Here is a 51,513-nt window from a genome sequence, read left to right as displayed (position 1 = left end):
GCGACCGTCCGGGCGGGCGCCGCGGGCGCGGCCGCGCCGGGGTCGGCGGACGGGTCCACGATCGACTCGACCCGCCAGTCGGCGCCGATGACGTCGATCGCGGCCTGGCGCAGGATCTCCTCGCTGCCGCCGCCGACGAACGAGTCGCGGGCGCCGGCGTTCTTGAAGCCGACGGTGAGCGTGCCACCGTCGAGCCCGATCACCTGCGCGTTCTGGCTGAGCAGGATCCAGGTGAAGCGGCGCATCTCCTTGACCTTGTCCAGCACGTCCGGCCAGACCCGCCGGGCGTCGACGAGGCCGAGCCCGCCGGTGACCTGGGGCGCCGCCGGGGCCGTTTCCACCCGAGCCGGTTCGGGCTCACGCTGGGTCGCGACCGGGGTGGCCGGGACAGCCGGGGCGGCCGGTGCTTCGGGAGCCGGGGCCGGAACCTCGGCAGCCGGGGCGGGCGGCGGGACAGGAGCCGGAGCCGGAGCCTGCACCGGCGTCGCCGGGACTTCCCGGACCACCGGGGCCGGAGGGGCCGCCGGGGCGGGGGCCGGAGCCGGAGCCGCGGACGGGGCGCCGCCGGTCATGTCGAGGCGGCGCTCCATCCGGTCCAGCCGGGCCGCGAGCCCGTCGGTGGAGTCGTCGGCCCCGGGGAGGAGCACGCGGGCGCAGATGAGCTCGAGCAGCAGCCGCGGCGTGGTCGCGCCGCGCATCTCGGTGAGCCCGGCGGCGACGCAGTCGGCCGCCCGGACCAGGTCGGCCTTGCCGAAGCGGGCGGCCTGCGCGACCAGCCGCTCGGCCTGGTCGGCCGGGACGTCGATCAGGCCGGTCGCCGGGGCGTCCGGCACCGCGGCCACGATCACGAGGTCGCGCAGCCGGCGCAGCACGTCCTCGGTGAACCGGCGCGGGTCCTGGCCGGTCTCGATCACCTTGTCCACCACTGCGAAGACGGTCCCGCCGTCGCCGGCGGCGAACGCGTCCACCACCTCGTCGAGCAGGGTGTCCGGCGTGTAGCCGAGGAGGGCGGTCGCGACCTCGTAGGTCAGCCCGTCCGGCCCGGCTCCGCCGAGGAGCTGGTCGAGCACCGACAGCGAGTCGCGCGCCGAACCGGCGCCCGCGCGGACCACCAGGGGCAGTGCGGCCGGCTCGATCGGAACGCCCTCGCGGGAGCAGATCTCGGCCAGGTAGTCCGACAGCACCCGCGGCGGGATCAGCCGGAACGGGTAGTGGTGGGTGCGCGAGCGGATGGTCGGGATGACCTTCTCCGGCTCGGTGGTCGCGAAGATGAACTTGAGGTGCTCCGGCGGCTCCTCCACGAGCTTGAGCAGGGCGTTGAAGCCCTGCGTGGTCACCATGTGGGCCTCGTCGATGATGTAGACCTTGTAACGGCTGGCCACCGGGGCGAAGAAGGCCCGCTCACGCAGGTCGCGCGCGTCGTCGACACCACCGTGGCTGGCCGCGTCGATCTCGATCACGTCGATCGACCCGGGACCACCGCGAGCCAGGTCGCGGCAGGACTGGCACTCGCCGCACGGGTCGGAGATCGGGGCCTTCTCGCAGTTCAGCGTCCGGGCCAGGATCCGGGCGCTCGTCGTCTTGCCGCAGCCGCGCGGGCCGGAGAAGAGGTAGGCGTGGTTGACCCGGTTGTTCGCCAGCGCGGTGCGCAGCGGTTCGGTGACGTGGTCCTGCCCGATGACCTCGGCGAACGACTCCGGCCGGTACCGGCGGTACAACGCGAGATTGTGCTCCACAGGGGGAGCCTAGGGCACTGCTCCCCCAGGCTGGCCGTCGCGAGGGACCCTGGGCCGAGTGCCCCTCAAGGCCGAGGCGGGAGCCGATGCGGAACGCCGGGAGGACCGAATCAGAAGGTGCCGAACCAGGTCCGCACGTCGCCGACCGCTCCGGGACAGGCGACGTCACGGTCGCGGCCGTCCTCGACCCACTGCCCCAGGACGCCCGGTCCGCCCTGGAAGGACCAGTCGCCGGCGCACCGGCGCAGCGCCTCGGCCTGGGAGGTCTGCCCGGCCGCACGCCACTCCGGACCGCCGATCCGCAGGTCCCCGACGACCCGTTTCCACAGGTTCGGCGTCGAGTAGAAGCCGACCCTGAACCCGGCGTCGGCGTACGCCTTCGCGGTGCCCTGGACGACGGCCGCGTTCGCGACGGTGTCGGAGCTCCACGCGAAGCCGGTGACCGGCTCCACGTCCACCCAGACGATCGGCGTCGGCAGCCCGGCCGCCTTCAGCGTGCTCAGGTTGAACAGCGCCGCCTGGTAGCCGGTGTTGCGGAGCGCGCCGAGCCGGGTGCTCGCGTCGTACGGGCCGGTGCCGCCGTAGCGGGCCAGCGTGGCGGCGTCCGGGTAGCTGACCACCGCGTACGCCGCCACCGGCAGGTCCCGCTGCCGCGCCCAGCCGACCTGGTCGGCGATGCAGGGGTTCGCCACGAAGGAAGGGCCGTTGGTGAGCCCGATGATGACGAATTGGGCGGCGGCAGTGGGCATGGGCGCGCCCTGGGACCGCTTCTGCGGGATGCCCATCCCCTTCGGGCACTGCGGCCAGCTGACGTCGGCGCCGTACACCCGGTCCGCGGGCTTCGGTGCCGACGGCGGCTTCGGGGTCGCGGTGAGGTCGGGCAGCGGGACGTCGTCGGTCAGGCCCGGCGGGACGAGCTCGCCGTCACCTTCGGGCGTGAGCGTCGAGGACGGGGAAGCCGGTGTCCCAGCGGCATCTGGAGCAGCGCTCCCGTCCCCGCACCCCGCGAGCGCGAGCAGCAGCAGTCCCGCTCCCAGCACCGGCCCGATCCGCATGCCGCCGATCCTAGGTCGGCCCCGGTCTGGCACGGAATGCGAAGGCCCCCCATGCACCCGGAAGAGCCCACCTGCCCTTGCTGCCTTCCGGCCCTGGGGGAGTTCAGTGAGATACCGCCGCATGGGGGGTTGCGGAGCAGTCTAGGAGACCGATTTCGCGAGTCCTAATCCGGGCGGGTAACCTTCGCGGCGGAGGATTCGCATAGTGGCCTAGTGCGCTCGCTTGGAAAGCGGGTTGGGTTAACGCCCTCAGGGGTTCGAATCCCCTATCCTCCGCCAGCGCACCCTTGTGGTGCCCCTGACAACCGCCCGCGGGTCACCTGGTGACCTGCGGGCGGTTGCGTTGGTAGTGACGGGCCTGACGTGCCCTGTTCCCGCAGGCGTCCGAACACCATGCGCGGCGCGGATGCTGCCTGACGAAGTACAAGACACAGCCGGGCGCACGGCAGGCCCGGAGCTCGGAGCCCGCTCCGCCCGCGAGCAGTGCGATGGTGGAACGAGCGAGGTCGGCGACCAGGACCAGGCCCGGCGAGGCCTCTGAGGCGCGGCTGATCTCGGGGACACCACCGTCGGACCAGTGCAGCAGGGGCCAGGTGGGCGCGCTCGAGGCCAGGGCGTTGACGATCTCGACCGCGGCCGCCGTACCGATGGGGTGGGTGACCTCATCCCTCGGGTCATCGGTCCGTCGGGCCGCGAGGGCCCGGGCCGCGTCGCGGAGCTGACGCAGGTTGCGATGGACGGACGCCAGATCCGCGCCGCGCTGCCCGGCCAGCCACTGTGCCAGCTCGGGGGCACCGACCTCCGGCCGGTCAGCGACAGCGGTGATCCAACCCGCCGCATCCGCAGGGGTCGCCAGTGCGTCGTGCACACCCTCACGGTCGGCCCAGATGGTGTTCATCAGTTCTACCGGCAACGGCTCGCCCAACAGGGGTGCAGCCGTGGTCGCGTCCGCCATGCCGACATCCTAACGGAAGAATTCATCTGTATCCATTTGACATGGCCGCACGACTCCGGCAGGATCACCTAACGGCTAGAGAGCACTCTAGACGTTAGGTCAATGAGAGGAAGTCCCATGTCCCGTCTCCCGCAGATCGACCCGGCCACCGCGACCGGGGAGGCCGCAGAACTGCTCGACCAGGTTCAGAAGGCGCTCGGGGTCACGCCGAACATGACCAAGACGATGGCCAACAGCCCCGCGCTGCTCAAGGGCTACCTGGCGCTGTCGGGAGCGCTCGCAACCGGCGCGCTGCCCACGGCAGTGCGCGAGCGGCTCGCCCTGACCACGGCCGAGGCGAACGGCTGCACCTACTGCCTCTCTGCGCACACCTACATCGGCGCCAACGTCGCGAAGGTCGACCCGGACGAGCTCGAGAACGCGCGTTTCGCGAAGTCGAACGACGAGCACACCCAGGCGCTCCTCCAGCTCTCGAACGACATCCTGCACGCACGGGGCGCGGTGTCCGACGACTCGATCGCCCAGGCCCGGGCCGCCGGTGTCACCGACGCCGAGATCGGCGAGGTCGTCGGGCACATCGCGCTGAACGTGCTGACCAACTACTTCAACGTCCTCAGCCAGGTCGACAACGACTGGCCGGTGGTCACCCCGACCAACAGCCTGGGCTGAGCCGGCATGCACGGCTTTCACCACGGCGAGCTCGCCGTGCAGCGCATCGCAGGCGTGCACCAGGAGGCGGCCCGGCTGGAAGGGATGCTGGCCCCGGCAGACCTCAGTCCGGGAATGGCGGGCTTCCTGGCGGAACGCTCGTTCGCCGCGATCACCGCTCGCGACCACGGCGGTCGGCTCTGGACCTCGCCCCTCGTCGGCGCACCCGGATTCCTGCAGGCGGTCGATCCGACCACCCTGCAGATCCGCACCGCACCCGCGGTCGGTGATCCGCTCCACCTGCTGCCCTCCGGGCAACCGGTCGGACTCATCGCCATCGACTACATCCGACGCCGCCGGTTCCGTCTCAACGGCACCCTGACCGTCGCAGTCGACGGCCGCCTGGAGGTGGCCGTCGACGAGGCCTTCGGCAACTGTCCGCAGTTCATCCCTCAACGCACGGTCGACCTCGACGCCGCCCGACCCGCGGACGTCGCCGTTCCCCTCGGTCCTCCGACCGCCGCGGACGAGCAGACGATCAGCACGACGACCAGCTTCCTGCTCGGGACGACTCACCCGCAGCGCGGGAACGACGTATCCCACCGGGGTGGGGCGGCGGGCTTCCTCCGTCGGCAAGGAGACACCTTGTGGTGGCCGGACTACCCGGGCAACAACCTGTTCAACAGCCTGGGCAACCTCCACGTCGACCCCGAAGCAGCTCTGCTCGTCCCTGACTTCGAACGCGGCCTCGCGCTCCACCTGCACGGCACCGCCGAGCTGGTGATCACCGGCGCGACCGAGGACGAGGGCCACACCGGACGACGCATCGTGTTCTCGCCGGAGAGCCACGTCCGCACTCTCCTGCCCGTGATCTCCCGGCTCATCTCCGACTACCCGCGAAACCCGAACGTCGGCCCCTGAGCCGACGTGCCCGAGAAGGGACACCCCCATGAGTGAACGTCGCCCACCGCTGCCGCCCTTCGACCTGCCTTCGGCGCTGGTCAAGGTCCAGGCCGCCGAAGATGCCTGGAACACGCGCGATCCGCATCGGGTCGCCCTCGCCTACACCGAGGACTCGGTATGGCGGAACCGGGACGCGTTCCTCACCGGCCGCGCGCAGATCGTCGACTTCCTCACGGCCAAGTGGGCCCGCGAGCGCGACTACGCGCTCCGCAAGAGCCTGTGGGGCTTCCGCGCGAACCGGATGGCCGTCCGCTTCCAGTACGAGTGGCGCGACCACGCAGACACCTGGCACCGCAGCTATGGCAACGAGCTCTGGGAGTTCGACGAGAACGGCCTGATGCGGCGCCGGGAAGCGAGCATCAACGACGTCGTGATCGCCGAGTCGCAGCGACGCTGGTTCGGTCCCCGAGGGGAGGATGCGCGCGATGGCCGCGACACCCTCCCCCTCGAGTAGCGCCGGGACCTACTCCGCCATCGGGATCCGCACGCCCCGCTCGGCGGCCACCTCGGCGGCACGGTCGTAGCCGGCGTCGACGTGACGGATGACGCCCATCGCCGGGTCGTTGGTGAGGACGCGCTCGATCTTCTCGGCGGCCAGCGGGGTCCCGTCGGCGACGCAGACCTGGCCGGCGTGGATGGACCGACCCATGCCGACGCCGCCGCCGTGGTGGATCGACACCCAGGTAGCACCCGAGGCGGTGTTCACCAGCGCGTTGAGCAGGGCCCAGTCGGCGATCGCGTCGGAGCCGTCGAGCATCGCCTCGGTCTCCCGGTACGGCGACGCCACCGACCCGCAGTCCAGGTGGTCGCGGCCGATCACGATCGGCGCCTTGAGCTCACCGCTGGCGACCATCTCGTTGAACTTCAGCCCGGCCAGGTGACGCTCGCCGTAGCCGAGCCAGCAGATCCGCGCCGGCAGGCCCTGGAAGTGCACCCGCTCGCCGGCCATCGTGATCCACTTCCGCAGCCGCTCGTTCTCGGGGAAGAGCTCGAGGATGGCCTTGTCGGTGGCGGCGATGTCGGCCGGGTCACCGGAGAGCGCGGCCCAGCGGAACGGGCCCTTGCCCTCGCAGAACAGCGGCCGGATGTAGGCCGGCACGAAACCGGGGAACTCGAAGGCGCGGTCGTAGCCGCCCTTGCGGGCCTCGTCGCGGATGGAGTTGCCGTAGTCGAAGACCTCGGCGCCCTTGTCCTGGAATTCGACCATCGCCCGGACGTGCGCGGCCATCGAGGCCTGGGCCTCCTTGGTGAAGCCCGCGGGGTCGGCCTCGGCGCGGGCGTGCCACTCCTCGAACGGCACCCCGACCGGCAGGTAGGACAGCGGGTCGTGCGCGGAGGTCTGGTCGGTGACGATGTCGATCGGCGCCCCCATCTCCAGCAGAGCCGGGAAGTCGACCGCCGCGTTGCCGAGGACACCGATGGACAACGGCCTACGGGCGTCGCGGGCCTCGACGGCCAGCTCGACGGCGTGCTCCAGGGAGTCCGCCTGGACGTCGAGGTAGCGGTGCTCGATCCGGCGGGTGATCCGGGACTGGTCGACGTCGATGCAGATCGCGACGCCGTCGTTCATGGTGACGGCGAGCGGCTGCGCGCCGCCCATGCCGCCGAGTCCGGCGGTCAGGGTGATCGTGCCGGCCAGCGTGCCTCCGCTGTGCTCGTTCCGGCCAGAGGCAGCGAGCTTGTCGGCCACCGCGGCGAACGTCTCGTACGTCCCCTGCAGGATGCCCTGGGTGCCGATGTAGATCCACGACCCGGCGGTCATCTGGCCGTACATGGTCAGGCCGAGGTCCTCGAGCCGGCGGAACTCCTCCCAGTTGGCCCAGTCGCCGACCAGGTTGGAGTTCGCGATCAGCACCCGCGGGGCCCACTCGTGGGTGCGCATCACACCGACCGGCTTGCCGCTCTGCACGAGCAGGGTCTCGTCGTCGGCGAGCGTGGAGAGCGAGCGCACGATCGCGTCGTACGCCTCCCAGCTGCGGGCGGCCTTGCCGGTGCCGCCGTACACGACGAGGTCCTCGGGGCGCTCGGCGTTCTCGGGGTCGAGGTTGTTCATCAGCATCCGCAGCGGCGCCTCGGTCTGCCAGGAACGAGCGGTGAGCTCGGTGCCGTGCGCGGCGTGGATGGGGAGGCGGGGGTTGCCAGAGGCGGGCGTGGTCACTGCAGGTCTCCGATCACGGACTGGGCGGCGGCCAGGACGGCCCCGCTGCGGACGAGCTCGACGGCGTTCTCGATCTCCGGCGAGAGGTGGCGGTCAGGGCCGGGGCCCTCGATGCCGTGCTCGCGGAGGAGCCGGACGACGGCAGCCGTGGCCGGCGAGGGCTCCAGCGGGGCGCGCAGGTCGAGGGCGCGGGCGGCGGTGAGGACCTCGACGGCGAGGACCCGGGTGAGGCCGTCGACCGAGCGGCGCAGCTTGCGGGCCGCGGACCAGCCCATCGAGACGTGGTCCTCCTGCATCGCCGAGGACGGGATCGAGTCGACCGAGGCGGGGGCGGCGAGCCGCTTCATCTCGGAGACGATCGCGGCCTGGGTGTACTGGGCGATCATGTGGCCGCTGTCGACGCCGGGGTCGTCGGCGAGGAACGGCGGCAGGCCGTGGTTGCGGGCCTTGTCGAGGAACCGGTCGGTACGCCGCTCGCTGATCGAGGCGACGTCGGCGGCGACGATCGCGGCGAAGTCGAGGACGTAGGCGACCGGCGCTCCGTGGAAGTTGCCGTTGGACTCGACGCGGCCCTCCGCCGGCAGCACGACCGGGTTGTCGACCGCGGAGGCGAGCTCGCGACCGGCGACGGTGCGGGCGTGCGCCAGGGTGTCGCGGGCGGCACCGTGCACCTGCGGCGAGCAGCGCAGCGAGTACGCGTCCTGGACCCGGTTGCAGTCGGGTCCGCGGTGCGAGGCGACCACCCCGGAGTCGCGGAGCAGCGCGACGAGGTTGGCGGCGGAGGCGGCCTGGCCGGGGTGCGGGCGGATCGCCTGGAGCTCGGGGGCGAAGACGCGGTCGGTGCCGAGCTGGCCCTCGACGGACATGGCCGCGGCGATGTCCGCCGTACGGAGCAGCATCTCCAGGTCGGTGAGCGCGAGCACCAGCATGCCGAGCATGCCGTCGGTGCCGTTGATCAGCGCGAGCCCCTCCTTGGCGACGAGCTCGACCGGGCGGAGCCCGGCGGCGGCCAGCGCGTCGGCCGCGGGCATCAGCGTCCCGGCGGCGTCGCGGACCTGGCCCTCACCCATCAGCGCGAGCGCGCAGTGCGAGAGCGGCGCGAGGTCGCCGGAGCAACCGAGGGAGCCGTACTCGTGCACGACCGGGGTGATGCCGTTGCTCAGCAGCGCGGCGATCAGCTCGGCGGTCTCGCGGCGGACGCCGGTGTGGCCGGTCGCGAGGGTGGAGAGCCGCAGCAGCATCAGCCCGCGGACCACCTCGCGCTCGACCTCGGGGCCGGAGCCGGCGGCGTGCGAGCGGACCAGGGAGCGCTGCAGCTGGGCGCGCATCTCGACGGGGATGTGCCGGGTGGCGAGGGCGCCGAACCCGGTCGAGATCCCGTACGCCGGCGTGGGTTCCTCGGCGAGCTTGTCGACGACCGCGCGGGCCTGGTCGATCGCGACGAGGGCGTCGGAGGAGAGCCGGACGGCAGCACCGTCGCGGGCCACCGCGACGAGATCTTCGAACGAGACGGGGCCGACCCCGACCTCGACGGTGGCGGAAGAAGTCATGGCACCATGAAACGCTCCTGAGGCGGCCGCCGACCAGGGGGCGAGCAGTCCGCCTGTCTCGCATCTGAGACGCGTCACCCTCGCGAGCGCGTCCATTATTCGAGACAATTTGTCTTACATTGTGGATGGTCATACGGTGGTGAGCGTGAATCCACAGCGCCCACGCCCCTGGCTGATGCTGGCGCTGTCCACGCTCGGGCAGTCCGCCTCGTCCGCCGCGGTCAACGGACCCGCCTTCCTGATCCCGGCGCTCCACGACGGCGGGCTCAGTCTCGCCGCGGCCGGCTGGATCGCGGCGGCGTCGATCGCCGGCAGCGCCTGCACGCTCGTGCTCTGGGGCGCGGTCGTCGACGCCACCGGCGAGCGGTTCGTGCTGGTGAGCAGCCTGGCGCTGAGCGCGCTCTTCCTCGCCGGCGCGGCCTGGACCCACGAGTCGACCGCCGCGCTCGGCACCTTCCTCTTCCTCGCCGGGGCCGCCTCCGCGGGCACCTCCTCGGCCAGCGGACGCGTCGTCGTCGGCTGGTTCCCGCCGCGTCGTCGCGGCACCGCGATGGGCATCCGGCAGATGGCCCAACCCGTCGGGGTCGGCCTGGCCGCGATCGCGATCCCCGTGGTCGCCGCCGCCTCCGGGATCGGACCCGCCCTGGTGGTGCCGGCCGTCTTCGCCGGCATCACCGCGCTCGCCTGCGCTGCCTGGGTGCTCGACCCGGCGCGCCCCGCGCGACCGGCCGACGTGGCCGCCGCCAACCCCTACCGCGGCGACACCTACCTGGCCCGGATCCACGCCGTCTCCGTCCTGCTGGTGATCCCGCAGTTCACCGTCTGGACGTTCATGCTCGTCTGGCTCCAGGTCGGCCGGGACTGGAGCCCGGGAGCCGCCGGCGCGCTCGTCGCCTTCGCCCAGGTGCTCGGCGCGGTGGGGCGGATCGGCGCCGGCCACCTCTCCGACGTGGTCGGGTCCCGGACCCGGCCGCTGCGCTGGGTCGCCGTCGCCGCCGGGGTGACGATGCTCGCCGTCGGCGTCACCATCCGGCTCGACCTCGGCATCGCGGTCGCGCTGATCGTGCTGGCCTCGATGGTGACCGTCGCCGACAACGGGCTCGCGTTCACCGCGGTCGCCGAACGCGCCGGCCCGTTCTGGTCCGGCCGCGCGCTGGGCATCCAGAACACCGGGCAGTACCTCACCGCCGTCGCCGTCCCGCCGGTGATGGGGTTCCTGGTGCCGCTGTGGGGCTACGGCCTCGCGTTCGGCCTGACCGGGCTGTTCCCGCTGCTGGCCGCGCCCCTGGTGCCGCGCGACGAGCCGGCCCTGGAGCACGCCGACATCTGAGCGACCGCCCGTCCGCTCGTCAGGCCCTAGGCTCCGAGGCATGGGTCAGGTCCCCGCCGCCACCAAGGCGATGCGCGTGCTCAAGTTCCTGGCCGGTCAGCCGGACCCGGTCCCGCTGGACCGGATCATGCGGGCCTGCGACCTGCCTCGCTCCACGGCGTACCACCTGATGACTGCGATGGCCGAGGAGGGCTTCGTCTTCCACCTGCCCGAAGAGCGCCGCTACGGACTCGGCGTCGCCGCCTTCGAGGTCGGCAGCGGCTACACCCGGCAGGCTCCCCTGCAGCGGCTGGCCCGGCGCCCGCTGGCCGCGCTGGTCGACCAGGTCGGCGAGTCCGCGCACCTCGCCGTCCCGCACGGGCGCGACGTCCTCTACGTCATCGAGGAGCGCGCCCCCGGCCGGCCGCCGCTGGTGACCGAGGTCGGCGTACGGCTGCCGGCGCACCTGACGGCGAGCGGCCGGGCGATCCTGGCCGCGCTGCCGACCGCGCAGATCCGCGCGCTGTACCCGGACCGGGAGGCGTTCGTCGAGCGCACCGGGATCGGGCCGAGCTCACTCAGCGCGCTGCGGGCCATCCTCGGCGAGGCCCGCCAGCGCGGGTACGCCGTGGAGGACGGCGAGATCACCCCGGGGCTCGCCTCGATCGCGGCACCGGTGCTCGACCACAACCAGGTGCCGCTCGCCGGCGTCGCGGTCACCTACGTCCCGGCGACCGCCGACGTCCCCGCGATCGCCGAGGCCGTCCGGGGCACCGCCGCCGCCCTGAGCCGGCGCCTCGGCGGGCACTGAGTCCGCGACGACGTGGGCCGTGCGGGGCGGAGACGCGGAAACCGTCACCTGGCCGAGCGTGCCTGTCGCTGATCGAGCCACGCGCCGACCTCCGCAGCGACGGACTCCGGCATGGTGACGTGACCCGGTCGAGCGAAGGTGAACACGTTGGCAGGCACGGAGTCCGCTCGCCAGAGTCGCTGCAGGGCCCAAGGCACGACGGGATCACGGCGGTTCACCACGAGTGCAATGTTCTTCCTCGCTTGCGTCCCGATCCGATGATGATCGGCCCAGGAGTCGTAGCCGTTCGGGGAGATCGTGGCGCAGGCGCGGTGCATCCTGGCGAATGCCGAGGTTCCCGCCGGCCAGTGCGAGTACATCGAGCAGGTACCGGCCAGGTAACCGACTCGCTCGTGCAGCGCGGTCCCTGCCCCTGTTACCAGCGCGACCCGCGAGGCCACCTGGCGGAGGGACACCGCACCCACGCGATCGACCTTCCCGCCGTGCCGCCACAGATTTCTGAGGAAGGCCTCGTTCTCCTGGGGGCTGTAGCTCATCCCCAGGAGGGCGAGTTGGACATCGTCCGGATCGACCTGATCGTCACCGCGGAGCAGCTGACCCAGGATCTGATATCTGCGCGCGCATTCGGACCTCGCGCAGGCCGACGTCCAGACGATGGCGCGCTCGGCCGCTTCGAGCCGGCTTCGAACGATCGTCGTCGCCGAGGTTCCCAACGGCGGCGCCGGCGACTCGATCACCGCGAACCCGCCCCGGGCCGTCACGCGTTGGACTGCCGGTAACGCACGGACGGCTCCGTACGAGGCCGCGTAGACACCGTTCAGACTTCCCTCCTGCTTCTCGAACGAGACAAGGGCGCGCGCGTACTCATGGACATCGGTAACCAACCGGCGCCAAGGGCAGTGATCCGGGTCGCGGCGCGATTCTGCAGCCAGCTCCGCCAGGCACCGTGCACTGACCTCGGTCTCGGTCCACGGCTCGGCCAGGACAACGAGGTCGAAGCCGGTGGTCCACGTGGGCAGCGCGGCACGGCTTGCTCCAGGATCGAGCGGACTGGTGCCCGGCCCTCCAGCGTCCCAGAGCAGGTATCCATCGGAGTGCTCGCGCCGAGTCGGATAGATCACCGCCGTTTGATCCCCCGCCAGGCGCAGGCAGCGTCGGCCTCGGCGAGAGCACAACTGGTCACGATCGAACGGCTTCGCCGGTGCCACACGCGGACGAGAAGGGACAGTGTCGGTGGGGTGCTTCCCGTCCAGAAGCACAGAAGGACGGACACCCGCGAGCGCTGCGACGAAGACGGCGACGACGAGCCAGACCGTCCGAGTTCCTCGCCAGGCTCCGGCCACGTCAGATCGCATCTCGACGTCTCGCTCAGTCGAGCCAGGCCGGCGTCGTGGTCGCATTCAGCCTGACGGCCCGCCACCAGGCCAATTCCGAGGCGCTCGGCTCGGGCCCTCGAAAGGACACCACCACCGGCACGCCGTTACCCAGCGTGCGGTGGATGGTGGACGCCCCACGCTGGCAGTGGTCGACGTCGGGCACCTGGGTGCACACCTCCACCGTCGGGGCGCCGCCCAACGGATCCGGTCCGAAGGTCGAGCTCCGGGCGACGACCATGCCGTGGCCATCCGTGTTGGTGAACCCCGGGCCCAGCCAGCGGTAGTCGCGCGGGAGTGACCCGGGCAGCGCCAAGGGCACGCCTGGATTGTCCTGAAGGTACTCACCTACTGCTTCCGCAGTGATCTCTGAACGGTCCTGCCCGGCGGGGGCCGGGACAACTTCGGTGGTGGCGAGCAGCAGGATCGTCGTCGCCGCCGCCGCCGCGACAACCGCTGCTGGCCTCCACGGAACCTGGGCAGCGCCGCGAGTCGGCATCAGTGGTCCACGCCGTTCGGGGTGCAGGTGTCGCCGGCGTCGTACTGGTCGCAGACATAGTTGCCGGAGTCGTAGAAGAAGACGACGCGCTGAAAGTCGTGCTGGGACCCGGGCGTGCCCTGCTTCGCCTTCCAGGCGACCGCGTACCCCGCGGAACGACTGCCGCCGTCAAGGAACGCTCCCTGGTCCATCTCGATCCAGTAGCTCCCCGGGTTGTTGGCGTTCCGCCAGACCTTGTAGTCGTCACGGTCGGCGAAAGTGATGCTGGTGCCCACCGCGAGGGCCGAGACGGACACCGTGATGGGGCTTCCTTCGTTGCCGTGAAAGTTCGACGCCGGCTCCCAATCGACCCAGTTGACGAGACCCGGCTCGATGGAGTCGTACGGGTAGGACTGGACCCGGAGCTTCGCCACTTTCGCGTTCGGGCCGGTGCGCTCAAACGGGTGGGCGTCGCCCTTGCGCTTGTAGGAGTACCAGGTGTAGCTCGAGTTCCCGTCGTTCATCAGCTTCTCGCGCTTCCACACGAACAACGCATCTCCCATGCCCTTGACCGTCAGGACGTACTGGCCGTCGCCGTCGTTCGTCCAGTAGGGAGACATCCCGGGCCCGCCGCCCTCCGCGGTAACCTCCTCCGACTCTGCAGCGTCAGCGGAGACCTCCACGAAGCCGTCGTTGACGTTGACGGTCACCTTCGAGACGTCCAGGGTCGCCGGGACTGCCAGCACGACGTCGCCACCCGCGAGCGACACCACGTCGACCGCTTCCTCGTCGAGGCTGCCGCCTTCACGCTCGGACGCTGCGAGCAGGACGTCCTCAGCATGCTTCTCGGTCCGCGTCAGTTCGCCGGGATCGTCACCGACGGACGCTGAGCGAGCCTCGGCGATCTCGCTTTCCGGGATGACCAGCGTGGCTTCCGCTCCCGGACCCACGGTTTGACCGGCGATCTCCGGCACGATCAGGTCCGATGGTTCCGGCTGGTCGGCTGTCGCGGGTGACGTGAATGCCAGCACCAACAAGACAGACCAGACGGCTCCTGCGGATACGCGGCACAGCGTTCCTCGCTTCACTGCGAATTCCTTTCAGCCCGGTCGCCGGCGGTCGCCGACCCCTCACCGGGAGGACTGCGCACGGATCCGACCGCTTACGCGGCTTTCGGGCAGACTTCGGGTCATGGACGAGAGCGAGGCAGCCCGGCGCAAGCTGCGCACCCGTGCCCGCACCCTGCTCACCGTCGACGAGACCGTCGAGCAGATCGGCCAGACCACCCAGGACCTCGGGCTGGCGCTGGCCGACTTCAACACCGCGCTGAACCGGTTCAACGACTCGCTCGACCGGTTCGCGACCGCCGCCGACGAGCTCAGCAAGGTGGCGACCCGGCTGGACGACATCGTCACCAAGATCGAACCGCTGCTCACCGTGGCTACCGCGCCGCTGGCGATGGCCCGCAAGGTCTGGGGCGGCGGTACGCCGCGCCCGTAACGCGCCCGCGCCCCGCACGTTGACCGGGTGTCACCGACCCCAGGAGTCCCCGTGCGCGTCCCGGCTCTCGTCACCGCCGCCCTGCTCGCCCTCACCGGCGGCCTGATCGCGGCCCCGGCCCACGCCGACGACGCCCCCGGTCCGTGGGCCCCGCTGGACCGACCCGGACCTGCGCTGACCGTCTCCGAGGCGGCGTTCCGGTCGGCGTTCACCTGTTCGGGCGACCTGGCCGGCAGCACCCTGGAGCCGGTGCTTCTCAGCCCGGCGACCGGCGTCACCGCGGCGCAGAACTACTCCTGGAACTGGGAGCCCGCGCTCACCGCCCAGGGCCGCCCGTGGTGCGCGGTGACGATGCCGACGCAGACCCTCGGTGACATCCAGGTCTCGGCGGAGTACCTGGTGCACGCGATCCGCGCCATGCACGCAGCCGCGGGCCGCCAGATCGCGGTGCTGGGCCACAGCCAGGGCGGGATGTCGATGCGCTGGGCACTCCGGTTCTGGCCGGACACCCGCGCGATGGTCGACGACGTGATCGGGATGGCCGGCGACAACCACGGCACCACCCTGCTCGACCCGGTCTGCGTCCAGGGCCTCACGACGTGCGCCCCGCAGGGCTGGCAGCAGCGCAGCAGGTCGGCGTTCGTGGCCGCCCTGAACAGCGGGGCCGAGACCTTCGCCGGGGTGTCGTACACCGAGATCTACACCCGCACCGACGAGGTGGTGCTCCCGAGCACCGGGGCGAAGCCGTCGTCGGCGCTGACCACCGGTGCCGGCCGGATCACGAACGTCGCGACGCAGTCGGTCTGCCCGCTGGATCTCGACGAGCACCTGACCGTCGGCACGATCGACCCGGTCACCTACGCGCTCGCCCAGGACGCGCTGAACCACGACGGTCCCGCGGACCCGGCGCGGATCAACCGGTCGGTCTGCCTCTCGCTCCTCATGCCGGGCGTGAACCCGCTCGCCCTCGACCGCAACCTCGCCCTGCTCGGCGGACTCCCGCACGTGCTGCTGGTCCCGGTGCCGTTCGTGAACCTGGCCGGAGCCCCGCAGCTGGCGGCCGAGCCGCCGGTCCGCTGCTACGCGCTGGCCGCCGGCTGCCCCTGAGCGACCGAGGCGCGAGACAAGCCGTCTCGTTCCGCGTGACCCCGCTCACGCCCGGTCGTTGGGCAACTGTTAGGTACTCGCCGGTAGCAAGGATCCCCCGCCATGCGATCTGTCGTGCGTCCCGCGGCACGCCCCACCCTCCGCCTCGCCGTCGCCGTCTGGGTGGCGTCCGCCCTGGTCGGATCCGTGCTGGTCCTCAACCACGGCGACCAGCCCGCCGGCTCCGGTCCCGGCTCCGGGGCCCCGGGCGCCGACGAGCTGAAGAAGTCGTACTCCGCGACGGCTGCGAACACGACGAAGAAGCCGGGCGACGGCACCGTCTTCAACGCCGACGGCACGCACGCGCACGACCCGGGCAGCCCGCCGCACGACGACAACGACCCGAAGACGAAGAACGCCATCTCGCGCTCGGCGACCACCGCGGACGCCGACACCGTCGACCCGACCACCCCGGCTGCCGCCCGGGTGCACGAGTCCTCGGTCGCCGCCCAGCGCGCCGAGCGTCCGGTGCCGCTGCGCGCGGCCGCGGGCGACCCGGCCCAGCCGTCGGTACCGACCGACCGCTACAACTTCTACAACTCCTGCTACGGCCTGCAGAACACCGGCAACGGGCGCTGGCTCGCCGGCACCGGGATGGCCGCGACCAGCGCGGCCGCGAGCACGCCGCTCTACTTCAAGCCGACCGCGCTGGGCACCTACCTGCTCTACGCGCCGGACGGCACCTACCTCGGCGCGAAGTCCGGGAAGGCGGCGTACGCGACCCAGCCGGGCGCGGCCGTGAACTGGACGGTGACCCAGGTCGGCACCGGCGTCTTCCGGCTCTCCCTCCCGGGCGTCGGCTACCTCGCCTCGGACACCGCCCTCGGCGCCGTCGTCGTCGGTTCGCCGAGCTCGCGGACCCAGTTCCGCCCGCTCAAGCGGACCGGCTGCAAGACCTTCCCGGAGATCACCACCAACGTGGTCGGCCGCCCGGCGGCCGGCGTCTCCAGCTTCCAGGAGACCCGCGGCTACATCGACGCGCACACCCACGGGATGGCGTTCGAGTTCCTCGGCGGCGACCTGCACTGCGGCCGCCCGTGGTCGCCCTGGGGCGTGACCGTCGCGCTCAAGGGCTGCCAGAACGACGGGCTCAACTCCGTCACCGGCGCGGCCGTGGAGACCTTCCTGTCCGGCAAGCCCGGCGCGGACCCGGTCGGGTGGCCGACGTTCAAGAGCTGGCCGGCCCCGAACGCGCTGCTCCACGAGGGCACCTACTACAAGTGGATGGAGCGCTCCTGGCAGGCCGGGCAGCGGCTGCTGGTGAACCTGCTGGTCGAGAACAACCAGCTCTGCACGCTCTACCCGATCAAGCGGAACTCCTGCGACGACATGACCTCGATCCGGCTGCAGGCCAAGGACATGCACCTGATGCAGTCCTACGTCGACGCCCAGCACGGCGGCCCCGGTCGCGGCTGGTACCGGATCGTCACCACGCCGGTCCAGGCGCGCCAGGTGATCAACGCCGGCAAGCTCGCGGTCGTCACGGGCATCGAGACCTCGGTGATCTTCGGCTGCCACCTCTACCTCGGCAACCCGACCTGCACCACCGGCTCGATCGACAAGCAGCTCGACGAGGTCCAGCGCCTCGGCGTCGTCCAGATGGAGCTGGTCAACAAGTTCGACAACGCGCTCGCCGGCGTGGCCGGCGACGAGGGCCAGACCGGCATGCTCGTCAACGCCGCCAACATGCTCGAGACCGGCTCGGCCTGGAAGATGAGCACCTGCGCCCCGAACGACCCCGAGGTGCACGACAAGGACCAGACGCTGAGCGTCCCGGTCCCCTCGCAGGACGGCCTCTTCGGCGCCCTGCTCTCGGTGCTGCCGGGCAACATCCTGGCGCCGATCCTCAACGTCCTCCCCGCGCTGCCGGTCTACCCGGCCCAGCACCACTGCAACTCGCTCGGCCTGACCCAGCTCGGCGCGTACACCGTCCAGGGCATGGTGAAGCGGAAGATGCTCTTCGACCCGGACCACATGAGCGTCAAGGCCCGCAAGCAGGCGCTCGCGGTCACCGAGGCGATGCGGTACCCGGGCGTCGTCTCCAGCCACTCGTGGTCGACCCCCGACGCCTACCCGCGGATCCTGCAGGACAAGGGCTTCGTCGCGCCGTACGCCGGCGACAGCACCGGGTTCGTCGGCAAGTGGAAGCGGATGCTCACCTGGGCCAACCCGCGGATCTACTGGGGCATCGGCTACGGCGCCGACATCAACGGGCTCGGCGCCCAGGGCAACCCGCGCCCGAACGCGGCGGCCAACCCGGTGCGCTACCCGTTCACCGGCCTCGGTGGGGTGAAGGTCTACCAGCAGGTCAGCGGCTCGCGCGTCTTCGACATCAACAAGGACGGCGTCGCGCACTACGGCCTGTACCCCGACTGGGTCGAGGACCTGCGGGTCCAGGCGGGCTCGAAGATCGTGAGCGACCTCCAGCGCGGTCCGGAGGCCTACCTCCAGACCTGGGAGCGCGCGTACGGCGTGAAGCCGGACGCCTGCACCAACCCGTCGCTGCGCCGCTACCCGTCGTTCTTCAGGACGAAGCTGCGCAAGGGCGCCACCTGGTGGACCGTCGTCCAGAAGGCCGGTCAGCCGCACCGCCGCCTGGACAAGCAGTTCACCTACTGCGCCAAGCGCGGCAAGACCGTGACGGTCAGGTTCAACGCGCGGGGCCGGCTGGTCGCGGTCAAGGGCTGAACGGAACCGGTCGAAACGGAAGTTACCGTGGGGTAGCGTTTCTCACACCGAGCACGGATGACCGTCGCCCGCGCGGGGCAATACCCTGTCCCCGATCGACTGACCGAACGACCGGCGGCTGCGCCGGAAGGCTGGAGTGACCTCCGTGAGTACGACGACCACGCTCATCCTGGGCCTCATCCTCAACGCGATCGCGCTTCCGCTCGCCGCGAAGCGGGTGATCTTCCTGCAGAAGCTGATCACCAACGGCAAGCCCGCGCCCGACCGCATCGAGGGTGTCACCAAGCGCACCAGCCAGGCGATCAAGGGCCAGCTCGTCGAGGTCCTCGGGCAGAAGAAGCTGCTCAAGTGGTCGGTGCCCGGCATCGCGCACGCGTTCGTGATGTACGCGTTCCTCATCCTCGCCACGGTCTACATCGAGGCCTACGGCGTGCTGCTCTCGCAGAACCCGCAGTGGCACCTGCTCTTCATCGGCCAGTGGGGCCCGCTCGGCTTCCTCCAGGACCTGATCGGCGTCCTCTGCCTCGTCGGCCTGGCGATCTTCGCGGTCATCCGCCTCAAGAACCAGCCGAGCAAGCTCGGTCGCAAGTCGCGCTTCAAGGGCTCGCACACCGGCGGCGCCTGGCTCGTCCTGTTCATGATCTTCAACGTCATCTGGACGATGTTCCTGTTCCGCGGCGCCTCCGAGGCGGCCGGCAACCTGCTCTACGGCAAGTGGGCGTTCGCGTCGTACGGCGTCGGCCAGGCGCTCGGCGGTCTCGACGAGTCGGCGATCCACAACCTCGAGCAGGTCGGCCTGCTGCTGCACATCGGCGTCATGCTGGTCTTCCTGATCATCGTGCTGAACAGCAAGCACCTGCACATCTTCGTCGCGCCGATCAACGTCATGTTCAAGCGCCCCGACGCCCCGGTCGCGCTGGGTGCGATCAAGCCGATGATGTCCGAGGGCAAGGCCATCACCCTGGACGACGTCGAGGACATGGACGAGGACACCGTCCTCGGCATCGGATCCATCGAGGACTTCTCCTGGAAGGGCATCCTCGACATGGCCAGCTGCACCGAGTGCGGCCGCTGCCAGTCCCAGTGCCCGGCCTGGAACACCGAGAAGCCGCTCTCGCCGAAGATGCTGATCATGAACCTCCGCGACCACGCGTTCGCGAAGGCGCCGTACATGCTCGCCGGCGGCGAGAACGCCCCCGAGGGCAAGGTCCCGGCGGCCGCGCTCGCCGAGGCGGAGCGCCCGCTGGTCGGCGAGTCGCTCGGTGAGTTCGCCTGGCACCCCGAGGGTGGCGCGGTCATCGACAACGACGTCCTGTGGTCCTGCACCTCGTGCGGCGCCTGCGTCAACCAGTGCCCCGTCGACATCGAGCACGTCGACCACATCATGGACATGCGCCGCTACCAGGTGCTCGTCGAGTCGAACTTCCCCGCGGAGCTCAACGGCCTCTTCAAGGGCCTGGAGAACAAGGGCAACCCGTGGAACATGAACCCGAACGCCCGGATGGAGTGGGCCCAGGGCCTGCCGTTCGACGTGAAGGTCGTGGGCGAGGACGTCGAGACCCTCGACGAGGTCGACTGGCTGTTCTGGGTCGGCTGCGCCGGCGCGTACGAGGACCGGGCCAAGAAGACCACCCGCGCGACCGCGGAGCTGCTGGACCTGGCGGGCGTCTCGTTCGCCGTCCTCGGCAACGGCGAGACCTGCACCGGTGACTCGGCCCGCCGCGCCGGCAACGAGTTCGTCTTCCAGGCGCTGGCGACCGAGAACATCGCCACCCTGACCGAGGTCAAGGCCAAGAAGGTCGTCTCGACCTGCCCGCACTGCATGAACACGCTCAAGAACGAGTACAAGCAGATGGGCATCGAGCTCGAGGTCATCCACCACACCCAGCTGCTGAACCGACTGGTCCGCGAGAAGAAGTTGACCCCGGTCGCCTCGCAGGGCGCCAGCCGCTCGATCACGTACCACGACCCGTGCTACCTGGGTCGCCACAACCAGGTCTACTCGCCGCCGCGCGAGCTCCTCGACATCATCCCGGGCGCCGAGCTCAAGGAGATGCCGCGCAACTCCGAGCGGTCCTTCTGCTGCGGCGCCGGTGGTGCCCGCATGTGGATGGAGGAGACCATCGGCGAGCGGATCAACGTCAACCGCACCCAGGAGGCCGTGGCCACCGGTGCCGACCAGATCGCCGTCGGTTGCCCGTTCTGCCGCACCATGCTCGAGGACGGCCTGACCAGCGAGCAGGACGCCGGTCGTGCCCGCGAGGAGGTCGAGGTCCTCGACGTCGCGCAGATGCTGCTCGCGTCGGTCAAGGGCGAGGAGTACAAGCCGAAGACGGCCACGAAGGCGCCTGCCGCCAAGGCCGCTCCGGCCGCTCCCGCGGAGCCCGCTGCTCCGGCCGCTCCCGCCGAGGCCGCTCCGGCTGCCCCGGCCGCGGGTGGCTCGCTCTTCGACACCCCGGCCCCGGCGGCCGCCGCTCCTGCGGCAGCCGGCTCGCTCTTCGACACCCCGGCTCCGGCCGAAGCCGAAGCGCCGAAGGCGGCGGCTGCGGCGGGTGGCTCGCTGTTCGACGTCGCCCCGACCGAGGAGAAGCCGGCTGCTCCGGCTGCTCCCGCGGCTGAGGCTCCGAAGGCCGCCGACCTGGGCGGCGGCTCGCTCTTCGACATCCCGGCCGCCGAACCGGCTGCCCCGGCTGCCCCGGCTGCCCCGGCTGCTCCGGCTGCCGCGGCTGCTCCGGCCGTCGAAGCGCCGAAGGCCGAGGCTCCGAAGGTCGACCTGGGCGGCTCGCTGTTCGACATCCCGGCCGCCGAACCGGCTGCCCCGGCTGCTCCGGCTGCCGAGCAGAAGGCCGAGGTCGTCGAGGAGACCGCCGAGGAGGCCGAGGAGAAGCAGTCCGAGGCACCGAAGCCCGCGTCCTCGGGCGAGGCGAACGAGCCCAAGACCGACGCGAACATCAACGAGGCCGGCTCGCTCTTCGACCTCTGATCCCTCGTCGCTGACCCGGCGCAGAACTGCACGATCAACATGCAGGTTTGCGCCGGGTCGCTGCTTTCAAGACGCACACCCGCGCCTGGTCGGCGCATTCATGGGGCACATCTGCGCCGGGTCGGCGGATCCTACGGGTGCGTAACTTCGCGTCCGGCGGCTTCGTTGACCCCAGGACACCTGGGAGGACTTACCCGCATGCGCCCCATCACGAGCACCGCCGTCCGACTCACCGCCGTCGCTGCCGCGACCCTCGCCCTCAGCGCCGGCGCGCTCACGACCGCCGCCACCGCCCGCCCGGTCGGCGCGGCACCGGCTCCCGCCGCGATGGCCGCGCCGGCCGCCGCGCCGGCCGTCGCGTCGGGCTGGACGCCCCGCCCGGAGAGCTACCCCAAGACCACCACCGTCGCGAACCTGCCGATCCCGATGGACGACGGCGTCGTGCTCCGCGGCGACCTGATCCTCCCGGCCGGCGCCGACGGCAAGGCGGTGGGCGCGAAGTTCCCGGTGCTCGTCACCATCACGGCGTACAACAAGAGCGTCCAGCAGTACGCCGGCGGACTCGCCGGCGGCGCGGCCGACTACCTGGTGAAGCGCGGTTACGCCCAGCTCACCGTCGACGCCCGCGGCACCGGCGGATCGGCCGGCCAGTGGTGCGCGTTCTGCACCCGCGAGGACCAGGACGCCGTGCAGATCATGAACTGGGCGCACGCGCAGTCGTGGAGCAACGGCTCGACCGGCATGACCGGACCGTCGTACATGGGCATCTCGCAGATCTTCGCCGCGGGCGGCCGCCCGGCCGGCCTGAAGGCGATCTTCCCGCAGGTGCCCGCCGCCGACGTCTACCGCGACGTGGTCGCCTCCGGCGGTCAGCTCGACGTGGGGTTCATCCCGCTCTGGCTCGGTCTGGTCACCATCACCGGGCTCGTCCCGCCGACCACCCCTCCGTCCGACCTGAGCCCGCTGACCAGCCTGGTCGACCACCTGCTCGGCGCCGGGACGTTCACCGTGCCGCTGCTGACCAGTGCCGTCGGCGGCGGCGAGCCGGCGTACGACGGCGACTTCTACACCCAGCGCTCGCCGATCAACGTCGCCGGCAACATCAACGTCCCGACCTTCTTCGTCAGCGGCGAGTACGACCTCTTCCAGCGCGGCACCCCGCTGCTCTTCGAGAACCTGCAGAAGCGCGGCGTGCCGACGAAGATGGTCATCGGCCCGTGGAACCACCTGCAGGCGTCCTCCGGCGCCGAGGTCGTCAAGGCCGGGCTCGGGTCGCTCGACGAGCTGAAGCTGCGCTGGTTCGACCGGTACATCAAGGGCATCGCCGACCCGGCGCTCGACGCCGACATCCCGCCGATCACCTACTACGAGCAGGGCACCGGCGCCTGGCAGGCCGCGCGCTCGTGGGTCGGCGACCGCAGGGCCGCGTCGTTCCGGCTCTCCGGCTCCGCCGCGACCGGCTCCGCCGACGGAGCGCTGACCCAGGGCGCCGTCACCGCCGGGACCGCGCCGGTCTACCCGATCCCGGTCGCCGGTCTCTGCACCCGCTCGTTCGACCAGTGGACCGCGGGGCTGCCCAGCCAGTTCCCGTTCCCGAACCCGTGCCTGACCGACAACAGCCTCAACGACAAGACCGGCGTCGTCTTCAAGACCGCACCGCTGACCAGCCCGCTGGCGTTCCAGGGCCCGATCAACGCCCGCCTGTACGTCGACTCGGTCGGCGGCGACGGGATGCTGTCCGTCGCCGTCGAGGACGAGGCGCCGGACGGCACCGTGTCCCGGCTCAGCGGCGGTTGGCAGGTGATCTCGCACCGCAAGCTCGACACCGCGCGGTCGCGCTACCTCGACGGCAAGCTGATCCAGCCGTACCACCCGTTCACGAAGGCCGCCCAGGTCAAGCTCGCCGGCGGTGCCGTCGAGCCGGTCGACGTGGAGATCTTCCCGACCGGGTCGAAGATCCTGCCCGGCCACCGGCTGCGGATCGCGGTGCAGGCGTTCGACGTCCCGCACCTGCTGCCGACCCTGCCCGACCTGCTCGGCACCCTGACCGTGATCACCGTCCACGCCTCCGCGCAGTACCCGTCCGAGCTCACCGTCCCTGCGGTGGCACCGGCCGGCTCCCGGACCGCCGTGTCGATGGCGAACGCCGTCGCGAAGCGCGGCAAGGCGAACCGGGCCGCGATCGTCGTGACCCGGCCCGCCTGGGGCCGCACGGCCGCCGGTCGGGTCAAGGTCTGGATCGACGGCCGGTACGCCGGCACCCGCACCCTCAGCGCCGGCCGGAGCACGGTCGTCGTCCCGGCGAAGGTGAACCGCACCCAGGGCCGGCACCGGCTCAGGGTCGTCTACCTCGGCTCGGCGACGACCTCGCCGTCGACCGCGGTGACGACCTGGCGGGTCCGCTGACCCGGCACGACCTGGCGTGACGAGAACCTCCGGTGGGGTTCCGGAGGTCCTCGCCCTCTTTCCGGGGGGTACTGCTCCCGGGGGTCAGCTGCCGCCGCTGATCCGACCGTCCCCGGGCGGCAGGTTGTAGGTGAGCTGGAAGTAGTCGGTCGCGTTGCCGAGGTGCTGGTACACCGCGGAGGTGCACGGCTGCGAGAAGTGGCCGCCGCCGAGGAAGAACGCGCCGCTGTTCACGCAGGTGGCCGGCTTGCCCTCGTAGAGCCCGTCCGCGGGGAACCAGATCGCGGGCACCGACGGCGAACCGCGGAACCAGGGGTGGTCGAGGCCGAGGCAGCCGACGTACGTGGTGTCGTTGAAGTACTGCTGGTACGCCGCGTCCGCCGCCACCTGGCCGGTGACCTTCCAGACGACCTGCTTGAACGCGTCACCCGAGGTGTCGTTGAAGGTCGCCGACGGGCCGGGCATCGCGCAGGCCGCCAGCGGCGGGCCGCCGATCGTGACCGTCAGCGTGTGCGGCGAGGTCGAGGCCTCGGTCGTCGCGGAGATCGTCGTCGTGGTCGGACCGTCCACGAACGTCGAGGTCGGCGAGCTGCACGTCGAGCCGGCCGGGCAGGCCGTCGTGGAGAACGTGCCGGCGCCGTTCGACGTCGCGGCCGAGCTCGCCACGTTGGAGAAGCCCGAGGTGCCGATCGCGTTGGCCGAGGTGGCCCGGTAGAAGTACGTGGTGCCGATGACGACCGTGGTGTCCTGGTAGTCGCCGGTCGGGAGCCCGGTGGCGAGCGTGGTGAACGGCCCGGTCGCCGCGGGACCGCGCTGGATCGCGTAGCCGGTGATCGGCTGGCCGCCGTCCGACGCGCTCGTCCAGTGCAGCTGGATCGACCCGACCTGGCTGGTCGCGGTGAGCGTCGGAGCGCTCGGTGCGGTGTCCGGCGGCGGCGCGACCTGGACGGTCGTGGTCCCGGCGCTGGCCGCGCCCAGCAGGTCGCCGGCGTACGACGCGGCCACGGTGTTGGTGCCGACCGGCAGCGCGCTGGTGGTCAGCGTCGCGGTGCACGAGGTGAGCACGCAGGAGAGGCCGGAGGAGAGCGGGGCGCTGCCCAGGCCGGTGGCGGGCCCGCCGGTCGAGGTGCTGAACGCGACCGACCCGGTCGGGGTGAGGATCAGCCCGCCGAGGTTGAGGATGCTGACCTTGGCGGTCAGCGTCACCGGCGTCCCGACGATCACCGAGGTGGCCGAGGCGGTCACCTTCGTCGACGTCGGAAGCGGTCCGGCGGCGCCGGCCGGCGCCTGGACGCCGAGCGGGACGGCGGCCACGAGACCGAGGGCGGCCAGCAGGGAAACAGTTCGGGTGCGAAGACTCATGGTGGGCACCTTCGGTGTCGAAGTGGGAGGAGTGCCCCGAGAACGGGGGCACGTCTTCACACCCCCGGATTCCAGGTTCCGTCGGGTTCCACGTCGAGGTAATGGCCCGACCGGGTGGTTTCGCCCGTGGTCGGCGGCGTCTAGTTTCGGAACTGCGCAGCAGATGAGGAGAAGTGGGGGCATGCCCTGGATCTGAGCGCCCGGACGATGGACACGGTGGGGGACGGCGCTGATCTGTCCGCCTTGGTCCCGTATGTCCCGGGCCTGGTCATCGAGTGGCTGGAGTCCGCCCCGGAGGCGACCAGCCGCACCGTGCACGGCACCGCCGTCTTCGCCGACATCTCCGGCTTCACGGCGCTGACCGAGCGGCTGGCCCGGAAGGGTCGCGCCGGCGCGGAGGAGATGGGCGACATCCTCAACCTGGTCTTCGACCAGCTCCTCGGCCGCGCCTACGAGTACGGCGCCGGCCTGGTGAAGTGGGGCGGCGACGCGGTGCTGCTGCTCTTCGACGGGCCCGGCCACCTCGAGCGCGCGGCCAAGGCGGCGGCGGAGATGCAGCGGGTGATCCGGCAGGCCGGGCAGGTCACCACGTCGTCGGGGAAGGTCCGGCTGCGGATGTCGATCGGGCTGCACACCGGCGACCTCGACTTCATGCTCGTCGGCGCCTCCTCCCGCGACCTGGTCGTCTGCGGACCCGGTGCCAGCACGGTCGCCCGGATGGAGGCCGCCGCCGGCGCCGGCGAGGTCGTCGCCAGCCCGGCTGCGGCGGAGCTGCTGCGCGCCGCCGGCGCCCGGCTCGGCGGCACCCGGGGCGGTGGCCGCGTGGTCGCCGATCCCCCCGCGGTGGCCACCCTGCCCGAGCCGTTGCGCGGCGCCGTCCGGGCCGACCTGCGCCAGGTCGTGCCGGCGCCGCTCGTGGAGCACCTCGTCTCCGGCCGGGTCGAGCACGAGCACCGCAACGTCGCGGTCTGCTTCGTGGAGTTCTCCGGGGTCGACGACCTGCGCGAGGTCGCCGGGCTCGACGCCGCGACCCGTGCGGTGGCCCGGGTGGTGGCGGCCTGCCAGGAGGCGGCCGACGCGCACGAGGTCACCTTCCTCGCCTCGGACCTCGCCCCCGACGGCGGCAAGATCATCCTGATCTCGGGTGCCCCGCGCACCGTCGGCGACGACGCCGCCCGCGTCCTCATCGCCGCCCGCCGGATCCTCGACAGCGAGCAGGAACTCACCCTGCGCGCGGGCGTGAACACCGGCCGGGTCTTCGCCGGCGACTACGGTCCGGCCCGGCGCCGGGTCTACTCCGTCACCGGCGACTGCGTGAACCTCGCGGCCCGGCTGATGGCGAAGGCGGGGCCGGGTGAGCTGGTCGCCAGCGCGGCGTCGCTGGCCCGCTCCCGGACCCGGTTCAGCACCGTCGCGCTGGAGCCGTTCGCGGTGAAGGGCAAGAGCAGCCTGATCGACGCCGCGACCGTCGGACCGGTGGCGCGGACGACCGGCGCCGCCCAGGCCGGCGGCCTCCCCCTGGCCGGTCGGGACGCCGAGCTGCGGACACTGCTCGACGCCGCGGCCGCCGCCACGACCGGCTCGGGCAGCAGCGTCGAGCTCGTCGGCGAACCGGGGATCGGGAAGTCCCGGCTGGCCCAGGAGCTCGCCGCCCGCGCCGGCCTGGACGTGCTCTGGATGGACGGCGACATATACGCGACGAGCACGCCGTACGAACCGTTCCACCGGCTGTTCGCGCAACGGCTCCGGATCGAGCGCGGCGACGAGCGCGCCGTGCTGCGGCGGCTGCGCGCCCTGGTCCGCGACCACGCCCCGCACCAGCTCCCGATGCTGCCGCTGCTCGCCATCGTCGCCGGCATCGACCTGGCCCCGACGCGAGAGGTCGACGCGCTGGACAACGCTGTCCGCAAGCACGTCCTGGAGAGCGTCACCAGCGAGGTGCTCGGGGCGGCGCTGGACCGGCCGACGCTGATCGTCTTCAACGACGTGCACTTCATGGACGAGGCCACGACCGACCTGCTGGACCGGCTTGCCCGGGACGCCGCCGGGCGGCCGTGGTTGATCGTCGCGACCCGGCGGCCGAGCTCGCAGTGGCAGCTCGACCCCGGCCCAGGTCGAGCCTCGGTCACCCTGGGACCGCTTGCCGACGACGCCGCGGACGCGCTGCTGGCGGCGGCGATGGGCGACCGGCAGGTCCCGGCGCACCGGACCGCCGCGCTGGTGGCCCGGGCCGGCGGCAACCCGCTGTTCCTCACCGGCCTCGCTGCCGGGGTCGACGCCCTGCTGGCCGACGAGGGCCTGCCCGACTCGATCGAGGCGATCATCGCGTCCCGGATCGACCGGCTGGCGCCGCGGGACCGGACCTACCTACGCTCGGCGGCGGTCCTCGGGATGTCCTTCGACCCGGCTCTGCTGCGCGCCATCCTCGGTTCCGTGGACGGCGCCTGGCCGGTGCCGCCGCGGCTCGAGGACCTCGCCGAGTTCCTCACCCGGACCCCGGACGGCGACTACGAGTTCGTGCACCACCTGGTCCGCGAGACGGCGTACGAGGGCCTGCCGTTCCGGCGCCGGGTCCACCTGCACGCGGTGACCGCGGACCTGGTCGTCGGGCGGCTCAGCGGACGTCCCGACCGCGACAACATCCTCAGCCTGCACAGCTTCCACGGCGCCCGCTACCTCGACGCCTACATGTACTCGCGCCGCGCGGCGGCGAGCGCCCGCGAGCAGTTCGCGAACGCGGAGGCGGCCGAGTGCTACGAGCGTGCCGTGGCCGCGGCGCGGCACCTCCGCGCCGACCAGCGGCACGAGCTCGGGGCGGTGTGGGAGGAGCTCGCCGAGATCTACGAGGCCCTCGGGGACATCGAGGCGATGGGCTCGGCGCTGAAGCAGGCGCGGTCGCGGAACGGGACCGACCCGCACTCGGTCGCTCGGCTGGCGTTGCGCACGGCGGTGCACCGGCGCCTCAACGGCCAGTACGCCGACTCGCTGCGCTGGGTCACCCGGGGACGCAAGGCGCTCGACGGCCTGGACGACGCCGAGGCGCACCGGCTGCGCGCCCAGCTCGCCGAGCGGTACTGCCAGGACCGCTTCGCCCAGGGCCGGTACGACGACGCGATCCGGTGGGCCGACATCGCCGTCGAGGAGGCCCGGACCGGCCACGACGCCCGCACCCGGGCCCGGGCCCTGGAGTTCCGCAACCTGGCGCTGAGCTTCTCCGGTCGTCCGGTCGACCTGGACCTGGCCGGGGAGTCGCTGGAGCTCTTCGCGAGCATCAACGACCTCAGCGGGCTCGCGCGCGGTCACAACGCGGCCGGCCTGCTCTACCTGGAGGAGGGCCTCTGGGTCGACGCGCTGGCGCACTACCGGGCGTCGGCGGACACCTACCGGGTCCTCGGCCGGCAGCTCGACATCGCGCTCCAGGAGGCGAACGCCGCCGAGATCCTCATCCACCAGGGGCACCTGGACCAGGCCGAGGAGCTGCTCGCCGACGCGATGAAGGTCTGGCGCGGCACCAGTGCGATCGGCGAGCGCGCGTTCGGGCACAGCCAGCAGGGCCGGATCGCGATGGCGCGCGGCAACCTCGAGGAGGCGGAGGGCCTGCTGGAGCGGGCGCGCGCCCTGCACCTGGAGATCGGCGAGGCGCACGAGGCGCAGGCGGTCGGGGCGCTGCTCGCCGAGTGCCGCCTGCTCCGCGGGAACGCGGCCGGTGCCGTCGCCGCGGCGAGCGCGCTGCTCGACGACCACCCGCCGGAGTCGCTGGTGCGGGTGCTACACCGGATCGCGGGCACCGGGCTCATCGTCCGGGGCACCGGCGCGGCCCGGGACGAGGGGATCGGCCGGCTGCGGACGAGCCTGGAGGCGGCGCGCGCCGCCGGCGCGGACCACGACGCCGCGCTCGCCCTGCTGGAGCTCGTGCGCGCGGGCGCGGCCACGGCGGAGGAGTGCGCCGCCCTGGACGTGCTCCGGCGCGACGTCGCGGAGCGGTGCGGCGTCACCCTCCCGGAAGTTTCTTCGCAGATCGCGTAAGCAGGCGACTCGGCGTCAGGTCTTGAAGAGTGTGAGCGGGCGGTGGTGTGTACCCGAGGCCGCCCCGCCCGCTCACGCCCAGGCATGACATCGCCGTAGCGGCTGTGTGACATCACAAGGGTGTTGACATGACATCATCATGATGTCATCGTGGTGCGCATGGACATCACCCCGTACGTCGAACGCCTCCGCCAGGACCTCGCGCAGACCGCGGCCGCCGGCGACGAGCAGATCCGTGCGGCGGCCGAGCGGCTCGCCCTGGCGCTCGACCCGAGCATGCGGCTGGCGCTGATGGAGACGCTCTCCCAGGCCGCCGCCGAGATCACCACCGAGATGCGCACCGGCTCGGTCGACGTACGGCTGGTCGGGCGTGAGCTCGAGTTCGTCGTCGACGACGGCGATCTGACGCCGCCGACCGCCGCCCCGTCGGCTCCCCTCGATGCCGAGGACGAGGACGACGCCGCCACCGCGCGGATCACGCTGCGGCTGCCGGAGAGCATCAAGACCAAGGCCGAGGAGCTGGCCGTCAAGCACGGCAGCTCGCTGAACACCTGGATCGTCAACGTGCTGCGCACCGCGACCCGGGAGAACGCCATCAACATCGACATCGACCTGTCGAGCATCCCGTTCGGCGCCATGAAGGATCCGTTCAGCGGAGGAAACCCCGGCGGCAACCGCCGCGGCAAGCGCATGACCGGCTGGATCTGAGGAGAACACCATGGAGAAGACTTTCGCGACCCCCGAACCGGTCGAGCTGTTCGTCGAGCTCGGCACCGGCAAGCTCCTCACCACCGCGACCGGTACCGACCGCACCGTGGTCGACATCGCCGGCCCGCGCGCCGAGGAGTTCACCGTCCAGCAGAGCGGCCGCAAGATCGCGGTGATCGCGCCGCACGGCCGGTTCTTCGGCCGCTTCGACTCCCACACCGTGACCGTCACGCTGCCCACCGGCAGCAGCCTGGCCACCAAGACCGGCTCGGCGGACACCAAGACCGTCGGCACCCTCGGCACCGTGGCGCTCAAGACCGGCTCCGGCGACGTCGAGCTGGACCGCGCCGAGGGGCCGGTCGTGATCGAGAGCGGCTCCGGGGACATCGAGGGCTTCGTCCTGGCTGACGAGGTCAGGATCAAGAGCGGGTCGGGCGACATCGACCTCGGCGAGCTCGGCGGCAAGACCGGGATCTCGACCGGCTCGGGCGACGTGATGATCGCCGTGGCCCGCGGCAAGACCGTGGTCAAGACCGGCTCGGGCGACCTCCAGGTCAAGCGTGCGGACGCCGAGATCTCGCTGGTCACCGCGTCCGGTGACCTGACCGTCGGGAACGCGCCGAGCGGCAAGGTCACCGCCAAGAACGTGTCCGGGAACGTCTCCATCGGCATCCCCGAGGGCACGCCGGTGTGGACCGACATCAGCACCGTGACCGGCAACGTCCGCAGCAACGTGGCCAGTGCCGGCAAGCCGGCCGAGGGTCAGCCGTACCTGGAGCTGCACGCCAGCACGGTCAGCGGCGACGTCCGGCTGCACCAGGTCTGACCGGACCAGCGACGGGACGGGAGGAGGACAACCCCATGTGGCAGAGCACTCCGAGCGACGAGCTCGTCAACCTGAACATCAGCGGCCGGGTCCGCCCCGACCACGGCTCCCACCGGTACGGCAAGGAGACCCGGCGGTGAGGGGCCCGTCAGGACCGCATCGCGACGCCGCGTCGCCAGTAGCCCATGAACGCGACCCGCGTGCGGTCGACCTCGAGCTCGCTGACCAGCGCACGGCGCAGGGTGGTCACCATCCGCGACTCCCCGGCGATCCAGGCGTAGAGCCCCTCCAGTCCCGTCGCCGGGTCGGCGGACCGCCCCCGACCTGGCTCGACCTGGACGTCGGCCCCGGAGGAGGAGTACGTCGGCGTCTCCCAGAGGTCCGGGTCGACCTCCGCCGGTTCGGCCCATTCGCCCGCCTCTAGTCCGACGTGCGCGCGGACCGCGGGGACGACGCGGCTGCCGGCCTCCGCACGGCCGCGGACGAGCCAGCAGAGCTCGACGCCGGCCGGGGCGACGAGGTCCTGGACGTCCGCGGCCTCCGGCACCTCGAGGAACACGTGCCCGCGGGCCTCAGGGGCCAGGAACGTGAGGATGCTGGCGATCGCCGGGACCGCGGTCTCGTCGCCGACGAGCAGCAGCCGGTCGGCGCCGTCCGGGATGTCGAACTCGATGCCGCCGAACTGCTGGCCGCGTCGCGGCGCCAGGGTGAGCACCCGGTCCCCCGGCCGCGCGGCGAGCGCCCAGGCGGCACCCGGTCCGGCCAGCCCGTCCTCGTGCACCACGAAGTCGACGACGAAGCGGGTGTCCTCGCCGTCGCCGAGCACCTCGCGGATCGTGTAGGTCCGCAGGTGGCCGCGCTCGGCCTCGGGCCGTTCGAGCCATGCCCCGAGCCAGCTCTCGTCGGCTCCGCCGATGTCCGGGAGGTCGCGCCCCTCGGCGGCGAAGATCAGCTTGAACCGCTGGTCGTAGCGCGGGCCGTCGACGCCGAAGTGCGCGAGCTCGGGGCTGGAGAACTCGACCCGGACGAAGGTCGGCGAGATCCGGGTGACGGTCTCGGCGCGGAGCTCGGTCAGGAGCAGGGGCAGTGCGGACGCGGTCGTCATAAGGGCACCCTAACTTAGGGTGCCCTTACTTCTATATCTGTGTGCGGTGGAAGTTCGCGTAGGACCGCGACGGCGTCGGACCGCGCTGGCCCTGGTACCGCGAGCCGTACTTCTCCGAGCCGTACGGGTGGTCCGCCGGCGAGCTGAGCCGGAAGAAGCACAGCTGCCCGATCTTCATGCCCGGGTAGAGCTTGATCGGCAGCGTCGCCACGTTGGCCAGCTCCAGGGTCACGTGCCCGCTGAAACCCGGGTCCACGAACCCGGCGGTGGCGTGGGTGAGCAGCCCGAGGCGGCCCAACGAGGACTTGCCCTCGACGCGGGCGGCGACGTCATCGGGCAGCGTGCACACCTCGTACGTCGACCCGAGCACGAACTCCCCCGGGTGCAGGATGAACGGGTCGTCCCCCTCCGGCTCCACCTCGCGGGTCAGGTCCGACTGGTCCACCGCGGGGTCGATGTGCGGGTATTTGTGGTTCTCGAAGACCCGGAAGAACCGGTCGAGCCGGATGTCGATGCTCGACGGCTGGATCATCGACTCCTCGAACGGTTCGACACGGATCCGGTGGGCGTCGATCTCGGCAAGGATGTCGCGGTCGGAGAGCAGCACGCGGTCACGCTACCGGCCCTCGTAACATCGATCCATGCCGTTCCACCGTTACGTCGCCCTCGGCGACTCCTTCACCGAGGGCGTCGGCGATCCCGACCCCGCCCGCCCCAACGGACTCCGCGGCTGGGCCGACCGCGTCGCGGAGGTGCTCAGCGCGCAGACCGACGACTTCGGCTACGCGAACCTCGCGATCCGCGGCCGCAAGCTCAAGCCGATCCTCGCCGAGCAGCTCGAGCCGGCGATCGCGCTCGGTCCGGACCTCGTCACGATCCACGCCGGCGCCAACGACGTCCTGCGCCCGAAGGTCGACCTGGACGACCTCGCCGCGGCGTACGACGAGGCGATCGGCAGGCTCGCCGGCACCGGCGCGCACGTCGCCCTCTTCACGATCTTCGACCCGGGCGGCTCCGGGATCTACGCCGCCCTGCGCGGCCGGATGGCGATCTTCAACGAGCACGTCCGCGAGATCAGCGAGCGGCACGGCACCACCCTGGTCGACATGTGGCGGATGCGCGACTACGACCCGGCGCAGGTCTTCGACACCGACCGGATGCACCTCAACGCCGTCGGGCACCAGCACATCGCGTTCGCGGTCCTCGACGCGCTCGGCATCGAGCACGACGTCGAACCGCTGCCGCGTCCGGCCGTCCCGGTGCTCAGCGCGCGGGAGCGGCTCAGCGCGAACGCGACCTGGACCCGGGAGTTCCTCGGCCCCTGGATCCACCGCCGCCTCACCGGCCGCTCCTCCGGCGACTCGATCGACCCGAAGCGCCCGGCCTTCGCCCCGATCACCGCCTCGGACTGACCTCAGTCCAGACGGGCCTGGATCTCCGACCGCAGGTCGCGGTAAGACGTGAAGGCTCCGATATGGACCCAGCGCACGCGTCCGTCGCGGACGATCACGGTGGTGGGGATCCCGTTCGGGATCAGCACCCGGCGGAGGCCGAACATGACGTCGGCGCTGGCGTCGGAATAGTTCGCGAACGTCACACCCCGGTCCGACATCTCCCGGGCGGCGTACGTGAGCTTGTTGTCGCGGCTGACCCCGACAACCCGTACGCCGGCCCGGCTGAGCCTCTCCAGCCACGGAAGCTCAGCCCGGCAAGGGGCGCACGAGCTGGCCCAGAAGTTGACCACCGTCGCGCCGGTGAGGTCGAGGCGCCTCGGCCCCCGTTCCCCGATGCGGTCCATCCGAGCCGCAGCCCCGGGCATCGATAGGTCAACGAAGGCCCAACCCTCGCGGGCTGCGCCGCGGCCAGGCGCGGCATTGACGCCGCCCTGCCCCGAAGCGCTGTGCGGCGGCGGTGAGCCGCATCCGAGGAGCACCCACGCCATAAGGAGGAGGGCGACGAAAAGACCTCCCCACATCCATCGCGACTTCATCACATCGTCCTCCGTCCGAGATCCCGCGGAAGTCAGCCAATCTCCACGCCCTCTTGGAGGACGCGCCGCGTTCGCGACCGATTACGCAGACGTGCGGCGTGCCGACCGTTCCACTGCGCATCTCCGCGGCAACTGTCGTAAGCGGACGGGTTCGCGGGACGTCTTACCGACAAGACGCGCCGCAGGGGCGGCGGGGGAAGAAGATCGAGAGGTCAGAGGAATGTGGCGCAAACTGGCGTACGTCGCTGCGGCCGTTGCACTCAGCTGCGGGTGCTCCTCTGCCGATCAGCAACGCCCTTCCACATCCAGCCACCGCCCGACAGAGCTTCCGCTCTCTGCGAGCGACGCCAGGTTGGCACTGGCTCATTATCAAATGGGCGCGGACCCGCGCTCCGCTAGGGAGATCGTCGGCGCCACCGCCGCCATCGTAAGGATCGAGCGTTTCGACAGTCATGCGGTCGTTACAGCGCGAGGGCAAAGCCGGTTGGGGAAGAAGCGCACGGTATTCGCCGAGCTCGCCCTCGACCCGGACATCGGTTGGTTCGTGGCAAACGCTTGGGATCGACCGGGTGGGCGTTTCACCTGGGCCACCTTCGAAGGCTCCTCAGGTACAGGTTTCGCGTGGGACGGCCTGCCTGCCGGAAAGCACATCTCAGTGGGCGGTCAGCTCCTCCGCTCAAGCAGAACCGCTGACATGGAACTAGTTCATTCACCAATCAACGAAGATGAGGTATTCCTGCAATGACATTCTCGCGATTCGCGGCCACCGTGGCAGCCTTCGCAGCGATCCTCGCCGCAATGAGCGCGGCACCGGCGCACGCTGCGGACGAAACCTCCTGTAGCGGGAGCTACCAGGGCGACAAGATGGCTGCCAAGGCATACACGTCCCGCAGCACCCACATTATTGGCGGCGTCGGCGCGGGCATCGACAGCTACGTCCTCGGGGTACCGATCACCTGCGATGTCTCAAACTCGGAGGACGCAGACAACATTGTCGACACGTACCTGCAAGGCACGATCTACGCCTATGACTCAAACGCTCGCGCCTACACCTACTGCATGGGCCTCACGCCGGGGTGGCGGGGCTACTGGTCGACGGCCAACCAGTACTGGTCGACCGACATGGACCTGAATCCGGCGAACTTCTGCGGCTGGAAGACGAAGCCAATCAAGGTCCGCACGATTGCCAAGGGTCAGTGGAAGGACGGCACCATCAAGACGGCCACGACGTACGTTACCGACTCGGCCCTGTGATCTGAGATCAGCCAACTATGACGTCACGCTGGCGATCTGCTGTCATCGGCCTCGGGGGACTCGCCCTCCTCGGCGCGTTGGTCCGGGTCCTCAATCTGGATCCGCTCGCACCGCTGCGCAGCCTTGGAGGAGCCTCGCGCTGCACGGTCGTGGCCGTCCTGGTCGTGACGGGCCTGATCGCTGGGCGAATCCTCGACTGGTTCGCCTCGCGCCGTCACGACGGCCGTGGCCGGGACCGCAGCTAGGCGACACCCGCCAACAACATAGAACCGGCCGGGACCACCAGGTCCCGGCCGGTTCTTACGTCTGGTTCAGCTCTGCGTTGCCTTGATCTCGATCACGAAGACCAGGGTCTGCCCGGCAAGCTCGCTGCCCGAGCCCTTCTCGCCGTACGCGTACTTCGGCGGGATCGTGACGACGAGCTTGGTGCCGACCTTCTGGCCGACCAGCGCGGAGCCGAAGCCCGCCACGACATCGGTCGTCCGGAACGGCACCGGCTGCTTGCCGTAGCTCTGGTCGAAGATCTTCTTGGTGTCCCAGCTGGTGCCCTGGTAGTCGACGGTCACCTGGTCGCCGGCCTTCACGACTTCGCCCTTGCCGGGCTCGAGGACCAGGAGCTTGAGGTCGGGGGACGGCTTGCCGGCCGGCAGCGTCAGCGTCGGCTTGCCGCTGGCGTCGAACTTCACCGTCGGCTTGTCCGAGGTCCAGGCCTGCGGGACGAGCGGCTTCTTCTTGCCGATCACGTCGGTGACGATCACGACGGTGTCCGTCCCCTTGATGCCGGCCTGGGCGTTGCCCTGGTCGCCGTACATGTCCTTGGCGGGCACGGTGACGACGACGCGGGAGCCGAACGGGACGCAGGAGATGCCGGCGGAGAACGCCTCGATGACCTGGTCGTCGCCGACCGTGAGGGACAGCGGCTGGGTGCCGAGCGACTTGCCGTCGCCGCCGAGGTAGGCGCTGACGATGGTGTCGACCTCGTCGCCGTCGGCGGTGGTCGCGCCGTCACCCTTGGTCACGACGGTGCGCTGCAGCTCGTCGGCCTTGAGCGGCTTCTCGAACGTCGCGGTCTGGGTCTTGCCGAACTCGCCGGTGACCTTGACGGCGTCGCTGGCGTCACCGGACTTGATGTCGCAGCCGCTCGCCTTCGCGGTGTCCGACGCCTTCGACGAGGCGTCCTTGCTGTCCTTGCTGTCCTTGCTGTCCTTGCCGTCCTTGCTGCCGTCGCTGCCGCACCCGGCGAGCAGGAGGGCACCGGCCGCCAGCAGGGCGACCGGCACGGTCCGGCGGAGGGAGGGACTGCGCAGCATGAGGAACTCGATTCCGGAGGAAGTAGGTGGACGGCCCGCTCACGCTTCCGCATCGGGACCGGTGAACAGTCTGCCAAGTGGCACAAGCCGCCGGGTGCGATCCCGGATCGTGATCGGAGTCGGCTACGATCTCTCCACGTCGGTCCGCGAGGGCCGCACGCGGATGTAGCTCAGTTGGTAGAGCGCGACCTTCCCAAGGTCGATGTCGCGAGTTCGAGTCTCGTCATCCGCTCCAGCTTTCCTCCCGTGCGGTTGACTTCGTCCCGTGCGCACGCCCCCTCGAGATCACCGACCTGCTGTGGTCGTTCGACGACAGCGGGCGCACGACCGGAAGGGCTACGGCGCTTTCTCGGCGCCCGTCCGCAGCCGCTGACCTGCTCGCTAGGCTCGCGGGATGACCGAGTTCACCGGCTTCCCCGAGGCGGCCCTCGACTTCTACGACGACCTCGAGATGGACAACACCAAGTCCTACTGGGAAGCGCACAAGCAGGTCTGGACGGACGCGGTGAAAGCGCCGATGACGGCGCTCACCGACGCGCTGGCCGAGGAGTTCGGGGCCGCGAAGGTGTTCCGGCCGTACCGGGACGTGCGGTTCGCGAAGGACAAGACGCCGTACAAGACGCACCAGGGGGCGTTCGTCGCCGCCGGTCCCGCGGTCGGCTGGTACGTCGAGATCTCGGCGCGCGGGGTGCGCAGCGGCGGCGGCTTCTACGAGGCCGGCGGCGCCAACCTGGCCCGGATCCGGGAGTCGATCGACCACGAGGCCACCGGCAAGGAGCTGGGGAGGATCCTGGCGACTCTGGAGAGGAAGGGGTTCGAGGTCGGCGGCGACAGGCTCAAGACCTCCCCGCGCGGGTACGACGCCGACCACCCGCGGATCGAGCTGCTCCGGTACAAGTCGATCACCGTGGGCCGCCCCTACGGCTTCGACAAGGTCATCCACTCCCCGGAGCTGGTCGACGCGGTCCGCCAGGACTGGCGGGCGATGAAGCCGCTGGTCGAGTGGGTCTCCGCGCGGGTCGACTGACCGCTGCTACGTTCCCGCCCATGACTCTGATCCAGGTCAACGGCAAGCAGGTCAACATCGAGGACACCGGCACGCCGGCGGGCGACCCGGACGCCCCGGTCCTGGTGATGGGGCACGGGCTGCTGTTCAGCACGTCGATGTGGCGCGAGCAGGTGGCCGCGCTGCGGGCGTCGTACCGGTGCGTGACGGTCGACTGGTGCGGCCAGGGCGCGACCCCGGCGGTTCCCGGCGGCGCCGACATGGACTCCCTGTACGCCGACCTGGTCGGTGTGATCGAGCACCTCGACGTCGGGCCGGTGCACTACCTCGGCCTGTCGATGGGCGGCTTCGTCGGCCTGCGGCTCGCCGCCCGACGGCCGGACCTGGTCCGGACGCTGACCTTGATCGACACCTCGTCGGGCCCCGAGGACCCGGACAAGGTGAAGAAGTACCGGCTGCTCGGGACGATCTACGGGCTGGTCGGCCTGAAGCCGCTGCTCGGCCAGGTCGCCCCGATCATGTTCACCCCGGCGTTCCTGAGGACCCCGGCCGGCAAGGACGTGGTGGCCACCTGGGTCGGCGAGCTCGGCGGACAGCCGCGGCGCGGCACGAAGCAGGCGATCCTCGGGGTCGTCGACCGCGAGCCGGTCCACGACGAGATCGGCGCGATCACCGCCCCCACGCTCGTCATCGTCGGGGCCGAGGACGTCGCCACGCCGGTGGCGAAGGCCAAGCGGATCGCCGCGTCGATCCCCGGCGCCCGGCTGGAGACGCTGCCCGGGGTCGGCCACGTGAGCACGCTGGAGGCACCGCAGGCGGTCAACGCGCTGATCCTGCCGTTCCTCGCCGCTCACGCCTGAGTCCACCGGGCGTTCACCGCCCGGCCACTCCCGCGGTTCACGCTCGGGGCATGGCACGACGGAAAGTCATCTGGCACATCGGACCGGCGGACCCGGGGACCGAGTTCCTCGCCACCGCCCTCCAGGCCGCCCGACCGGAGCTGGCCGAGCACGGCGTCGCGGTCCCCTCCGGGGCCTGGCACGAGATCGAGGACCAGATCTGGGCCCACAAGGGCGTCTCGCTGCTGAGCACGCCGGGGATCGCCCGCGCCGACCAGGCGAAGGTGGCGCTGCGGCTCGCCGGACTGCGCGACCTCGAGGTGCACCTGGTGCTGCTCGTCCGCGACCTGCCGACCCAGGTCTACTCGGCGTGGCAGGCCGGTCTCCAGCAGGGCAGCACCACGTCGCTGACCAGGTACGCCGACCGCCTGCTCGACCCGGTGCGGTCGCACTGGCAGGCCGAGGAGTTCTGGGTCGGCCACGACCTGGACCGGATCCTGCCGCTGTGGACCCGGGCGTTCCACGCCGACCGGGTGCACGTGGTCGCCGCGCCGCGTGACGCCGACGGCCTGTGGAGCGCGCTCACCTCGTTCGCCGGGGTCACCGACGTGGCCCGGCCGGAGGGCTACGTGCCGCCGGCGCTGGCAGCCGATCTCGACGCCGAGCGGGTCCTGGACATCACCACCCGCTGGGCGAAGCTCGTCGCCGACCGTGGTTTCGACGCGCACGGGTCGCTGATCACCGCGTCCGCGGAGGCCGTGGTCCCGTCCGGCGCCGAGCAGTGGGAGGCGCTGGCCGAGCTGCTGGCGGCCACCACGGGCGAGGTCGAGCGACTCCGGGCCGAGGTGGCCCGGCTCCGCGCCGAGAACGCGGACCTGGACCGCAAGCGCCGCAAGCACAAGCGCCGGCTCGCGGAACTCACCGCCGGCGACTGACCCGCGTGGGTTCTGGGTCACAACGCGTTCTGCTTGCACGGTCAACGAACTCGGCGCATACTTGTTGTTACTGACCAGTAAGTAACCTGCGGTCATGACATCCGAGAACGAAAAGGGTGGGTTGTGAGCCACTACAAGAGCAACATGCGCGACATCGAGTTCAACCTCTTCGAGGTGCTGAACCGGGACGAGCTGCTGGGCAAGGGTCCGTTCGAGGCGATCGACGGCGAGACCGCCCGCACCATCCTCAGCGAGATGGACCGGATGGCGCGTGAGGACCTGGCCGCGTCGTACGAGGACAGCGACCGCAACCCGCCGGTCTTCGACCCGGCGACGAACAGCGCTCCGCTGCCGGCGGCGTTCAAGAAGAGCTACCAGACCTACATGGAGTCGGAGTACTGGCGCCTCCAGATCAACGAGGACCTCGGCGGCACGCCGGCCCCCTCGTCGATCGTCTGGGCCATGGGCGAGCTGATCCTCGGCGCCAACGCGCCGATCTGGATGTACGCCGCCGGCCCGTCGTTCGCCGGCGTGGTCCACAAGAACGGCACCGACCGCGACAAGCAGATCGCCCGGGTCATGGTCGAGAAGCAGTGGGGCGCCACCATGGTCCTCACCGAGCCGGACGCCGGCTCCGACGTGGGCGCGGGCCGCTCCAAGGCCACCCTCAACGAGGACGGCTCCTGGAACATCACCGGCGTCAAGCGCTTCATCACCTCGGCCACCAACGACATGACCGAGAACGTCATCCACCTGGTGCTGGCCCGCCCGCAGGGCATCGACGGCGTCGGCGGCCCGGGCACCAAGGGCCTGAGCATGTTCATCGTGCCGGAGTGGCACTTCGACCACGAGACCGGCGAGCTGACCGGCGAGCGCAACGGCGCCTACGTCACGAACGTCGAGCACAAGATGGGCATCAAGGTCTCCAACACCTGCGAGGTCACCTTCGGCGACCCGCAGGTCGGCGGCGGCGAGGCGGCCAAGGGCTGGCTCGTCGGCGAGGTGCACAACGGCATCGCGCAGATGTTCCAGGTCATCGAGAACGCCCGCATGATGGTCGGCACCAAGGCCATCGCGACGCTGTCGACCGGCTACCTGAACGCGCTCGAGTACGCCAAGGAGCGCGTCCAGGGCGGCGACCTGACCAACCAGGCCAAGGACGCCCCGCGCGTCACGATCACGCACCACCCCGACGTCCGCCGGTCGCTGATGACCCAGAAGGCGTTCGCCGAGGCGATGCGCGCCCTGGTGCTCTACACCGCGTCCTGGCAGGACCAGATCCAGCTCGCCGAGCACGACGGCGAGCGCAACGAGCTGGCCGAGCGGGTCAACGACCTGCTGCTGCCCATCGTCAAGGGCTACGGCTCGGAGCGTTCCTGGGTGCTGCTCGGCACCGAGTCGCTGCAGACCCTCGGCGGCTCGGGCTTCCTCCAGGAGTACCCGATCGAGCAGTACGTGCGCGACGCCAAGATCGACACTCTCTACGAGGGCACCACCGCGATCCAGGGCCAGGACTTCTTCTTCCGGAAGATCGTCAAGGACCAGGCCAAGGCGCTCACCCACATCAACAACGAGATCGACGCCTTCATCAAGAGCGAGGCCGGCAACGGTCGCCTCAAGGTGGAGCGCGAGCTCCTCGCCAAGGGCCTGGAGGACGCCGGTGCGTTCGTCGGGAACATGATCAACACCCTGATGAGCGCCGACGAGTCGGCCGAGGGCGGCAACATCCAGAACATCTACAAGGTCGGCCTGAACACCAGCCGCCTGCTGATGGTCCTCGGCGACGTCGTCTGCGCCTGGCTGCTGCTGCGCGGCGCCGAGGTCGCGCTGGAGAAGCTCGCCGGCGAGGTCTCCCCCGCGGACAAGGCGTTCTACGAGGGCAAGGTCGCGGCGGCGCAGTTCTTCGCCCGCGAGAACCTGCCGAAGCTGACCGCCGAGGTCGCGATCGCCGAGGCGACCGACCTGGCGATCATGGAGCTCGACGAGAGCAGCTTCTGAATCAGCACCGCCTGATCTGACGCTCGAAGGGGTTTCGAGACGGGCCTGGCGGCCTTCCTCAACCACCGGTGGTGGAGGAAGGCGCTCCGGCGCTTGTCTCGAAACCCCTTTCGTCGTTCCCGGACGCGAGCACCGGCAGCAGCGCCGGCCGCTTGGCGGTCCGCCCGGTCCCGGGACCGCGGCCGCGGAGCTGGCGGTAGAGGAACGGCATCAGGAACGTCGCGAGCCACCACGCGTCCCGGCGTACGACGGTCAGCCGCGAGGCGCGCACCCCGTCCACGTCGGCCCACGAGTGGTCGCTCCCCGGCAGGTCCAGCAGCTCGGCCATCGCCGCGGCGATCCTGGTGTGCCCCAGGACGCTGCCGTGGATCCGGTCGTGGCTCCACATCGCCGGGTCCGCCGCCAGCTCGAGGGAGAACAGGTCGAGCACGTCGACGTCGTACCGGGCGGCGAGCGCGACCAGCCGGGCGTTGAGCTCGGCCTCGCGCGGCCGCAGCCAGCGCATCACGGGCAGCATCATCGCCACGTCCGGGAAGGTCATCGTGAGCACCCGGCAGCCGGTCCCGGTCAGCGCGGCGATCGTGGCCTCGACGTGCTCGACGGTCGCGTCGAGGTCGAAGTCGTGGCGCAGCACGTCGTTCATCCCGACCACGACGACGGCCAGGTCGGGCTCCAGCGCGAGCGCCGCCGGAAGCTGGACCTCGCGCACGTGCCGGGCCCGGCAGCCGCGGACCGCGAGGTTGGCGTAGGTCAGGTCGGGACTGGTGGTCTCGGCGAGCAGCCTCGCGAACCGGTCCGCCCAGCCGCGTACGCCGGTGAGGTCGTCACCGTCGTTGAGTCCTTCGGTCTGCGAGTCGCCGAGGGCGACGAACCGCCGGTACGTCGTGGCCACAGCGAGAAACTACCCGGTGCTGCCCCGGGGCTATCCCCTAGCCTGGAGGCCGGACGTCGGGAGGAGCGCGCGTGGGCCTGGGGATCGGAACCGTGCTGGTGCTCGCCGGCCTGGCGTTCGTCGCCGGGCTCGGCTGGCTGCCCGACGAGTCGGAGCCGTTCGGCTGGACGCTCGTCGTGCTCGGCGTCGCGGTCGCGGCGGTCGGACTGCTCGTCAACGCCCGGCGGCACCGCGGCGACCGGGCCTGAGCGTCCGGTCAGGCGGCCGGCTGTGGGCGGCGCAGCCGCGAGCTCCCCTCGAGCGCCTCGAGGAAGGCCTCGACGACCCGGCTCAGCGCCGGGGCGGCCTGGGCGTCGATGTTGACCGGCGCGTCCAGCGGGGACGGCTCCAGCGGCGTCGGCGACTCGATGAACCGGTCGAGGACGAGGAACCCGTTGACGACGTGCCGCGCCTCCATCGAGGTCAGCACGGGACGCAGGGCGTAGTCGAGGGCGAGCGCGTGCGCCACGCTGCCGCCGGTCGCGAGCGGCAGCACCGCCTTGCCGGCGAGGCCGAACTGCGGCATCAGGTCGAGCCAGGTCTTGAGCAGCCCGGAGAACGCGGCCTTGTAGACCGGGGTCGCGACGACCACGCCGTCGGCACGGTCGAGCCGGGCGGTCGCGTCGACGATCGCCGGGTCGCCGAACTCGGCGTGCAGCAGGGCCTGCGCCGGCAGGTCGCGGATCCGCAGCACGTCGACGGTGTGGCCCTGCGCGGTGAGCAGGCCGGTGACGTGGCCGAGCAGGACCGCGCTGCGCGACACCTCCATCGGACTGCCGGAGACGGCGAGGACGTGGGCCATGGGAGTGCTCCTGTCGGTGGGTACTTCATTTAAGTCTAGCGGCTTACTATACTTTATCTCTCACCGCCCGGCCCGGCGCGTCCACGGACACCTATGCTGCGGGCATGACCCTTCGAGACGAGCCGGGACGGCTCTCCTCAGGACCAGCCGACGCCTCCCGCCTCGCCGACCTCGTGGAGACCTGGCGCTCCGCGATCGCCGAGTTCGTCGCCCTCGCCCGCGAGATCCCCGAGGACCAGTGGGACCTGCCGACGGACCTCGACGGCTGGAGCGTCCGCGACAACGTCGCGCACACGGCGCACCTCGAGGCCGTCCTCGCCGGCGCGCCCGAGGAGACGGTCGAGGTGGCCGAGGCGCCGCACATCAAGGACCTCGGCGGCCTGTACACCGAGCAGGGCGTGCTCGCCCGCCGCGGCCGCGGCCTGCCCGAGCTCGCCGACGAGATCGAGACCGCCGCGGCGACCCGGCTCGCCGAGCTCCGGGCCGACCCGCCCACCGACGGCGCCGCCGCCCCGCCGCGCACGCCGGCCGGTATCGGCTGGAACAACGACACCCTGCTGAACAACCGGCCGCTCGACGTCTGGATGCACGAGCAGGACGTCCGGCGAGCGACCGGCCGCCCCGGCGGGTACGACGCCCCGGCAGCCGACCACACCCTGGCCCGGCTCGGCCGCGCGCTGCCGATGGTGCTCGGGAAGCGGGTCGCCCCGGCCGCCGGCACCTCGGTCCGCCTGGACGTCACCGGCACCGCGCACTCCTGGTCGGTCCTGATCGGCGACGACGGCCGCGCCACCGCGGTCGAGCAGCTCGCCGACCCGACCGTGCTGATCACCCTCAGCCCGGAGGACTTCGTCGTGCTCGCCGGCGGGCGCCGCCCGGTCGAGGCCACGGAGCCGACGTACGACGGCGACGCCGCGCTCGGCCGCGCCGTGCTGAGCAACCTGGCGGTGACCCCGTGACCCGCACCCGTTGGACCCTGGCCGACGTACCGGACCTGAGCGGCACGCGTGCCCTCGTCACCGGCGTCACCGCCGGGCTCGGGACCGAGACCGCGCGCGAGCTCCTCCGGACCGGCGCCGAGGTGGTGCTCGTCGCCCGGTCCGCGGACAAGCTCGACGCGACCGTCGCCGGGCTCGCCGCCGAGATCCCGCACGCCAAGGTGCACCCGGTGATCATCGACCTGGCCGACCTCGCCTCGGTACGCCGCGGCGCGGCCCAGGCCGCCGAGATCGGCCCGCTCGACCTGCTGGTCAACAACGCCGGCGTGATGGCGCTGCCGTACGCGGCGACCGTCGACGGGTTCGAGCGCCAGCTCGGCACCAACCACTTCGGCCCGTTCCTGCTCACCGGGCTGCTGCTGCCCCAGCTGGTCGCCTCGGGCCGCGGCCGGGTCGTCGCGGTCGCCTCCCAGGCGCACCGCCTGGCCCGGCGCGCCCCGCTGGGCGACCCGCGGCAGCACACCGGCCGCTACTCCAAGTGGGGCGCGTACGGCGCCTCCAAGCTGGCGAACCTGATGTTCACCTTCGAGCTCGACCGCCGGCTGCGCGCGGCCGGCCTGCCGGTCACCGCCCTGGCGGCGCACCCCGGCTACTCCGCGACCGAGCTGGTCGGCAAGACCGGCGGCGTCGGCGGCTCGATCATGACCGCGGCGACGACGCTGCTCGGCCAGCGCGCCGAGCTCGGCGCGCTCCCGACGATGATGGCGGCGACCGCGGACCTGCCCGGATCGACCTACGTGGGCCCGGACGGGCCGGCGCAGATGCGCGGCTACCCGCGGGTGGTCAAGGCCCGCCGGCTGGCGTACGACGAGGACGCCCAGCGCCGGCTCTGGTCGCTCAGCGAGGAAGCGACCGGGATCCGGTACCCGTGAGCGTCCCCGGGGAGGTCCTCCGTCCGATCACCCCGGCCGACCACGCGCGCGTGCTGGCGTGGAACCAGGCGCACGTCGAGCTGCTCGCGCCGCTGGACGAGGCCCGCCTGGCCGCGCTGCTCGGGTGGACCGAGACCGCCGCGGTCCTCACCCACGAGGGCCGGGACGTCGGCTTCGTGCTGACGTTCGGCCCCGGGTCGGCGTACGACTCGGAGAACTACCGCTGGTTCGCGGCCCGGAACCCGTCCTTCGTCTACCTCGACCGGATCGTCGTCGACCCGACGGTGCGGCGGTCCGGCCTCGGCACCCGGGTGTACGACGCCCTGGAGGCGGATGCCGCGACCCGCGCGCCGGTGTTCTGCCTCGAGGTCAACGTCGACCCGCCCAACGACCCGTCGCTGGCCTTCCACCGCGCCCGCGGCTACGTCGAAGTCGGCAGGCAGCAGGCCGGTGACCACGGTGACCACACCGTCGCCCTGTTCGAGAAGTCGCTGACCCGGCGCGCGGATTCATAGCCCGATCGGACTACCGGCGGCCTCCGTCCACGTCATATCTGACCAGATCGTCTTTCAGTTTGGCCGCCACCCCTGATGATCTGCGTGCCGGACGTACCGGCGCACCCGAGAGAAGGGCCCGCGTGGAGCTCACCACCGCACTCACGACGCCGCGCAGCAGACGGGGCCGGCCGCTCCGGCTGCCCACCGACCGGGCGCCCCGGACCGGGCTCGTCGTGGACTCCCGACCGCGGCTCTCCTGGCTGCTCGCGCTCTCCCGCCTGCACTCCGGCCGTCCCGAGCACCTGAACCGCGAGGCCTTCGGGCGCGCGCTCGTCCAGGTCGGTGTCAACGCCGACCAGAGCCGGATCAGCCGCTGGGAGTCCGGGTCGATGCAGCTGCCCGGGCGGGCGTTCTTCGGTTACGAGTGCGTCCTCGGCACCCCCGCCGGCGGCTACGAGCTGCTCGCCGACCAGGTACGCCGCTCGCTCGACCCCGACGCCGCCGCGCCGCGCCTGGAGCTGGCGGCCGGGTACGAGACCGACGGCGGCCGGCTCGACGGGCTGTTCGCGGCCATCGCGGCCTGCGAGCACGACGGCACCGACTGGATGCGTCTCGCGGGTGCGCTCGAGCAGCACCGCCAGCTCTACCTCTCCGCGCCGGTCTGGGCAGACCTGTGCGCGAAGCTCCTCGACGAGCTGGTCCGCTCGACGGGGATCGCGCACCTGCGCCGCCAGGTCACCGCGGAGGCGGTGCTGCGGCACCCCGAGGGCGGGCGCGCGATGCTCGCGGCGATCCGCGACCTGGCGAGCACCTGCGGCGCACCGAACCTGGCCTTCGCGACCCGTCCGCTGCGCAACGTCCCCGGACACGAGGTGAACCGCCTGTTCGTGGAGATGCTCGCCGCGCCCGGCGCCCTCCGGCAGGCCGCCTCGCAGATCATCCCGGTCCGGCTGGCCCGCGGTCTGTTCAGCGACTCCTGCACCGACCTGCTGCTGGCGCACCTCGGGCAGCTGTTCCGGGGCCGCGGCCGACCGGGGATCCCGACACAGGCCCTCGACATCATCGCCGCGCTCCCGCCCGGACCGCAGGCGGCGCTGCTGGCCCGGATCCCGGCCGGCGCGCAGCACGAGGCCCGGCTCGTGCTCGAGCACGGCGAGCTGACCAGCCCGGAGCGGGCCCGCCGCGTGACGGCCGCGATCTGCCGGCGGATCGCCGACCCGCAGGGCATCTCGGTCTCCCACGACTCCGACCCGATGCTCGCGTCGCTTGTGCACGAGGCCCTGTTCCACGTCCACGGCGAACGGCGGCACCTCGCCTCGGTACTGCTCGGGGCCAGCCCCTACGCCCACAGCCTGCCCGCGGCGGTCGTGGCCGCCGCCGGTGAGCTCGACCCGGGCACGATCGGACGCTGCCTGACCCTGGTCGCGGACCTGCGGCCGCCCAGCGAGGTCGTCGCGCCGGTGCTCGCCTGGGCGTTGCACCACCCGGAGGCCCGCGTCCGCGGCCGGTCGCTGGTGGCGCTCAGCGGCGTCGCCACCGGACTGCCGGAGACCGCCACGCAGCAGGTGGTCGAGGTGGCGCGCGCGGACCCGGACGCCTCGGTCCGCGCACTGGCCGTGAACCTGCTCGGGATGGCCGGCGCCTGCTCCCTGGACGCGCTGATCCGGGAGGGGCACACGAGCACACCCGTGGCGGCCTGGTGGCGGCGCGGAACGCCCGTCCTGGAGGACCGCCCGGCCTCGTAGGATCCGACGGTGCCCCGACCCAGCGTCAGACTCAGCGCCCGCGACCTGATCGACCTCGTCCTCGACGACGGCTCCTGGGCCGGCTGGGACGCCCCGCCGGTCTACGGCGCGATCGCGGCGTCGTACGCCGCCGACCTGGAGGCCGCCCGGGAGAAGTCCGGGTCCGACGAGTCGGTGCTCACCGGCGAGGGCCGGATCCACGGCCGCCGGATCGCGGTGCTCGTCGGGGAGTTCTCCTTCCTGGCCGGGTCGATCGGACAGGCGGCGGCGACCCGGCTGGTGGCGGCGATCGAACGGGCCACCGCCGAGGGGATCCCGCTGGTGGCCGCGCCGGTCAGCGGAGGCACCCGGATGCAGGAGGGCACCCCGGCGTTCGTGCACATGATCCGGATCTCGGCGGCGATCGCGGCCCACAAGAGCGCCGGGCTGCCGTACCTCGTCTACCTGCGCAACCCGACCACCGGCGGGGTGATGGCGTCGTGGGGCTCGCTCGGGCACGTCACGGTCGCCGAGCCGGGCGCCCTGGTCGGCTTCCTCGGGCCGCGGGTCTTCGAGGCCCTGTACGGCAAGCCGTTCCCGGATGACGTGCAGACCTCGGAGAACCTCTACGCGCACGGCATCATCGACGGCGTCGTCGAACCGGCCGGGATCGCCGCCCTGCTCGACCGGACGCTCTCGATCCTGCTGGCCCGGCCGGCGGAGCCAGGCCCAAAGTCCGGACCAGAGTCCGGCCCGGAGTCCGGACCCGGGCCCGTCGACGAGCCCGTCGGCGAGGTCGAGACCTGGGACGCCGTGCTGCGCTCGCGGCGTCCGGACCGCCCCGGCGTACGCCGCCTGCTCCGGTACGCCGCCTCCGACGTCGTACCGCTCAACGGCACCGGCCAGGGCGAGGCGGACCCGGGTCTGATGATCGCGCTGGCGCGGTTCGGCGACTCCCCGTGCGTCTTCCTCGGCCAGGACCGGCGCGGCCAGACCAGCGACCGGCCGATGGGGCCGGGGGCGCTGCGCGAGGCGCGTCGCGGGATGCGGCTGGCGGTCGAGCTGGGCATCCCGCTGCTGACCGTGATCGACACCCCGGGGGCGGCGCTGAGCCCGGAGGCGGAGGAGGGCGGGCTGGCCGGCGAGATCGCGCGCAGCCTGGCCGACCTGGTCTCGCTGGAGGCGCCGACGCTGTGCCTGATGCTCGGCCAGGGCAACGGCGGCGGCGCGCTGGCGCTGCTGCCGGCGGACCGGGTGGTGGCCGCGCAGCACGCCTGGCTGTCGCCGCTGCCGCCGGAGGGCGCGAGCGCGATCGTGCACCGTGACACCGAGCACGCCCCGGAGATGGCCCGCGCCCAGCGGATCCGGGCGCTCGACCTGCAGGCCGCGGGCGTCGTGGACCGGATCGTCGCCGAGCACCCGGACGCGGCCGACGAGGCCGAGGCGTTCTGCCACCGGCTCGGAGCGGTGCTGGAGCACGAGCTCGCCGCGCTGGCCCACGCCGACCTGTCGGCGCTGCGGGCGGTCCGGTCGCTCCGCTTCGCGACCCCGCCGCCGGCGTAGCCCCGGACCAGCCCTCGACAAATAGAACGCGTTTCAGTTCCAATAGCGCGGTGAGAACCTACGTCGTGAGCGGCGCCGCCTCCGGGATCGGGGCGGCCACCAAGGACAGGCTGGAGCGGGACGGTCACCGGGTGATCGGGGTCGACCTCGCGAAGGCGGACGTCGAAGCGGACCTGAGCACCCCCGCGGGGCGGGCCGACGCGGTCGCCCGGGTGCGCGAGCTGGCCCCGGACGGGATCGACGGCGTCGTACCGTGCGCGGGCATCGCCGGGTACACCGGCACCGACCCGGCGCTGCTGATCTCGGTGAACTACTTCGGCGCCATCGCGCTCGTCGAAGGCCTGCGCGACCTGCTGGCCAGCGCCGGGGGCGGGTCCGTCGTCCTGCTGGCGTCCAACTCGGTCACCTGCCAGCCCGGCTGGCCCGAGGGCCCGGTCGACGCGTGCCTGGCCGGCGACGAGGCGGCCGCGCGCGCGGCCGCGGCCGAGCAGGAGGCCGTCAACGTCTACCCGGCCTCGAAGTTCGCGCTGGCGACCTGGGCGCGCCGCGAGGGCGTGAAGCCGGAGTGGGCCGGCGCCGGCATCCGGGTGAACTCGATCGCGCCCGGCCTGATCAGCACGCCGATGACCGACGAGCTCCGCAAGGACCCGGTGTTCGGGCCGTTCGCGGACATGTACCCGAACGCGCTCGGCCGCCCGGGCCGGCCGGAGGAGGTGGCGGCGCTGATCGCGTTCCTGCTCTCCGACGAGTCCAGCCTGCTGGTCGGGAACATGATCCTGGTCGACGGCGGCACCGACGCCATCCTCAACGTCGAGCCGCCGCGGAGCACCGAGAAGACCACCTTCCCGAGCAGCTGAGGCGGCTACTATCAACGGACTTTGTTAGAAATCCGTACCCTGCCGGGCTCCCGGCCGTTGGAGAACACATGACCCGCGCTCGCCTGATCGCCCTGACCGTCCTCGCCGCGCTGCTCTCGCTGGTGCCGATCCAGTACGCGTCCGCGAACGGCCTGCTGCCGATCCCGTCGCTGCCGACCGACTTCCTCACGTCGTCGTTCAGCGGCACCCCGGCGACCGCGAACCCGCTGCCCCACGAGCCGATCAAGCAGAACCCGCACCTGTCGGCCAACGGCACCAACTCGATGCACAACGACGCCTACGCCTCCGACGCCTACGAGGTCAGCGGCCCGCTCGGCAGGAACCTCCAGGTCCGGTCCGCGACGTACGGCGTCTCCGAGTGCGCGACCATGGCCTTCGACTCCCGCGGCCGGATCGTCGGGCTCTGCGGCGACCTCACCGGCTTCAAGATGCGGCTGATCGACCCGACCACGCTGCAGACGATCGGGTCGGACCTGACCACCTCCCAGCGCAACCTGCTCACCCTGCAGAACCCGTTCACCGACATGTGCGGCGGCACCTACTTCTCGCTCGACGACCACGACGTCGCCTACGTGCTCACCGTCAGCAAGCAGGTCTGGAAGGTCCGCGTCGACACCGGCGGCTTCACCAAGCTCGGCGCGTACGACGTCGCCGGCGCCGTCCCCGACGGCGACTGCCTGATCGCCACCCTGCCGGACTGGTCGGGGCGGATCTTCTTCGTCACCCAGCAGGGCCGGGTCGGCGTCATCGACCCCGACACGGGTGCGGTGAAGACGATGAAGTTCCCCGACGGCGAAGGCATCTACAACTCCATCGCGGGCGACGAGTCCGGCGCGATCTACATCGTCACCGACCACACCTTCTACGCGGTCGACGCGGACGCCACCGGCCAGCCGAAGGTCCGCTGGTCCGAGACCTACGACCGCGGAACGCAGCAGAAGCCGGGCCAGCTCTCCCAGGGTTCGGGCACCACGCCGACGGTGATCGGCGACGACCTCGTCGTCATCACCGACAACGCCGAACCGCGGATGAACGTCCTCTTCTACCGCCGCAACGGCGGCGACGGCGACCGGCTGCTCTGCAAGGTGCCGGTCTTCAAGGCAGGCGCCTCGGACACCGACAACAGCCTCGGCTACGCGGGCGGCGTACCCGGCGGCCCGCGTTCGGTGATCGTCGAGAACAACTACGGCTACGAGGGCGTCCAGAGCACGCTTCTCGGCCAGACCACCGCCGGCGGCGTGGCCAAGGTCAGCCTCAACCCGGACAACACCTGCCAGGTCGACTGGACCAGCCCGGTGATCTCGCCGACCCCGGTCCCGAAGGTCTCGCTCGGCAACGGGCTGGTCTACCTCTACACCAAGCCTAAGTCGTTCCTGCTCGACGACAGCTGGTTCTTCACCGCCCTCGACGTCCGCACCGGTGAGACGAAGTGGAGCCAGCGCACCGGCAACGGCATCCAGTGGAACAACCACTACGCGTCGATCTACCTCGGCCCCGACGGGGCGGCGTACATGCCGACGCTGGCCGGCCTGATCCGGTTCAAGGACAAGTAGCGTAAGCGATCCACCGTCGCGGGAGTCCTCTGGGTAACGGGACCGTCCAGGTCCTCCCCGAAAGGACCCTGCTCGTGCTGCGTGCCCCCGTCACCACCTCCGTCGCCGCCAGCCTCGTCCTCTTCGCTGCTCCCGCGGCGATCGCCGTCGGGTACGACGGCCAACGGACCGGCGCCAGGATCGCGGGGGACGTGTCCATCTCCTCGACGACGACGGTGCTTTCCGGCCGGGTCTGGGACACCCGCGCGGACGGGTTCTGTGCGCGCCTCCGGGGCAACTGGGACGTCCCGCTCGCACCTGACCACGGATTCGACGTGGCGAAGGCCTGCGGAAGCGGCTCCAGCGCCTACGGCATCAGGAGCGACGCGGTCGACCAGCACGCCCGCGACTTCGAGGTCCGCGCGTACACCGAGGACGACCACACCGTGATCTGGCAGGGCACCAACGGGGACGCCTGATCGTGCCCGAGGTCGGAAGGCCGACGCTCGTCCTGCGCGACTTCGGCGCCCGACGGCTAGGAGACCGACTCCGGATCGATGTCGATCTCCGTCCCGGGGTGAACCTGCTCCTCGGAGTG

General features: G+C 71.6%; 45 protein-coding genes, 2 tRNA genes and 1 other RNA gene (1 of these 48 cut by a window edge). 32 read left to right on the top strand and 16 right to left on the bottom strand.

The features are described 5' to 3' along the window. The 3 genes from AB4Y76_RS14395 to ffs all read right to left on the bottom strand — a co-directional run. Window positions 1-1,736: DNA polymerase III subunit gamma and tau (locus tag AB4Y76_RS14395; RefSeq protein ID WP_441926417.1), on the bottom strand; the 1,736-nt coding region annotated here is incomplete at its 3' end. Between the two features lie 110 nt (window positions 1,737-1,846). Beyond that, window positions 1,847-2,791: a hypothetical protein gene (locus tag AB4Y76_RS14390; protein ID WP_441926415.1), complete on the bottom strand. Its 945-nt coding sequence runs from the start codon at window positions 2,789-2,791 to the stop codon at window positions 1,847-1,849. Between the two features lie 40 nt (window positions 2,792-2,831). Continuing rightward, window positions 2,832-2,922: signal recognition particle sRNA small type (gene ffs, locus AB4Y76_RS14385), an RNA gene on the bottom strand. A gap of 60 nt (window positions 2,923-2,982) precedes the next feature. On the opposite strand from ffs, the gene AB4Y76_RS14380 reads away from it, so the two are divergent. Beyond that, a tRNA-Ser gene (locus AB4Y76_RS14380) sits at window positions 2,983-3,070 on the top strand. A 37-nt stretch (window positions 3,071-3,107) separates the two neighbouring features. Here AB4Y76_RS14380 and AB4Y76_RS14375 read toward each other — a convergent pair. Beyond that, complete coding sequence (locus AB4Y76_RS14375) at window positions 3,108-3,746, bottom strand: CGNR zinc finger domain-containing protein (protein ID WP_441926413.1); 639 nt, start codon at window positions 3,744-3,746, stop codon at window positions 3,108-3,110. Window positions 3,747-3,863: 117 nt separating this feature from the next. Between AB4Y76_RS14375 and AB4Y76_RS14370 the strand changes: the two genes are divergently transcribed. The 3 genes from AB4Y76_RS14370 to AB4Y76_RS14360 are packed head-to-tail and all read left to right on the top strand — an operon-like array spanning window position 3,864 to window position 5,811. Further along, window positions 3,864-4,415, top strand: coding sequence for a carboxymuconolactone decarboxylase family protein (locus tag AB4Y76_RS14370; protein ID WP_441926411.1), 552 nt, complete (start codon window positions 3,864-3,866; stop codon window positions 4,413-4,415). Between the two features lie 6 nt (window positions 4,416-4,421). Beyond that, complete coding sequence (locus AB4Y76_RS14365) at window positions 4,422-5,315, top strand: pyridoxamine 5'-phosphate oxidase family protein (RefSeq protein ID WP_441926409.1); 894 nt, start codon at window positions 4,422-4,424, stop codon at window positions 5,313-5,315. Window positions 5,316-5,343: 28 nt separating this feature from the next. Further along, window positions 5,344-5,811 carry a nuclear transport factor 2 family protein gene (locus tag AB4Y76_RS14360; protein WP_441926407.1) on the top strand — a complete coding sequence of 156 codons (468 nt, stop codon included), beginning with the start codon at window positions 5,344-5,346 and terminating at the stop codon, window positions 5,809-5,811. Window positions 5,812-5,820: 9 nt separating this feature from the next. Here the strand turns inward: AB4Y76_RS14360 and hutU are convergent, their stop codons facing one another. After that, complete coding sequence (gene hutU, locus AB4Y76_RS14355) at window positions 5,821-7,515, bottom strand: urocanate hydratase (RefSeq protein ID WP_441926405.1); 1,695 nt, start codon at window positions 7,513-7,515, stop codon at window positions 5,821-5,823. Further along, on the bottom strand, window positions 7,512-9,065 hold the full coding sequence (hutH, locus tag AB4Y76_RS14350) for a histidine ammonia-lyase (RefSeq protein ID WP_441926403.1): 1,554 nt from the start codon (window positions 9,063-9,065) through the stop codon (window positions 7,512-7,514). The genes hutU and hutH overlap by 4 nt, the downstream gene beginning before the upstream one ends. 145 nt (window positions 9,066-9,210) lie before the next feature. Here hutH and AB4Y76_RS14345 point away from each other — a divergent pair, with 145 nt between their 5' ends. Both AB4Y76_RS14345 and AB4Y76_RS14340 read left to right on the top strand, forming a co-directional pair. Then, a complete protein-coding gene (locus AB4Y76_RS14345; RefSeq protein WP_441926401.1) occupies window positions 9,211-10,395 on the top strand; it encodes an MFS transporter in 1,185 nt (394 codons plus the stop codon). A gap of 40 nt (window positions 10,396-10,435) precedes the next feature. Beyond that, window positions 10,436-11,185 carry an IclR family transcriptional regulator gene (locus tag AB4Y76_RS14340; protein ID WP_441926397.1) on the top strand — a complete coding sequence of 250 codons (750 nt, stop codon included), beginning with the start codon at window positions 10,436-10,438 and terminating at the stop codon, window positions 11,183-11,185. A gap of 44 nt (window positions 11,186-11,229) precedes the next feature. On the opposite strand, the gene AB4Y76_RS14335 is transcribed toward AB4Y76_RS14340, so the two are convergent. The 3 genes from AB4Y76_RS14335 to AB4Y76_RS14325 all read right to left on the bottom strand — a co-directional run bounded on the left by AB4Y76_RS14335 (window position 11,230) and on the right by AB4Y76_RS14325 (window position 14,124). Next, on the bottom strand, window positions 11,230-12,393 hold the full coding sequence (locus tag AB4Y76_RS14335; RefSeq protein ID WP_441926396.1) for a hypothetical protein: 1,164 nt from the start codon (window positions 12,391-12,393) through the stop codon (window positions 11,230-11,232). 160 nt (window positions 12,394-12,553) lie between these two features. Then, window positions 12,554-12,880 (bottom strand): hypothetical protein, encoded by a 327-nt coding sequence (locus AB4Y76_RS14330; protein WP_441926394.1) that lies wholly within the window; start codon window positions 12,878-12,880, stop codon window positions 12,554-12,556. A gap of 176 nt (window positions 12,881-13,056) precedes the next feature. Then, window positions 13,057-14,124, bottom strand: a complete 1,068-nt coding sequence (locus AB4Y76_RS14325) for a hypothetical protein (RefSeq protein ID WP_441926392.1) — start codon at window positions 14,122-14,124, stop codon at window positions 13,057-13,059. A gap of 103 nt (window positions 14,125-14,227) precedes the next feature. Here AB4Y76_RS14325 and AB4Y76_RS14320 point away from each other — a divergent pair, with 103 nt between their 5' ends. From AB4Y76_RS14320 to AB4Y76_RS14300, 5 genes are all read left to right on the top strand, one after another. After that, on the top strand, window positions 14,228-14,536 hold the full coding sequence (locus AB4Y76_RS14320) for a hypothetical protein (RefSeq protein ID WP_441926390.1): 309 nt from the start codon (window positions 14,228-14,230) through the stop codon (window positions 14,534-14,536). Window positions 14,537-14,587: 51 nt separating this feature from the next. Beyond that, complete coding sequence (locus AB4Y76_RS14315; protein WP_441926388.1) at window positions 14,588-15,643, top strand: esterase/lipase family protein; 1,056 nt, start codon at window positions 14,588-14,590, stop codon at window positions 15,641-15,643. A 102-nt stretch (window positions 15,644-15,745) separates the two neighbouring features. Next, window positions 15,746-18,370 carry a hypothetical protein gene (locus AB4Y76_RS14310; RefSeq protein WP_441926386.1) on the top strand — a complete coding sequence of 875 codons (2,625 nt, stop codon included), beginning with the start codon at window positions 15,746-15,748 and terminating at the stop codon, window positions 18,368-18,370. Window positions 18,371-18,515: 145 nt separating this feature from the next. Next, a complete protein-coding gene (locus AB4Y76_RS14305) occupies window positions 18,516-21,353 on the top strand; it encodes a (Fe-S)-binding protein (protein WP_441926384.1) in 2,838 nt (945 codons plus the stop codon). Window positions 21,354-21,551: 198 nt separating this feature from the next. Next, a complete protein-coding gene (locus tag AB4Y76_RS14300; protein WP_441926382.1) occupies window positions 21,552-23,759 on the top strand; it encodes a CocE/NonD family hydrolase in 2,208 nt (735 codons plus the stop codon). Window positions 23,760-23,843: 84 nt separating this feature from the next. Here AB4Y76_RS14300 and AB4Y76_RS14295 read toward each other — a convergent pair whose 3' ends face one another. Then, a complete protein-coding gene (locus AB4Y76_RS14295) occupies window positions 23,844-25,121 on the bottom strand; it encodes an Ig-like domain repeat protein (protein ID WP_441926380.1) in 1,278 nt (425 codons plus the stop codon). A 207-nt stretch (window positions 25,122-25,328) separates the two neighbouring features. Here AB4Y76_RS14295 and AB4Y76_RS14290 point away from each other — a divergent pair, with 207 nt between their 5' ends. From AB4Y76_RS14290 to AB4Y76_RS14280, 3 genes are all read left to right on the top strand, one after another. Continuing rightward, a complete protein-coding gene (locus tag AB4Y76_RS14290) occupies window positions 25,329-29,147 on the top strand; it encodes an adenylate/guanylate cyclase domain-containing protein (RefSeq protein ID WP_441926378.1) in 3,819 nt (1,272 codons plus the stop codon). A 159-nt stretch (window positions 29,148-29,306) separates the two neighbouring features. Next, the gene (locus AB4Y76_RS14285; RefSeq protein ID WP_441926376.1) at window positions 29,307-29,855 is read left to right on the top strand and encodes a toxin-antitoxin system HicB family antitoxin; all 549 of its coding nucleotides are present in this window, start codon (window positions 29,307-29,309) and stop codon (window positions 29,853-29,855) included. A 10-nt stretch (window positions 29,856-29,865) separates the two neighbouring features. Continuing rightward, entirely contained in the window at window positions 29,866-30,681 is an 816-nt protein-coding gene (locus tag AB4Y76_RS14280; protein WP_441926374.1) for a DUF4097 family beta strand repeat-containing protein, read from the top strand. 148 nt (window positions 30,682-30,829) lie between these two features. On the opposite strand, the gene AB4Y76_RS14275 is transcribed toward AB4Y76_RS14280, so the two are convergent. Together AB4Y76_RS14275 and dcd are read right to left on the bottom strand one after the other, a co-directional pair. Further along, on the bottom strand, window positions 30,830-31,786 hold the full coding sequence (locus AB4Y76_RS14275) for a siderophore-interacting protein (RefSeq protein ID WP_441926372.1): 957 nt from the start codon (window positions 31,784-31,786) through the stop codon (window positions 30,830-30,832). Window positions 31,787-31,817: 31 nt separating this feature from the next. Then, entirely contained in the window at window positions 31,818-32,393 is a 576-nt protein-coding gene (gene dcd, locus AB4Y76_RS14270; RefSeq protein WP_441926370.1) for a dCTP deaminase, read from the bottom strand. A gap of 34 nt (window positions 32,394-32,427) precedes the next feature. Here dcd and AB4Y76_RS14265 point away from each other — a divergent pair, with 34 nt between their 5' ends. Further along, window positions 32,428-33,198 carry an SGNH/GDSL hydrolase family protein gene (locus AB4Y76_RS14265; RefSeq protein ID WP_441926368.1) on the top strand — a complete coding sequence of 257 codons (771 nt, stop codon included), beginning with the start codon at window positions 32,428-32,430 and terminating at the stop codon, window positions 33,196-33,198. A gap of 2 nt (window positions 33,199-33,200) precedes the next feature. Here AB4Y76_RS14265 and AB4Y76_RS14260 read toward each other — a convergent pair whose 3' ends face one another. Continuing rightward, window positions 33,201-33,776, bottom strand: coding sequence for a TlpA family protein disulfide reductase (locus AB4Y76_RS14260; protein ID WP_441926366.1), 576 nt, complete (start codon window positions 33,774-33,776; stop codon window positions 33,201-33,203). 373 nt (window positions 33,777-34,149) lie between these two features. Between AB4Y76_RS14260 and AB4Y76_RS14255 the strand changes: the two genes are divergently transcribed. Further along, window positions 34,150-34,521, top strand: a complete 372-nt coding sequence (locus AB4Y76_RS14255) for a hypothetical protein (protein WP_441926364.1) — start codon at window positions 34,150-34,152, stop codon at window positions 34,519-34,521. A 23-nt stretch (window positions 34,522-34,544) separates the two neighbouring features. Further along, entirely contained in the window at window positions 34,545-35,030 is a 486-nt protein-coding gene (locus tag AB4Y76_RS14250) for a hypothetical protein (RefSeq protein ID WP_441926363.1), read from the top strand. 311 nt (window positions 35,031-35,341) lie between these two features. Here the strand turns inward: AB4Y76_RS14250 and AB4Y76_RS14245 are convergent, their stop codons facing one another. Further along, the gene (locus tag AB4Y76_RS14245; RefSeq protein WP_441926361.1) at window positions 35,342-36,340 is read right to left on the bottom strand and encodes an FKBP-type peptidyl-prolyl cis-trans isomerase; all 999 of its coding nucleotides are present in this window, start codon (window positions 36,338-36,340) and stop codon (window positions 35,342-35,344) included. Between the two features lie 159 nt (window positions 36,341-36,499). Between AB4Y76_RS14245 and AB4Y76_RS14240 the strand changes: the two genes are divergently transcribed. The 5 genes from AB4Y76_RS14240 to AB4Y76_RS14220 all read left to right on the top strand — a co-directional run bounded on the left by AB4Y76_RS14240 (window position 36,500) and on the right by AB4Y76_RS14220 (window position 41,118). Next, a tRNA-Gly gene (locus AB4Y76_RS14240) sits at window positions 36,500-36,575 on the top strand. Window positions 36,576-36,734: 159 nt separating this feature from the next. Next, window positions 36,735-37,367, top strand: coding sequence for a DUF2461 domain-containing protein (locus AB4Y76_RS14235; RefSeq protein ID WP_441926359.1), 633 nt, complete (start codon window positions 36,735-36,737; stop codon window positions 37,365-37,367). A 20-nt stretch (window positions 37,368-37,387) separates the two neighbouring features. After that, window positions 37,388-38,206, top strand: a complete 819-nt coding sequence (locus tag AB4Y76_RS14230; RefSeq protein ID WP_441926358.1) for an alpha/beta fold hydrolase — start codon at window positions 37,388-37,390, stop codon at window positions 38,204-38,206. Between the two features lie 50 nt (window positions 38,207-38,256). Further along, a complete protein-coding gene (locus AB4Y76_RS14225) occupies window positions 38,257-39,120 on the top strand; it encodes a hypothetical protein (RefSeq protein ID WP_441926356.1) in 864 nt (287 codons plus the stop codon). A 123-nt stretch (window positions 39,121-39,243) separates the two neighbouring features. Further along, window positions 39,244-41,118, top strand: a complete 1,875-nt coding sequence (locus AB4Y76_RS14220; RefSeq protein ID WP_441926354.1) for an acyl-CoA dehydrogenase — start codon at window positions 39,244-39,246, stop codon at window positions 41,116-41,118. 58 nt (window positions 41,119-41,176) lie between these two features. On the opposite strand, the gene AB4Y76_RS14215 is transcribed toward AB4Y76_RS14220, so the two are convergent. Continuing rightward, on the bottom strand, window positions 41,177-42,010 hold the full coding sequence (locus AB4Y76_RS14215; protein WP_441926352.1) for an SGNH/GDSL hydrolase family protein: 834 nt from the start codon (window positions 42,008-42,010) through the stop codon (window positions 41,177-41,179). Between the two features lie 71 nt (window positions 42,011-42,081). Here AB4Y76_RS14215 and AB4Y76_RS14210 point away from each other — a divergent pair, with 71 nt between their 5' ends. Next, window positions 42,082-42,258 (top strand): hypothetical protein, encoded by a 177-nt coding sequence (locus AB4Y76_RS14210; RefSeq protein WP_441926350.1) that lies wholly within the window; start codon window positions 42,082-42,084, stop codon window positions 42,256-42,258. An 8-nt stretch (window positions 42,259-42,266) separates the two neighbouring features. Here the strand turns inward: AB4Y76_RS14210 and ssuE are convergent, their stop codons facing one another. Further along, window positions 42,267-42,851, bottom strand: a complete 585-nt coding sequence (gene ssuE / locus AB4Y76_RS14205) for an NADPH-dependent FMN reductase (RefSeq protein ID WP_441926348.1) — start codon at window positions 42,849-42,851, stop codon at window positions 42,267-42,269. 104 nt (window positions 42,852-42,955) lie between these two features. On the opposite strand from ssuE, the gene AB4Y76_RS14200 reads away from it, so the two are divergent. From AB4Y76_RS14200 to AB4Y76_RS14160, 9 genes are all read left to right on the top strand, one after another. Then, window positions 42,956-43,810, top strand: a complete 855-nt coding sequence (locus AB4Y76_RS14200) for a maleylpyruvate isomerase family mycothiol-dependent enzyme (protein WP_441926346.1) — start codon at window positions 42,956-42,958, stop codon at window positions 43,808-43,810. Beyond that, window positions 43,807-44,721, top strand: coding sequence for an oxidoreductase (locus AB4Y76_RS14195; RefSeq protein ID WP_441926344.1), 915 nt, complete (start codon window positions 43,807-43,809; stop codon window positions 44,719-44,721). Before AB4Y76_RS14200 ends, AB4Y76_RS14195 begins: the two co-directional genes overlap by 4 nt. After that, complete coding sequence (locus AB4Y76_RS14190; RefSeq protein ID WP_441926342.1) at window positions 44,718-45,236, top strand: GNAT family N-acetyltransferase; 519 nt, start codon at window positions 44,718-44,720, stop codon at window positions 45,234-45,236. The genes AB4Y76_RS14195 and AB4Y76_RS14190 overlap by 4 nt, the downstream gene beginning before the upstream one ends. A 122-nt stretch (window positions 45,237-45,358) precedes the next feature. After that, entirely contained in the window at window positions 45,359-46,963 is a 1,605-nt protein-coding gene (locus tag AB4Y76_RS14185) for a hypothetical protein (protein ID WP_441926340.1), read from the top strand. A 9-nt stretch (window positions 46,964-46,972) separates the two neighbouring features. Further along, on the top strand, window positions 46,973-48,505 hold the full coding sequence (locus tag AB4Y76_RS14180; RefSeq protein WP_441926338.1) for a carboxyl transferase domain-containing protein: 1,533 nt from the start codon (window positions 46,973-46,975) through the stop codon (window positions 48,503-48,505). A gap of 50 nt (window positions 48,506-48,555) precedes the next feature. After that, window positions 48,556-49,362: an SDR family oxidoreductase gene (locus AB4Y76_RS14175; RefSeq protein WP_441926336.1), complete on the top strand. Its 807-nt coding sequence runs from the start codon at window positions 48,556-48,558 to the stop codon at window positions 49,360-49,362. Window positions 49,363-49,430: 68 nt separating this feature from the next. Next, a complete protein-coding gene (locus tag AB4Y76_RS14170) occupies window positions 49,431-50,936 on the top strand; it encodes a hypothetical protein (protein ID WP_441926334.1) in 1,506 nt (501 codons plus the stop codon). A gap of 74 nt (window positions 50,937-51,010) precedes the next feature. Beyond that, complete coding sequence (locus AB4Y76_RS14165; RefSeq protein ID WP_441926332.1) at window positions 51,011-51,394, top strand: hypothetical protein; 384 nt, start codon at window positions 51,011-51,013, stop codon at window positions 51,392-51,394. Window positions 51,395-51,396: 2 nt separating this feature from the next. Further along, window positions 51,397-51,513: the 5' portion of an ATP-binding cassette domain-containing protein gene (locus tag AB4Y76_RS14160; RefSeq protein ID WP_441926330.1), read on the top strand. 612 nt of this gene lie beyond the right edge of the window; only the first 117 of its 729 coding nucleotides appear in the window; it begins with the start codon at window positions 51,397-51,399; its stop codon lies beyond the right edge, outside the window.

Source organism: Marmoricola sp. RAF53 (assembly GCF_052114005.1).
Classification (GTDB): Bacteria; Actinomycetota; Actinomycetes; order Propionibacteriales; family Nocardioidaceae; genus Marmoricola.
Note: the sequence above shows the minus strand (reverse complement) of the source record. Positions and strands in the feature narration are given on the sequence as shown.

Excerpts from the sequence above, each read along its gene's own strand:
- AB4Y76_RS14310 (WP_441926386.1), top strand. The coding sequence starts at position 15,746 with ATGCGATCTGTCGTGCGTCCCGCGGCACGCCCCACCCTCCGCCTCGCC.
- AB4Y76_RS14255 (WP_441926364.1), top strand. The coding sequence starts at position 34,150 with ATGGGCGCGGACCCGCGCTCCGCTAGGGAGATCGTCGGCGCCACCGCC.
- AB4Y76_RS14295 (WP_441926380.1), bottom strand. The coding sequence starts at position 25,121 with ATGAGTCTTCGCACCCGAACTGTTTCCCTGCTGGCCGCCCTCGGTCTC.
- ssuE (WP_441926348.1), bottom strand. The coding sequence starts at position 42,851 with ATGGCCCACGTCCTCGCCGTCTCCGGCAGTCCGATGGAGGTGTCGCGC.
- AB4Y76_RS14300 (WP_441926382.1), top strand. The coding sequence starts at position 21,552 with ATGCGCCCCATCACGAGCACCGCCGTCCGACTCACCGCCGTCGCTGCC.
- AB4Y76_RS14265 (WP_441926368.1), top strand. The coding sequence starts at position 32,428 with ATGCCGTTCCACCGTTACGTCGCCCTCGGCGACTCCTTCACCGAGGGC.
- AB4Y76_RS14170 (WP_441926334.1), top strand. The coding sequence starts at position 49,431 with ATGACCCGCGCTCGCCTGATCGCCCTGACCGTCCTCGCCGCGCTGCTC.
- AB4Y76_RS14285 (WP_441926376.1), top strand. The coding sequence starts at position 29,307 with ATGGACATCACCCCGTACGTCGAACGCCTCCGCCAGGACCTCGCGCAG.
- AB4Y76_RS14245 (WP_441926361.1), bottom strand. The coding sequence starts at position 36,340 with ATGCTGCGCAGTCCCTCCCTCCGCCGGACCGTGCCGGTCGCCCTGCTG.
- AB4Y76_RS14340 (WP_441926397.1), top strand. The coding sequence starts at position 10,436 with ATGGGTCAGGTCCCCGCCGCCACCAAGGCGATGCGCGTGCTCAAGTTC.
- AB4Y76_RS14260 (WP_441926366.1), bottom strand. The coding sequence starts at position 33,776 with ATGAAGTCGCGATGGATGTGGGGAGGTCTTTTCGTCGCCCTCCTCCTT.
- AB4Y76_RS14200 (WP_441926346.1), top strand. The coding sequence starts at position 42,956 with ATGACCCTTCGAGACGAGCCGGGACGGCTCTCCTCAGGACCAGCCGAC.
- AB4Y76_RS14275 (WP_441926372.1), bottom strand. The coding sequence starts at position 31,786 with ATGACGACCGCGTCCGCACTGCCCCTGCTCCTGACCGAGCTCCGCGCC.
- hutH (WP_441926403.1), bottom strand. The coding sequence starts at position 9,065 with ATGACTTCTTCCGCCACCGTCGAGGTCGGGGTCGGCCCCGTCTCGTTC.
- AB4Y76_RS14360 (WP_441926407.1), top strand. The coding sequence starts at position 5,344 with ATGAGTGAACGTCGCCCACCGCTGCCGCCCTTCGACCTGCCTTCGGCG.
- AB4Y76_RS14390 (WP_441926415.1), bottom strand. The coding sequence starts at position 2,791 with ATGCGGATCGGGCCGGTGCTGGGAGCGGGACTGCTGCTGCTCGCGCTC.
- AB4Y76_RS14290 (WP_441926378.1), top strand. The coding sequence starts at position 25,329 with ATGGACACGGTGGGGGACGGCGCTGATCTGTCCGCCTTGGTCCCGTAT.
- AB4Y76_RS14370 (WP_441926411.1), top strand. The coding sequence starts at position 3,864 with ATGTCCCGTCTCCCGCAGATCGACCCGGCCACCGCGACCGGGGAGGCC.
- AB4Y76_RS14225 (WP_441926356.1), top strand. The coding sequence starts at position 38,257 with ATGGCACGACGGAAAGTCATCTGGCACATCGGACCGGCGGACCCGGGG.
- AB4Y76_RS14365 (WP_441926409.1), top strand. The coding sequence starts at position 4,422 with ATGCACGGCTTTCACCACGGCGAGCTCGCCGTGCAGCGCATCGCAGGC.
- AB4Y76_RS14320 (WP_441926390.1), top strand. The coding sequence starts at position 14,228 with ATGGACGAGAGCGAGGCAGCCCGGCGCAAGCTGCGCACCCGTGCCCGC.
- AB4Y76_RS14235 (WP_441926359.1), top strand. The coding sequence starts at position 36,735 with ATGACCGAGTTCACCGGCTTCCCCGAGGCGGCCCTCGACTTCTACGAC.
- AB4Y76_RS14230 (WP_441926358.1), top strand. The coding sequence starts at position 37,388 with ATGACTCTGATCCAGGTCAACGGCAAGCAGGTCAACATCGAGGACACC.
- AB4Y76_RS14375 (WP_441926413.1), bottom strand. The coding sequence starts at position 3,746 with ATGGCGGACGCGACCACGGCTGCACCCCTGTTGGGCGAGCCGTTGCCG.
- AB4Y76_RS14280 (WP_441926374.1), top strand. The coding sequence starts at position 29,866 with ATGGAGAAGACTTTCGCGACCCCCGAACCGGTCGAGCTGTTCGTCGAG.